Here is a 55,052-nt window from a genome sequence, read left to right on the forward strand (position 1 = left end):
GGACGCAACCACAGGCGATCCCGGTGGCGCCGGCGCCCGGTGCGGTCTTGTCGAGCACGACGACATCGGCGCCGGAGCCGCGACCGGTCGCCGCCAGTTCGCGCGCCAGGTGAAGGGCGGTGCTGAGCCCGTGCACGCCGGCGCCGACAATGGCGTAGGTAGTGCTTTTCGGCAGGTCGGTCAGGGTCATCTGGGCTCACTCCTCCAGTGGATGCAGGCGCTATGATTGGACGTTAGCGCCGGGCGACGGGGCCCGACGCGCTTGAAAGCGACACGCGCTTGCCCCGGACGGCTTTGCCGAAACGCGCAAGTCGATGTCGCTGTCCGACAGGTGCCCGGAAGCGTTGCGCCCGTACCTTCGAATGCAGGCCTCGGCCGATGGTCGGCGCGGCGGCAAACGATCAGGTGGGACATGACCAGACAACGCTCGCGACGGGATCACAGGGGCCCCCGCAAGGTCGGCACCATTCCCCAGGTCGCCCGCGGGCAGGCGCGCAACCCTTTCCCGCCGATCCAGATACTGACCGCCGACCAGATCGAGATGATCCACCTGGCGAGCCTGCAGGTCCTCGAAGAGATCGGCATGGAGTTCCTCGACGACGGCGCCCTCGATATCCTGGCCAGGGCCGGCGCCGATGTCGACCGCTCGACCCGTAGGGTCCGCTTCGATCGTGGCCTGATCGAGGAGAGCGTCGCCAGGGCACCGTCGACCTTCACCTTCCACGCCCGTAATCCGGAAAACAATCTCAGGGTCGGCGACAACTGGACCATCTTCTGCTCGGTCGGCAGCCCGCCGAACGCCAGCGACCTCGACAATGGCCGCCGCCCCGGCACACAGCAGGATTTCCGCAATCTGGTGCGGCTGACCCAGTCGCTGAACGTCGTCGATTGCGTCGGCGGCTATCCGGTCGAACCGGTCGACGTGCCGCCCGAGACCCGCCATCTCGATTGCGGACGCGACTTCATCACCCTGACCGACAAGCTCTGGTACGCCTATGCGCTGGGCCGCGAGCGGATCGCCGACGCGCTTGCCATGGTCTGCCTCGCCCGCGGCATCGACCGCGACCAGCTCCGCCGCGAGCCGAGCCTGTTCACCGTCGTCAACACCTCCTCGCCGCTCAGGGTCGACGGGCCGATGCTGCGCGGCCTGATGGAGATGGCCGAGAACGGTCAATGCGTGATCGTTACTCCGTTCACGCTGGCGGGCGCGATGGCGCCGGTAACCATCGCCGGCGCGCTGACGCAGCAGAACGCCGAGGCGCTGGCCGTCATCGCCTTCCAGCAGATATTCGCGCCGGGTTCGCCGGTGATGTATGGCGGCTTCACCTCGAATGTCGACATGAAGAGCGGCGCACCGGCCTTCGGGACGCCGGAATATGCCCATGCCGCGCTGGCCGGCGGTCAGCTCGCCCGGCGTTACGGCCTGCCCTACCGCTCTTCCAACGCGACCGCCGCCAACGGCCCTGACGCCCAGGCCGCCTACGAGGCCTCGATGTCGACCTGGTCGGCCCTCCTCGGCGGCTGCAACCTGCTGCTGCATGGCGCCGGCTGGCTGGAGGGCGGTCTCTGCGCCTCTTTCGAGAAGATGATCATCGACGCCGAGCTGCTGCAGATGATGCGCCGTCTCTTTCAGCCGCTGCAGGTCGATGCCGACACGATCGGCCTCGACGCCATGCGCGACGTCGGCCCCGGGGGCCACTATTTCGGCACCGCCCATACCCTCGCCCGCTATGAAACCGCGTTCTACCCGCCCATCATCTCCGACTGGCGCAACTTCGAAACCTGGCAGGAGGCTGGAAGCCCCGATGCCGCGCAGCACGCCAACCGGGTCTGGAAAAGCCTGCTCGCCGACTATGTACCGCCGCCGCTCGACCCGGCGATCACCGAAGCGCTCGACGCCTTCGTCGCGCGCCGCAAGAAGGAGATCGCCCAGGCCGGCTAGACCTTGACCGTCGCCGGATCGGCGGCGGCGCCAACCAGGGCATGGCGGGGGTGGAAGCGCGGCGTCAGAAGATGATGGCGGAACAGCGCCGCGTAGCCCTGCACGACGTAGCCGCCGTTCAGCGCGAGATAGGCTTCCCGCTCGGCCCGATAGGCGTCGCCCAGCCGGTACCAGGGCAGTCCCGGCCTGGCATGATGCACCGCGTGATAGGTATTGTTGAGATACAGCAGGCGCATCGGCCAGAAGGTCTCGACAAGGGCCGTGCGACCATCCTGCCGGACATAGGGCGCATGCTCGGCGAACGACCGGAGCGCGGTCAGCGACGCGCCCGGCCAAGCAAAGCAGAGGATATAGACCCACGGCGACATGCCGGCGAAGCGGTCGAGCAGGATCAGCAGGCAGGCCACCGCGGCGGCGTGGATCATCCAGGTCGTCGCGACCCGGCCGGCCTCGCCGCGCCGCGCGCGACGATACTCCGACCGCGCGAGAGCGATAATGTGCAGCCACGGACCGAGCAGCAGGCGGCCGACGATCGTCTGGTTCGACCACAGGATCGCCCGGCCGGCCGGCCCCAGCCGGCGCCATGCGGCATCGCTGACGAAGGCGCTTTCGGGATCGCGGTCGGGATCGGTCAGGGCCGCGGTCGCGTGATGCTCCAGATGAGTCTCGCGATAGACCGGATAGGGCATCCAGAGCGACAAGGGCGGCGCCGCGAGGACCGTGTTCAGCCAGCGCCAGCGGGTCGGATGGCCATGCACCGTCTCGTGCTGAAGGCTGCCCTGCCAGCAGACGAACCAGCCCCCGAGCAGGACCAGCAAGGGTATCGGAAGATGCGAATGGGCGGCGACCAGCAGCAGCCAGCCGCCATAGATCGCGACGATGACCGTCCAGGTCGGCAGCGCCAGCCGGTCCGGAAGGGACGGGCGGGCGACGATAGGCGCCCGAGACATGATCTGTTTGATCCTCGACGTTGATACGGCCCCTCATTGAGCGCGTATGAGGGTAGGCGCAGGCAGGCTGTATCAACAACGAGGGAATGTGACATTTACGCCGCATTTGCTAACGAAAATCACCAGATGTTTTGTTTATACCGCAAGATGCGGTATATTTTCGTTCCGTGAAGCAAAAGGCGGAGCGTCATGAAACGCCGGGAAACCGTCGATACCTTCCGTCATCGCCTTCGCCAGGCCTTCGCGAGTTCGGGTCTGAGCCAGAGCGCGCTGGCCCGTGACGCGGCCATCGATCGGTCGACGCTGTCGCAGCTGCTGTCGAACGATTACGACCGGCTGCCGCGCGCCGACAGCGCCGCCGGTCTCGCCATGGCCCTCAATGTCAGTCTCGACTGGCTGCTCGGGCTTTCGCAGGACATTCATCGCGGCGCCGACATGCTGAAGGAGAGCCTCGAGATCGCGCCCTACGCGGCGTCGCCGGTCGATATCAAGGTCAGCGAATGGTACCGCTCGGCGGTCGGCTACAAGGTCCGCTACGTGCCCGCCAATCTGCCGGATATCTTCAAGACCCCGGACCTCTCGCGCTACGAGTTCCAGGAGTTCGTGACCCAGAGCCCGGAACAGGCCGTCCAGCTCACCCGCGACCGGCTCGCCTACAGCCGCATGCCGGAAAGCGAGATGGAGATTTGCAGCTCGCTGCAGGGCCTGCAGGGCTTCGTCCGCGGCGAAGGCATCTGGAGCGCGCTCGACGCCGGCGCCCGACGCCACCAGGTCGAGCGCATGATCGAGATCATGGACGAGCTCTACCCGGCGCTGCGCTGGTTCCTGTTCGACGGGCGCCTGCGTTATTCGGTGCCGATGACGATCTTCGGCCCGGTGCGCGCCGTCATCTATGTCGGCGACATGTATTTCGTGTTCAACACGGTCGACCACATCCGCGCGCTGAGCCAGCATTTCGACCGCCTCATCAAGGCCGCGATCGTCCAGCCGCCGGACGTCGCCCGCCTGCTCGAACGGCTGCTCCACAACGATGGCGAAATCTAGAACCGGTCTGTGGCGACAAATGCATCGTTGCTCTTAACCGACACAAAGGTTCACGATAGCGGGAAGTTTACGAAACTTTACAAATTGATGACCGGATACCAGTTACCTCGCCCGTACTATTCGATCATACTCGTGTCCGAGAGTTCGATTTGCGTTACGGCACGCAGCGCCAAACCGACGTCGGCATCCCTTCCTGCGTCATGCCGTGCCACCTCAGAGTGTCCGATAGCGACGTTCCCTAGGCGAGTCGACAAACCGTGCTGCAAACATATGCCGAACCATTGACTACCGAACTGCGGGTCCTGATCGCCGACAATCACGTGCTGTTCCGCAAAGGCCTGGCACGGCTTGTCAACCGACTGCCGAATATCCGGGCGCGGATCACCGAAGCCCGCAGCTACGGCGAGGTAAACCGGGCGCTCGATCAATCCGGACCGTTCGACCTGATCATCATTGACATGCTGATCCCCGGCGCGGCGCCGGCGGAGGGACTGCGCCGCCTCACCGCGCGGGCGCCGGCCACCGACATCGTCGTCGTGACGCTGAGTGCCTTCGACCGCCATATCGCCACGGCGCAACAGGCCGGTGTCGCGGCCGTCGTGATCAAGGGCGCCGGCGGCGCCCATCTCCGGGACGTGCTGCGCTCGGTACTTGCCGGCACCCCGGCCCCGGCGAGGCCGAAAGAGGCGGCGAACGGGTCCGCGACCGTGACGCTGCCGCTCACCCCGCGCCAGCAGGACGTCTTCAGGAAGATTTGCGAGGGTATGTCGAACCGCCAGATCGCCGAGGACCTCGAACTGGCGGAAGGCACGGTGAAGGTGCATGTCACGGCGATCCTCAAGGCACTGAAGGTCCGCAACCGGACCCAGGCGGTGCTGCGCGGCGAGCGGCTCGGCATCGGCCGCGCCAGCCGGGCCCAGGAATACTGCTGATTCAGACCGGTTGCCGTCGGATACCGCGCGAACGCAGGTAACGGACGAGCGCTCGCAGCTTGCCCGCCGCAAGCGGGAATTTCAGGACGGGATAACCCTGCGCGATCGCGCGACGTTGTCCCGCCAGGTCGTCATGGTCGAATACCGGGATGACGATCTCCGCTGAATACGCTGTCATCGTGTCAGTCTCCGCCCCGGCAAGTCCGAGCGCTCCGGCCGCACCGACCAGCAGTTCGCACCGATCCCCTGCCCCTCCACCCCCGTCGTCGCGGGACGCCGTCCGCACCGAATACCCTAGCCCGCGCAGGATCCCGGCGCAGGTTTCCGTCTCTGCCGCCGCGAGGCCGATGATCCGTGCCCGTCCGGCCTGTCCCTCTGTCCTTGCCGCCGATGGCGGCGCTTCGGGAATGGCAGTGGCATCGGTCGAGGCATCCAGTGCCGTCCCGGCGGTGAGCAGGTAGGCCGCCGTCGCGCCGCGACTGACGAACGCGATCCTGAAATCCATCGCCCGGGCCAGGCGCCATGCTGGTGCGATATCGACGGCCCGATCCGAACCGCCGGCCCCGTTCCCGGCCTCCGCCAGCCCCTCTCGAAGCGCCGCGAGCCGGCCCGTGTCGCCCACATCGAACGCGATCACGATGCGCGGTCGTTCCCCGTTTCGCCGCGCACCGAGCAGGATCCGGCCGGCAGCCGCCGTGAGCGCGCAGTCCAGCAGCCGCGAAACGATCCGCTCCAGCACAGCTCCATCGGCCTTGACCGATTGCGCAACGGGGACGACACGGATCTCGCACGGCCGGACCTTCGGCCAGTCACGCGCGGCATCGGCCAGGCTTGCCAGAAGCCCGCCGATATCGACCGGCGCGATCTCGAACGAAAGCATGCCGCTTTCGAGCCGGGCCATCGCGACGACGTCTGCCAGCCGCTCCTCCGCCTGGCGCAGCGCCGCCTGGCTTTTTGCCAGGATCTCCCGTTCCGGGCCCGACAGGCGAAAGGCGAGCGCACCCAGGAACATTCGCGCCGCCTGCATCGGCTGGAGGAGATCGTGATTGGCGGTGAGCAGCAGCTGCGTCGCGTCGACCGATTCCGATTCTGTCCCCATGACCAACCAGGCGACGGGCAGGCCGTCGACCGATGGCTCGAGCCGCGTGAGACGGAGCGGCGCGCCATCCGCTCCCATATGGACCGGTTGCGTCTCGCCGGCACGGACGAGGGTCATTCGCAGCCGCAGGGCATGCTCGCCGAACAGGCGTTCCGCCCGGGCATTCCATGCGACGAGACGGCCCTGACCGTCGCACAGGCAGATGCCGACCGGGAGCGCTTGCCAGATCGCGGCCGGCAGCGGACCAAGGCTGTTTCCATCCTCGCGCATCAACAGTTCGCCATCGCCGCGCGGCCGGTCTTGCGCGTGACCGTCGATGTCCTACGATACCGCCTGCACGCGGTGTCGGCCCGAATGCCACAGTTGGAAGGATTCTCAGCGGTCATGATCATCGATTATTATTTCGCCCTGTCGTCGCCCTGGAGCTTTCTCGGCTGCCAGCGGCTTCGCGATATCGCCGGAAGAAATGGCGCCGACATCGTCGCCAAAGCGACCAGTATCGGCAAGGTATTCGGTGTTTCCGGCGGCCTGCCACTCGCCAAGCGGCCCAAGCAGCGGCAGGATTATCGCATTCAGGAACTCAAGCGCTGGCGCGATTACCTGGACATTCCGATCAACCTGCACCCGGCCCATTTCCCGGTCGACGAGAATCTCGCCGCCCGGACCGTGACCGCCGCACGGATCGCCGGCAAGGACCCGCTCGCGCTCGCGCTCGGCTTTCACAAGGCGATCTGGATCGAGGAGCGCGACATCTCGGACCGGGCGGAGATCGCAGCCATCATCGACGCCACCATTGGCGGCAGCGCCGAACTGATGAACGCCGCCGAGGGCGAGACCGTGACGGCGGCTTATGAGGCGGACACCCAGGACGCCATCGATCAGGGCGTGTTCGGTGCCCCCACCTACGTGGTCGACGGCGAGCTCTTCTGGGGCCAGGATCGGCTCGATTTCCTCGAAAGGAAGCTTCAGGGCCGCAAGAAATGACACTCGACGCCTCGGCGAAACTGGTCCTCGACCTGGTCGCGGCGAATCCGCGGCCGTCGCTCGACCGGCTCGATCCGGTCGCGGCGCGCGCCCAGTACGACCGGACCGTCAAGGTTCTCGATCTCGACCCCAGGCCGGTCGCCTCGGTCCGCGATATTGCGATCGACGGCGCCGACGGCCCGCTCAAGGCGCGCCTCTATCACCCGGAAAACGCCGGCGAGCGGTTGCCGCTGCTGGTCTACTTCCACGGCGGCGGCTGGGTGATCGGAACCATAGAAAGCCACGACAGCCTGTGCCGGGAGCTCGCCATCCGGGGCGATATCGCCGTCCTCTCGGTCGATTACCGGCTGGCGCCGGAGCACCGGTTTCCCGCCGCCGTCGACGATGCGCATGCTGCCTTCCGCTGGGCGGCCCGCCATGCCGCCACGCTCGGGATCGATCCAGGCCGCATCGCCGTCGGCGGCGACAGCGCCGGCGGCAATCTCGCCGCCGTGACCGCGCTCCGGACCCGGAACGAAGCGCACCGGCCCGCCTTCCAGCTGCTTCTCTATCCCGCCACTGACCTGGCGACACAGAGCGAATCCCATCGCCGGCTTGCCGACGGCTATCTGCTGACCGCAGCGTTGATGGACTATTTCAGCGGCCATTACCTGGGCGACCGGAGCGCGGCAGACCACCCGGACGCGTCACCGATCCTTGCAGCCGACTTCTCCGGACTGCCGCCTGCCTGGGTTCTGACGGCGGGCTACGATCCGCTGCATCATGAAGGCGAGGCTTATGCCGAAGCCCTTTCGGGCGCCGGCATCCCTGTCCGGCATCGGCATTTTCCCGGGCAGATCCACGGTTTCCTCAACATGGGGAAGGCCATACCGGAAACGCTGGCGGCACTCGACGAAGGCGCGAAGGCCGTGGGCGGGGGGTTGCGGGCAGGCTGACCGGGGACTGGCTGCAAGATAGGTCAGCCTGCCCGCCCCCATTCACCGCATCAACGCCAGTCGACGCGGTCGAAGATCTTGAGCGCTTCCGGCTGCTGCTCGGCGACCTCGTGAAGCGGGACCGGATCGGCCTTGAACGTGCCCCAGGCCGCGACGACCGGATCCACTTCGATGCCCGCGCGGATCGGGAACTCGTAGTTGCTCGAGGCATAGAGCCGCTGTGCGCGCTCGCTCGTGAGATACTCCAGCAACTTGACGGCCTCCTCCTTGTGCTTGGCACTCCGGGTCACGCCGGCGCCGGAGATATTCACATGGGCGCCGCGGCCATCCTGGTTCGGCCAGAACATGAAGACCTTGGCGGCGGCCTCGCGGTCGTCGGCCTTGTCGCTCGCCTGCATCCCGCCGTAGTAGTAGGTATTGCCGACAGCGATATCGCATTCGCCCGCGGCAACGGCTTTGATCTGGTCGCGGTCGCCACCCTGCGGCGGCCGGGCCATGTTGGCGACAATGCCGGCGGCCCAGGCCTGGGCCGCGTCGACACCGTGATGCACGATCATCGCGGCAAGCAGCGACTGGTTATAGACGTTGGACGAGGAGCGGATGCAGAGCCGCCCCTTCCATTTCGGGTCGGCGAGGTCCTCGTAGGTCGAGAGATCCTCCGGCTTGACCCGGTCGCGCGATGCGAAGACCACCCGGCTGCGGATGGTGAGGCCGAACCATTCGTTCTCCGGATCCCGATACTGGGCCGGAATGTTCTCCCGCAGGATGTCCGATTCCACCGGCTGCAGCAGCCCGGCCACCTTGTGGGCCATGAGGCGCGAGATATCGACCGTCAGGATCGCGTCGGCGGGGCTGTTCATGCCCTCGGCCTTGAGCCGTTCCAGCATGCCTTTCGGCGCATAGACGACGTTGACGTCGATCCCGGTCTGATCGTGAAAGTCATCGAGCAACGGCCGGATCAGGCTTTCCTGGCGATAGGAATAGAGATTGACCTCCGCCGCCGCGACCGGTGCGGCAAGACTGCCTGCGGCAAGCAATGCCGTGGTGGTGGCGAGCGTGAGAGAACGCAACGTATGGTGCATGTTTGTCAGCCTTCCATCATCATTCCGACATCCGCAGCGACGCGGCGGACGCAACATCGGGCCCGCGCCAGCTATTGCGAACGCTTCCGAATAGCGGATGGAAACATCAACGATCCACCGGCGCGGGTCAAGCGATATTGCGAACTGTTCGCAGAAATTGCCGGTCAAGATCCCAGAATGGCTCAGCCGGCCACCTTCCGGAACAGGCTGTCGCGGCCGCAAGCGGCGCCGACGCGCTCGTACTCGGCGCGCGTGTCGATTTCGGCATGGTTGCGGCGCCGTTCGACGGCAAGCCTGTCGGACGCCTCGTCCAGCACGCGCTGAAGTGTCGACCGGATCGCCGCCAGCGCGTCCTTGCTGTCCGCCGCGCGCAGGCGGGCGGGCGGGCGACTTCGGCTCAGTGCCGCACGAAGGCTGACCCGCAGCCGCCGTCCCAGGTCGCGAACCAGCCTCTCGTCTGTCGCGACATGCTTGTATTCATGCTGCAGTATCTCGCGATATTCGCAGCTCCCGCGCGGAAACTCCCGGGCGATATGGACGATCCGGTTGACGGCCCCGATTGCCGCCTTCACGTCCGTGGTCCGCAGGCAATGGATATCGCCGGTCTTTTCATCTTCCTGCCATTCGAAGCGGCTGGAAATCTCGGATCGGGGCGTCGCGACCGTAAGGCCGAGCGCGGGTCCGAGCGCGGCGCCGCCACGATTGGAAAGCTCGGCCACGGAGCGCGAGTGATCGATCTTCACGGCTTCGTTGTCGATCCGGACATCGATGTCCGCTTCGCCATTACGGCAGGAGGCTGCATCGGCGGCGCCGGCAAGCAGGAACATGCCGGTGGCGGCGATGAGAGCAACGCAGGCCTGCTTCCGGCCGAACTCGACGAGCATGGCGGTCATTCCAGCGGCGGCACGGGGATCGCGCTTTCCGATCATCCTAGACCGCATGTCCTGCGTCGACGTTAAAACGCCGTCAGACGCGCGATCGGGCCCGGGCCGCCGGATAAAAGATCACGGGACCCGTTGCGAACCGCCGTTTCTGAGCGCCTCTTCCGGCGGGACGTAGGTTTCGCCGAGGGCGCCCGCGACCGCCTCGTAGGTGAGCTTGCCGAAGGCGACATTGAGGCCGTTACGCAGATGCGGATCACTCGCCAGGGCTGCCCGGTAGCCCTTGTTGGCGAGTTTCAGCGTGAACGGCAGGGTCGCGTTGTTGAGCGCCTGGGTCGAGGTCCGGGCGACGCCGCCCGGCATGTTGGCGACGCAGTAATGCACCACGTCGTCGATGACGTAGGTGGGATCGGCATGGGTCGTGGGCCGCGACGTCTCGAAACAGCCGCCCTGGTCGATCGCCACATCGACGAGCACCGCGCCACGCTTCATCGTCGCGAGATCGTCCCGATGCAGGAGTTTCGGTGCAGCCGCGCCGGGGATGAGGACCGCGCCGATGACGAGATCTGCGGTCCGGACATATTCCTCGATCGCGTCGACCGTCGCGAAGATCGTGTTGAGCTGCGGGCCGAACTGCATGTCGAGTTCGTTGAGCCGGCGCAGCGACTTGTCGAGCACCGTCACCTTGGCTTCCAGCCCCATCGCCATACGCGCGGCGTTGGTGCCGACAACCCCGCCGCCGAGGATCACCACTTCGGCGGCGGCGACGCCCGGGACACCGCCGAGCAGCATGCCGCGCCCGCCCTGGGTAATCTCGAGACTGTGCGCGCCGGCCTGGATCGCCATCCGGCCGGCAACTTCGGACATCGGCGCCAGCAACGGCAGCCCGCCGCGATCGTCGGTGACGGTCTCGTAGGCAATGGCGACGCAACCGGATTCCATCAGGCCGCGCGCCTGTTCCGGATCCGGGGCGAGATGGAGATAGGTGAACAGAAGCTGCCCCTCGCGGAGCATCTTCCATTCGTTGGCCTGCGGTTCCTTGACCTTCACGATCATCTCGGCACGGGCGAAAATCTCCTCCGCCGTGTCGATGATCTCGGCACCCGCCGCCCGGTAGTTCTCGTCGTCGAAACCGATCCTCGCGGCGCCGTCCTTCTGGACCAGGACCTTGTGACCGTTGTGAACCGCCTCCCGGACCGCCGATGGCGTCATCCCGATCCGGTATTCGTGGGTCTTGATTTCCTTCGGCACTCCGATCAGCACGAGAACCTCCCGCCTAACTTGATTTCCTGTTGCGACTAATCAACGGCGCGCAGCACGCCACGCAGCGTTTCGAAGACCTGGTCGATCTGCGCCTTGGAAATGATCAGCGGCGGCGACAAGGCAATGATGTCGCCAGTGGTGCGGATCAGCAGACCCTTCTCGTAGGCCTTCAGGAAAGCGTCAAAGGCGCGCGCGGTCGGCTTGCCCGGAATGGATTCGAGCTCGATCGCGCCGATCAGGCCGAGATTGCGCAGGTCGATGACATGCGGCTCGCCCTTCAGCGCATGAACCGCTTCTTCCCAGTACGGGGCGAGCTCGGCGGCACGCTCGAAGAGCCCTTCTTCCTTGTAGGTGTCGAGGGTCGCGAGTCCGGCCGCGGCGGCCATCGGATGGCCCGAATAGGTATAGCCGTGGAACAGTTCGATGACGTTCTCGGGCCCGTCCATGAAGGCATCGTAGATCTTCGAATCGAAGGCCACGCAGCCCATCGGGATGACGCCGTTGGTAAGCCCCTTGGCCATCGTCACGATGTCCGGGGTGACACCGAAGTACTCCGTCGCAGTCGGCGCGCCGAGGCGGCCGAAACCGGTGATGACCTCGTCGAAGATCAGCAGGATGCCGTGCTTGTCGCAGATCGCGCGCAGCTTCTCCAGATAGCCCTTCGGCGGCATCAGCACGCCGGTCGAACCGGCAACCGGTTCGACGATGACGGCGGCGATGGTCGAGGCATCGTGGAGGGTGACGATCCGCTCCAGCTCGTCGGCCAGGTGCGCGCCCCATTCCGGGCAGCCGCGGCTGTAAGCCTGCTTCTCCCGGTCGTGGGTATGCGGCAGATGGTCGACGCCGTTCAGCAGCGAGCCGAAGAACATCCGGTTCTTGACGATGCCGCCGACCGAGATCCCGCCGAAGCCGACGCCGTGATAGCCCCGCTCGCGCCCGATCAGCCGGGTCCGCGTTCCCTCGCCCCGGGCCCGGTGATAGGCGATCGCGACCTTGAGCGCGGTATCAACCGATTCCGATCCGGAGTTGGTGAAAAAGATCCGGTCGAGATTGCCCGGCATCATCGCGGCGACGCGGGCAGCCAGTTCGAAGGCCTTGGGATGGCCCATCTGGAAGGCCGGCGCGTAGTCGAGCTCGGCAATCTGCTTCTGCACCGCCTCGACGATCTTCGGGCGGCTGTGGCCGGCATTGACACACCAGAGACCGGCCGTGGCGTCGAGGATCTCGTCGCCTTCGGCGTTCCGGTAATGCATGTCCTTGGCGCCGACCAGCAAGCGCGGCCGGGACTTGAACTGACGATTTGCCGTGAACGGCATCCAGAAGGCATCGAGGTTGTTCGCGGGCGCGATCGACTGCTCCGCTGATTTCAGGGCGCTGGACATATCGGGATCCTCCGGCAAGCGTTGCTCGCACCCTAGCAACGCCTAGTAAAATAGACAAGATCGAAAGAATCGCCCGCCCAGTTGCGGGATTCGCGCGTTTTGTTGTTTAATATATTTAACGTTCTCACGGATTTTGCATCGGCGGACAGAACATGGAATTCGATCTCGGCGCCCGCCTCCGGGCTCTGCGCGAAATGCACGGGCTCAGTCAGCGAGAACTCGCCAAGCGCACCGGCGTCACCAACGGCATGATTTCACTGATCGAGCAGAACCGCGCCAGCCCGGCTGTCGGCTCGCTGAAGAAACTCCTGGACGGGTTTCCGATCTCACTGTCCGAGTTCTTCGCCCATGACTTCACGACCCGCCAGAAGGTGTTCTACCGGGCCGATGAACTGACCGAGCTTGCCGGCGGCAAGCTCTCCTATCGCCAGATCGGCGGCGACCTGTCGGCGCGGGCCCTGCAGGTAATTCACGAACATTATGCGCCAGGAGCCGATACCGGGCGTTCGATGCTGAGCCACGCGGGCGAGGAATCCGGCGTCGTCGTGCGCGGCCGGATCGAATTGACGGTCGGCGGCGAACGAACGGTTCTGGAGGCGGGCGACGCCTACTACTTCGAAAGCCGATTGCCGCACCGCTTCCGCTGTGTCGGCGACGAGCCGGCTGAAATCGTCAGCGCCTGCACGCCGCCCAGCTTCTGATCGGCCCAATCGCTGGCATTCCCGTGTACTCGTGTCATAATCTCGCCCGAGACGCGCATTCGGCCGCCAGGGCCGGACGGGCGCTCACGAATCGAGGCGGGAGACCAAGCGCACAACATCCCGGGAGTCAGAGTTGAACGGCCGGCTGTTCAGGATACCGTGCCGGAGTGCTGGAGTTTGATTACATGGCCACCGGGAAATCCGCAAAGGACGCTCGTTCGAGCAAATCCGCGGACCGACTGACCGGCGACGTGGCGGCGCTTGGCGATGCCCTTGACGCGGTCGGTGAAGGGGTCGTCCTGTTCGACGCCGACGACCGGATCACCTATGCCAATTCGCGTCTGCGTGAACTCCTGCCGGGTCTTGCCGACATGCTGGTGCCCGGCATCGGCATCGAGGACCTGCTGGCAGCGAAACTCGATCGCGGCCTGCTGTCGGCGACCATCGAGCCAGGCCCGGCGTGGCTCGAGCGGCAACTCGAGCGCCACCGCAATCCGCCCTCGGAGATCGAACTCGACCTGGCGGACGGACGGATTTTCCGTCTGACCCACCGCAAGTCGGCATCCGGCGGCAGCGTTTCGGTCTGGACCGACGTTACCGAGCGGCGGGCGGTGCGCAACGCGCTCGACGACAGCGAGCGGCGATACCGCGAATTTGCCAACATGAACCCCGCCGCCGTCATCGTTCAGGTCGACGGCAAGGTCGCCTTCGCCAACGAAGCTGCCTGCCGGATGTTCCGGGCCGACAGCCCCGCCGACTTGCTGGGCAGGGAAAGCCTCGACCTGGTAGCTCCCGAAAGCAGGAAACGCGTCCTCGAACGTCGCCGGCATGTCGAGATGACCGGCCAGGCGATCCCCTTCGCCGAAGGCCGCCACCGCCGCCTCGACGGCGCGATCTTCCCCAGCGAGATGGCCGCAAGGCCGGTCTTCTGGGAGGGAAAGCCAGGCACGAACAGCATCATCTTCGATGTTACCGAGCGCAAGGAAACCGAGAAGACGCTTCGCGAAAGCGAGCAGCGCTACCGCAGTCTCGTCGAGGGTTCCATTCAGGGCATCACGGTGACGACCGAGACGGAGCGCCTGTTCGCCAACCAGGCCTTTGCCGACATGCTCGGTTATGACAATCCCGATGACGTCCTGGCGAATCTCGGCCCGTCCGATCATTTCCTGCCGGAAGAGCGCGACAAATTCATCGCCCGGCGCGTTGAGCGGATAAACTCCGGTGGCGTCGAGAAGCCTTTCGAAATCCGGATCGTGCGCAAGGACGGCACGGTCGTAACCGCGCTCACCACTGGCAAGCAGATCGTCTGGTTCGGCAAGCGCGCCGCTCTTGCGACCTGGGTCGACATCACTGACAAGAAGCGGGCCGAGGAGGCGCTGCAGGAGCGCGAGCAGTATTTGCGTGAACTTATCGACGGTTCGATCCAGGCCGTATCGGTGTCCGACGGCGAGAAGCGCCTGTTCGTCAATCGCACCTACGCCCAACTGCTCGGCTATTCATCGCCGGAGGAGGTGCTGGAGAACGTCGGCATCTACGATGTCTTTCTACCGCACAAGGTCGAACGCATCAAGGCCCGTCGCGACCGGCGCCTGCGGAAGGGCGGCCAGAGCGGACCGATCGAGCTCGACTATGTCCGCAAGGACGGCACGACGATCACCGCGCTGGTCGTGAGCAGCCGGATCTCGTGGTTCGGCAAGCCCGCCCTGCTCGGTACCGGCATCGACATCACCGAGCGCAAGCGGGCCGCGGAGGCGCTCAGGACGAGCGAACGCCGCTTCCGCGCGCTGATCGAGAATGCCCTCGACGTGATCGCCATTCTCGACCGGGACGGCGTGATCAAGTTTGCCAGCCCGTCGGTCGAGGTGGTGACCGGCTTCGACCCTGACGAGCTGATCGGCCAGAACGGACTGCTTTTCGTCCATCCGGACGACCGGGACGAGGCGCTCGAGCGGCTCATCAGACTTCATTCCGTCCCGAATGCGACCGAGGCAATGTCATTCCGTTTTCAGCACAAGGCCGGCGGCTGGCGATACCTGGAGACGGTCGGGCGCAACCTTCTGGACGACCCTTCCGTCGACGGCCTTGTGATCAACTCGCGTGACGCTACCGATCGCATCGAGGCCGAGGCAAGCCTGCGCCAGGCCCACAAGATGGAAGCAATCGGCCAGCTGACCGGCGGCGTTGCCCACGACTTCAACAATCTGCTCGCGGTGATCGCCGGCAACGCGGACCTGCTGCGCGAGACGCTCGACGCCCCGCCGGCAGAGCGCCTCCCGCTGGTCGACGCCATCACGCGGACGGCCGAGCGCGGCGCCGGCCTGACCCGAAGCCTGCTCGCCTTCTCCCGGAAGCAGGCGCTCCAGCCGAAGATCATCGACGTCAACGAACAACTGTCCGACCTGTTCGCCATCCTGCGCCGCACGCTCGGCGAGGATATCGAGATCAGGACCCGGACCGCCACCTCGCTCTGGCATTGCCTTGCCGATCGAGGCCAGCTCGAGAATGCCTTGCTCAATCTCACGCTGAACGCACGCGATGCGATGCCGGGCGGAGGCAAGCTGACCATCGAGACGGCGAATGTCACGATCGACGAGAACCAGTCGGACCGGTCGAACGAACTCAAGGCCGGCGAGTACGTGATGCTCGCGATCAGCGACACCGGCATCGGCATTCCGGCGGAGCTTCTGCCACGCGCCTTCGATCCGTTCTTCACCACCAAGCCCGCTGGCAAGGGCACCGGGCTCGGCCTCTCGATGGTCTTCGGCTTCGTCAAGCAATCGGGCGGCCATGTAACGATCTACAGCGAACCCAACGAGGGCACGACGGTCAAGATCTACCTGCCGCGCGCCCGCGGCGGCGGCGAGGCCGACCGGATCGGCCCGGCATCGGACGAACCGGCGACCCACGGCGAACTGATCCTGCTGGTCGAGGACGATCCGGATCTGCTGGCACTGGCCGCGACCCAGCTCGACAGTCTCGGCTACCGCGTGCTGAAAGCCGGCGACGGACCGACGGCGCTCGGGATCCTGGAGCGCGAGCCCCACATCGACCTGCTGCTGACCGACGTCGTGCTGCCCGGCCAGCTGCGGGGGCCGGCGATCGCGGCGGCCGCGCGCGAGAGCCACCCGAAGATGGCGGTGCTCTACATGTCCGGCTATACCGAGGATGCCATCGTCCACCATGGCCGGCTCGACGAGGGCATCATCCTGCTGCAGAAGCCGTTCCGGAAGATCGACCTCGCCCGGAAGGTCCGCGAGGCCTTGGGCCGCATCGGCGGAACCCAGGCCGGGAATCCCGGCGCTCAGCGATGATCGGCGCCGACCGCCTCGCCGATCGAGTTGAATCCGTCGGCGTGAAGCGCGGCGAGAAGCTCGTCCCCGATGCGCCGGACCAGGCCGGGGCCCTCGTAAACCAGCGCCGAATAGAGCTCGACCAGCGATGCACCGGCGCGGATCTTCGCATAGGCGTCGCTGCCGGAGGCCACGCCGCCGACCCCGATCAGCGGGATGCGGCCTTCGGTCAACCGGTAGATCTCGCCGAGCAACGCCGTCGACGTCTCGAATAGCGGCCGTCCACTCAGGCCGCCGCTCTCCGACGCCGCCGGATCGACGAGGCTGTCGGGCCGCGCGATCGTGGTGTTGGACACGATCAGCCCGTCGAGGCCGGTGGCAAGCGCCACCGCGGCAATGTCCTCCCGGTCGGCGACGGTCAGATCCGGTGCGATCTTGAGCAGAACCGGCACCCTTGCCGCCGCCCCGGCGAGCCCGGAACGGGCTTCGGCGAGCCGACCGAGCAGATCCTCAAGGGCCGCCCGGTCCTGCAGCGCCCGCAGGCCGGGCGTGTTCGGCGAGGAGATGTTGACCACCAGGAAATCGGCGAACGGGGCCAGCCGCGCGAGTCCGGTCACATAGTCTCCGGTCCGGTCGGCGCTTATCTTGTTGGCGCCGAGGTTCGCGCCAACGATGCCGCCGCGTCCGCGCCGGGCCCGAAGCCGGGCCTCGACCCCATCGAGACCGTCATTGTTGAACCCCATCCGATTGACCACCGCCCGATCGCGGACCAGCCGGAACAGCCGCGGCCGGGGGTTGCCGGCCTGCGGCAACGGGGTGACGCTGCCCGCCTCGACAAAACCGAAGCCGAGACCCAACATCGCATCGGGCACCTCGGCATTCTTGTCGAATCCGGCGGCAAGGCCGATCGGGTTGGGAAACTCGAGGTCCCAGAGGCGCTGGGCGAGCGCCGGGCGCGACGCCGGCCGGCGGGACAGGGCGGCGACCAGCGGCACCGTGCGCAGCGTCAGGGCATGCGCCGTCTCCGGCGGCAGCGCAAAGACGAGCGGCCGGAGAAACCGGTAGAGTCCGTTCATTCGCCGGCTTCGAAGGGCGGGATCTCGGCGGGGAATTTGTGTCGACCCGCGGCGTCGAGCGACAGCGGCACGACCGAATGAACATGCTCGAGCGACAGCGGCCCGTAGAGATGCGGAAACAGCGCACCGCCGCGAGACGGCTCATATTGCAGCGCCGGCCCGAGCCCGTCCGGATCGACCGCGACGAGCAGCAGGTCCTTGACGCCGCGCCGATGCTTCCAGGCGCTCTCGGCGACCTGGACCGCGGTCGAGAAATGGATGAAGCCGTCCCGCGCATCGTCGGCCGAGCCTTCGTAAACGCCAGCCTTCTCGGCGCGTCGCCAGTCGGCGGCGCCAACCAGGACATAGATCTTCATCGGCCCACCCCGTCCCATTCCCGCAAATCGATACCTTGCGGCCGGACCCTAGACCATCGCGCGGCAGATTCAAGCCGCCGTTCCCTTTCCATTGGCAGCCCCTCGGTTGCAATACTATGCTGGACCGCAGTCGCCCGAATATCGCGCATTCTCGTCGATAGGCGGTTTTTCAAGGAAGGTGGCCATGGCCGGCGTATTTTTCTCTCAGGGCAAGTGGACGGACGAAAATCCGAAGCTGACGGGTCCGATGGACCATGCCTTCTGGATGTCGACCGTCGTATTCGACGGCGCCCGCTCGATTCGGGGCCTTGTGCCCGATCTCGACCTTCATTGCGAGCGCCTGGTCCGCTCGACCGAAGCGATGCTGATGAACTCGCCGCTTCCGGCCGACGAGATCGCGGCCCTCTGCCGCGAGGGCATCCGCAAGATGCCGCGCGAGTCCGAGCTCTATGTCCGGCCAATGGTCTTCGCCCGCGAGGGGTTCGTCTCGCCCGACCCGGATTCGGCGGAATTCGTCCTCGCCGTCTATGACAGCCCGATGCCGGGCGACGGCGGCTTCTCGGCCTGCTTCTCGAGTTTCCGGAGGCCCGCCCGCGACCAGGCGCCGACCGATGCCAAGGCCTCCTGTCTCTACCCGAATTCGCAGCGCGCCCTCCGGGAAGCGACGCAGCGTGGTTTCGACAATGCGATCCTCTGCGACCCGAACGACAATATCGCCGAGTTCGCGACCGCCAATATCTGGATCGCCAAGGATGGCGTCGCGATGACGCCGGCGGCCAACGGCACGTTCCTCGCCGGCATCACCCGGCGACGGGTGATACAGCTGCTGCGCGACGACGGTATCGAGGTAATCGAGTGCCCGCTCCGCCGGCAGGACATCCTGGAAGCCGACGAGGTCTTCAACAGCGGGAACTACGGCAAGGTGATGCCGGTCGTGCGGGTCGAGGATCGCGACTTCCAGCCCGGCCCGATCACCAAGCGCGCCCACGATCTCTATTTCGAGTTCGCAAACGACGCCTCGGTCTTCTGACCGGGGCGCCGCCCGCGTTACCCGATCTTCACGACGATCAGGCGGCGGGGACCGACAGATCCTCGCCGGCCAGTGCGCGTTCGATCAGCGCAATCGTCTCCGCGCGCCCATAGAGCGCGATGAAGGAGCCCATGCGCGGCCCCTGGCTCTGGCCGAGCAGGACTTCGTAGAGGGCCTGGAACCAGTCCCGCAGATTCTCGAAATCGTATTCCTTGCCCACTTCGTAGACCCGGTTCTGGATCTCCTCCGCCGTCGCCGAGTCGTCGAGATCGCGCAATTCCGCGGCAAGCTGATTGAGCGCCGAGCGTTCGACCTCGGTCGGCGTGCGGTAGGCCTTGGTCGGCTTCACGAAATCCCGGTAATAGGCGATCGCGTAGCCCACGAGCCGGTCGAACTCCGGATGGGTCTCGGCCGTGGCCCCGGGCACGTAGCGGCTGATGAAGCCCCAGAGCACCGACGACTCCTCGGCATTCACCACGGCGGCGAGATTGAGCAGGATGCCGAAGCTGAACGGCACCCCTTCGGAGGGCGGATTGCCGGCGTGGATATGCCAGACCGGATTGGCATACTGCTGCTTCTTTTCCTGCCCCGGGAAGCGCTCGAGGAAGCCGTAATACTCGTCGACCGCCTTCGGGATAACGTCGAAATAGAGCCGCTTCGCCTTGCGCGGGCTCTGGAACATGTAGAGCGAGAGACTTTCCGGCGAGGCATAGGTCAGCCAGTCGTCGATCGTCAGGCCGTTGCCCTTCGACTTCGAGATCTTCTTGCCGTCCTCGTCGAGGAAGAGCTCGTAGTTGAAGCCGTCCGGCGGCGGGGCGCCAAGCACCTGGCAGATCCGGCTCGACAGCTTGACCGAATCGATCAGGTCCTTGCCCGACATCTCGTAATCGACGTTGAGCGCGTACCAGCGCATCGCCCAGTCCGCCTTCCATTGCAGCTTGCACTGGCCGCCGGTGACCGGAACCTCGATCGTCTCGCCGCTTTCCGGATCGGCATAGAGCACCGTGCCAGAGTCCGGACGCGCTTCGAGGATCGGCACCTGCAGTACCTTGCCGGTGCGCGGACAGACCGGCAGGAAGGGCGAGTAGCTCTTCTGCCGCTCCTCGCGAAGCGACGGCAGCATGATCGCCATGATGGCGTCGTAGTGCTTCAGCACCTCGAGCAGCGCGTTGTCGAACTCGCCGGCGTGGTAGCATTCGGTCGAGCTCCGGAACTCGTACTCGAATCCGAACTGGTCGAGGAACGACCGCAGCATGGCGTTGTTGTGATGGCCAAAGCTCTCGAACTTCTCGAACGGGTCCGGGACCTTGGTCAGCGGCAGGTCGAGATGCCGGGTCAGCATCTCCTGGTTCGGCACGTTGCCCGGGACCTTGCGGAGCCCGTCCATATCGTCGGAAAAGGCGAACAGACGGGTCGGCAGGTCCGAGATCTCGGCCAGCGCGCGGCGCACCATCGAGGTCCGGGCGACTTCGCCGAATGTGCCGATATGAGGCAGCCCGGACGGGCCATAGCCGGTCTCGAACAGGACATAGCCCTTGGCCGGCGGTGCCTTCGAATAGCGTTTGACGAGTTTGGCGGCCTCCTGGAAGGGCCAGGCATTGCTCGTCATCGCGTATTCGGCATCGGTGGTCATTTCGGCGCTCCCGCGCTATTCAGAAAATGGTGTGAACACATATGCGCCGCCGAACACGGCGTCAACGAGAGAACCGAGCGAATTCCCGCCTGATGACGATGGATATACCGATGACGGCAGCCGAGGCGCTGGCCGATATCCCGGTGCTCGCCGCGACCGCGGCCGGCGCGCTCTGGCTCGGCCCGGACGGCGTGCCCGAGCCGGTGAGTGCCGGCGACGCCGCACGCCGCGCGGCGGCGTCGCCGCCGCTGCTCGTTCATGGCGTCGCCACGGCACGGCGCCTCGGGATCGAGGGCTTCGCCGCCTACGACCTGCTGGAACTGTATGCCTTCGTCCGGCCCGCGATGTTCGCCTTGCCGACGCCGGCGGGACTGGTCCGCGCGGTCGATGCCGGCCGACCCGACACGACCGCCGAGGCCATGCCGATGCTGCGCGAAGCGGCGGCGCGGCTGCTCGGCGAACTCGCCACCGTCGGACACCGCGAGGGACATCGCGCGGCAGCGATCGCCCTGACCATGGGCCGGGCAGGCTGGCCGTGGGGCGAGCCGGTGCTGGCGGCGCTCAGCACGTTCGAGGGCGGCGGACGGTTCGGCGGCCTCGATATCTGGAACGCGCTCGAGGAATGGGCCGATTTCGCGCCGCCACCGCCGCCGGACGATCAGCCGGTCAGCGAGGCGGAGACGCGCGAACGGCTGTCAGAGCTGCTCGGCGGAGGATCGGAAAGCCGCCCGGCCCAGGCCGACTACGCCGCCGCCGCCTCGTGGGCCTTCACGCCACGCGACCAGGCCGGCGAGCCGCGCATGGTGCTGGCCGAGGCCGGGACCGGCATCGGCAAGACGCTCGGCTATATCGCGCCGGCCAGCCTCTGGTCCGAGAAAAACGGCGGCACCGTCTGGCTCTCGACCTATACCCGGAACCTGCAGCGCCAGATCGACGGCGAGTTCGACCGGCTCTATCCCGACCCGGCGAAGAAGGCGCGCAAGGTCGTCGTGCGCAAGGGCCGGGAGAACTATTTCTGCATCCTCAATTTCGAGGAGGCGGTGCAGGGCGGCGCGGCGCGCACGGGCGAGCGGGTGGCGCTCGGGCTGATGGCACGCTGGGCCGGTGCGACACGCGACGGCGACATGGGGGGCGATTTCCCCGCCTGGCTGATCGAGCTGTTCGGGAGGGCCCGGACCATCGGCCTCACCGACCGGCGCGGCGAATGCGTCTACGCGGCATGTCCGCATTACCGGCGCTGCTTCATCGAGCGGTCACAACGCAAGGCGCGCCGCGCCGACACGGTGATCGCGAACCACGCCCTCGTGATGCTGCACGCGGCGACCCGGGGCGACGACCGCGAGATGCCCAGCCGTTATGTCTTCGACGAGGGTCATCATCTGTTCGACGCGGCTGACAGCGCCTTCTCGGCCCATCTCGGCGGCCAGGAAGGCAACGACCTGCGACGCTGGATCCGCGGCCCGGAGGGCAGCCGGCGCAGCCGGGCCCGCGGCATCACGCGGCGGATCGGCGACCTGGTGATCGACCGCGCGACCGCCGCCGAGGCGCTGTCGCGGGCTGTCGAGGCGGCGGCCATCCTGCCCGGCGAAGGCTGGCAGACGCGCCTCAAGGATGGCAACGAGATGGGCCCGGCCGAGGCCTTTCTCGGCCTTGTCCGCCGCCAGGTCTATGCCCGGGCGCGCGGCGCCGACGGCCCTTACGCGATCGAATGCGGCACGGCCGAGCCGGTGCCCGGCCTGATCGAGGCGGCGCGGACGCTGGCCCAGGCGCTCGACGACATTCTGAGCCCCCTGAAGGCGCTCGCCGGCGACCTGGCGGCGCTGATCGAGGACGAGACCGCCGAGATCGACAGTGGCACCCGGGTCCGGCTGGAGGCGGCGGCGCAGGGAATCCGGCGGCGTACCGAGCATCAGCTCGCTCCCTGGATCGAGATGCTCAACGGCCTCTCGGCGGCCACACCACCGGCCTTCGTCGACTGGTTCGCGGTCGACCGGATCGGCGGCCAGGACAGCGATGTCGGCTTCCACCGCCACTGGATCGACCCCACCAAGCCGTTCGCCGAAGCCGTGCTGAAGCGCGCCCACGGCGTCGTTGTCACCTCGGCCACCCTGGGCGACCGCGGGGTCGGCTCGGACGACGACTGGCATGCCGCGGAGGTCCGCACTGGCGCCCTGCACATCACCCTTCCGGCAAAACGGGTGAGCATCGCCTCGCCCTTCGACTATGCCGAACGAACCCGTGTGTTCGTGGTCAACGACGTCCGGCGCGACAATGTCGGCCAGGTCTCGGCGGCCTTCCGCGACCTGTTCATTGCCGCCAATGGCGGCGCCCTCGGCCTGTTCACGGCGATCTGGCGGCTCCGCGCGGTCTACGAACGGATGGCACCGGCGCTCAACGCCCACGGAATTCCGCTTTACGCCCAGCACGTCGATGCGATGGATACCGGGACGCTGGTCGACATCTTCCGGGCGGAACGGGATTCCTGCCTGCTCGGCACCGACGCGGTGCGGGACGGCGTCGACGTCCCGGGCCAGGCACTGCGCCTGCTGGTCTTCGACCGGGTTCCCTGGCCGCGACCCGACATCCTGCATCGGGCGCGCAAGGCCGCCTTCGGCGGCAGCGCCTATGACGACATGCTGACCCGACTGCGGATCAAGCAGGCCTTCGGCCGCCTCTTGCGCCGGGGCGACGATTACGGCGTCTTCGTCATGCTGGACGCGATGCTGCCGACGCGCCTGCTGAGCGCCCTGCCGCCCGGCGTTCCGGTCGCCCGCGTCGGAATCGCGGAAGCGGTTGCCGAGACGCGGGCAATGCTTGACCGGTTCGGCGAGAAGCCTGTATCTGCCGCCAAATAGCTTGGCAATCGAGCCATCCACCCCATATGGTCCGCGAAACGGGATACCGGACCAGGAACCAGGAGTAAGAAGCTCTATGTCGACGATCAGCCATCAGACAGCACTGGTTTACACGATGGTGATCGTGTCCGCTGCCGATCGCAACATGACCGACAGCGAAATCCTGACGATCGGCGAAATCGTCAGGACCCTGCCGGTTTTCCGCGACTACGACAGGGATCTGCTGCCCACCGCCGCCGCCGATTGCGCGGCGATGCTGGGCCAGGACGAAGGTCTCGAGGCGGTCCTCGGGCTGATCCAGGAGGCGCTTCCCGAACGACTTCGGGAGACCGCCTACGCGCTCGCCTGCGACGTCGCCGCCGCGGACGAGAGCCTCGGCCAGGAGGAGCTCCGCCTGCTCGAGATCATCCGCCACCGCCTCGACATCAATCGCCTGCATGCCGCGGCGATCGAGAAGGGGGCGGCGGCGCGCTACGCGCACGCCTGATCCGCTAGCCTCCGCACGCGGCCAGAAATGCGTCGACCGCCTCGATCGCGGCAGCCAGGTTATCCGCTTCCGTGAGGCCCGAGGCCTTGCGCGGCCTGAATCCGTGATCGCCGTCGGTCATCCAGGTGAACCGGATCGCCGGCGATAACGCGTAGCCCTCGACGTCGGCCCTGCCCCCGAAACTGTCACGTTCGCCCTGCACGATTAGGGCCGGCGTGCGGAGCGTTTCCAGGTGCGCGGTCCGAAGCTTTTCCGGCTTGCCCGGCGGATGGAACGGATAGCCCAGGCAGACCAGCCCGCGCACCCCGCATTCGTCGGCGACGAGGCTTGCCATCCGGCCACCCATCGATTTGCCGCCGATCACCAGACCGGAGCCGCCCCCCAGTTCGGCGACGATGGCGCGCCAGCATTCGAGCAGCACCGGCTGCCGGTCGGGCGGCTTTTTCCGGCCGCTCGCACGCCGCTCCACCATATACGGAAACTCGAATCGGGCGACGCGACGGCCGCGCGCGCCGAGGCCCTGCGCGACCGCGGCCATGAAGGGGCTGTCCATGGGTGCACCCGCACCATGCGCGAGCACCAGGGTGAACGGCGCATCCTTCGGCCCGTCGAACAGGATTGCGGCGCTCACGCCGGCTCTCCCCCATAACGGCACGGAACGCGGCAAACTATATTTGACATTTTCTTCCTGTTATTCTGTGTATAATACACCCAGTAGTAGATATCGCAGTTGTGTCGACCTATATCACCCTACGATACGAAACTTCAGCGAGGACGTCTGGCAATGACCATTCGAATCAACAGCATTGCGCCCGATTTCAAGGCGGAGACCACCCAGGGACCGATCAGCTTCCATGACTGGATCGGCGATGGCTGGTGCATCCTGTTCTCACATCCAAAGGATTTCACCCCGATCTGCACGACCGAACTCGGCTTCATGGCGGGCCTGGAGGACGAGTTCAAGAAGCGCAACACCAAGATCATCGGGATCAGTGTCGATGGCGTCGGCGAACACGAGAAATGGGCCGGTGACATTCAGAAGTCCCAGGGCCACAAGGTCAATTATCCGCTGATCGGCGATCCGAAGCTCGAGATCGTGAAGGCCTACGACATGTTGCCCGAGGACGCCGGCTCGACCGCGGCCGGGCGGACCGCGGCCGACAATGCGACGGCGCGCTCGGTCTTCATCATCGGCCCGGACAAGCGGATCAAGGCGATGCTCGTCTATCCGATGAGCTCGGGCCGTAACTTCAACGAGATCCTGCGTCTGCTCGATTCCTGCCAGCTCACCGCGAAGGAACAGGTGGCGACGCCGGTCAACTGGCAGCCGGGCGAGGACGTCGTGATCCTGCCGTCGGTCTCCGATGCCGATGCGAAGAAGAAATATCCGGACGGCTGGAAGGCACCGCTCCCGTATCTGCGGATCGTGCCGCAGCCGCGCTGAGCCTGCGCCGGGCGCTTCGCGGAACCGGGCCGGCTGCACGCGCCGCCGGTCCGGTGCCGGCTTCAGCCGGGAGACATCGAATGACGCACCCGATGACTGACGTCGACCCGGAGCCGGTACGCCCATGGATTACCTGATCGCGCACGAGGCAAGTATCCGGCTTTCCGCGTTCGCCGGGATCTTCCTGGTTATGGCGCTGTGGGAGATCGCGGCGCCGAAGCGCGCCCTGGTCGCCGGCAAGGCGCTGCGCTGGTTCGGGAATATCGGGATCAGCGTTCTCAACACGCTGATACTGCGTTTCCTCTTCCCGCTGCTGGCGGTCGGCCTCGCGCTGCTCGCCGAGGAACGGGGATTCGGGCTGTTCAACTGGCTCGGCCTGCCGGACTGGCTGGCCATCCCGCTCGCCGTCATCCTGCTCGACCTGGTGATCTACTGGCAACATGTCGCCTTTCACCATGTGCCGCTGCTCTGGCGCATGCACCGGATGCATCATGCCGATCTCGATATCGACGTCACCACGGGCGCCCGCTTCCATCCGCTCGAGATCGCGCTCTCGATGCTGCTCAAGCTCGCTGTCGTCGCGGCTCTCGGCGCGCCGGCCGTCTCCGTCATCCTGTTCGAGGTGATCCTCAGCGGCATGGCGATGTTCAATCACAGCAATGTCCGCATGCCGACGCTACTCGACAGGTCGCTTCGCCTGCTCGTCGTGACGCCGGACATGCACCGGGTCCATCACTCGATCCACCGGGACGAACACGACAGCAATTTCGGCTTCAACCTGTCCTGCTGGGATCGCCTGTTCGGCAGTTACCGCGTCGCCCCGCGCGACGGTCACGAGGGCATGACGATCGGGCTCAGGGCGTACCAGGCGGTGCGCCGCCAGACCCTGCCCTGGATGCTCTGGCTGCCGTTCGGCCCGCTCCGCCCGGGCAGCGGCGAGGACGGCTAACATCGCCTTGTCTTTGCCCCGGGCGGGCGGCAAAGTCCGACCATGACCGAACAATCCCGCTACCAGGACTGGATCGGCCGGGCCGAGACGGCGCTCGACGTCCTCGACCCGGTCCGCGTCGCGGCGCTCAACGCCACCATCGGCGAGACCGGGAAGCCGATGGGGATGCCGGCCGCCGGCGACCCGCTGCCGCCCGGCGCGCAGTGGCTCTATTTCTGGCCGCTCGCGCCGATGTCGGAGGTCGGCCCGGACGGCCACCCGAAGCGCGGCGGCTTCCTGCCGCCGGTCAGCCTGCCAAAGCGGATGTGGGCGGGCGGGCGGTTGCGCTTTCACCAGCCGCTCATCGCCGGCGCGCAGGCCACCCGGCGCTCGGAGATCCTGTCGGTTTCCGGGAAGGATGGCCGCAGCGGCCCGCTGGTCTTCGTCACCGTCGCCCACGAATTCCTGGTCGATGGCAGTCTCTGCCTGCGCGAGGAACATGATATCGTCTATCGCGACGACGCGCCGGCGTCGCGGAAGCCCGCCGCAGCGAAGGACGCGACAACCGACCCGGCCGCCGAGGCGCCCGGCGACATCGTTGCCCGCCGCGCGATCGATCCGGATCCGGTCATGCTGTTCCGCTATTCGGCGCTCACCTTCAACGGCCATCGCATCCACTACGACCGGGACTATTGCCGCGATGTCGAGGGCTATCCCGGGCTGATCGTGCACGGCCCCCTGATCGCCACCTTCCTGATGGATCTGTGCCGTCGCGAGGGCCCGGCACCGCTCACGGAGTTCGAGTTCCGGGCGCTCCGACCGCTGTTCGACGGGGAGCGCTTCGAGACGATTGCGGTCGCCGCGCCGGACGGCGGCTGGGCACTCCGCGCGGCGCGACCGGGGAAGGCGCCGAACATGACGGCCACGGCCCGCTTCGGTACACGCTGAAGGGCGGTTCATGATCGATCGGCCGCCCGTTCCCGTCACCGTTCTGACCGGCTTTCTCGGCTCGGGGAAATCGACCGTGATCGGCCGGTTGCTCCGCGACCCGGCGCTCGCCCGCACCGCTGTCATTGTCAACGAATATGGCGAGGTGCCGATCGATCACGCACTGGTCCGGGCGGCGGAAGAGAATCTGGTGACGCTCAACTCTGGCTGCCTCTGCTGCACCCTTCGCGGCGACCTGGTCGAGACCCTCGGCGACCTGATCGCTCGCCGCGCCAAGGCTGAGATCCCGGATTTCAACCGCGTCCTGGTCGAGACCACCGGCCTCGCCGACCCGGCGCCGATCCTGCACACGCTGATGAGCGAGCCGTTGCTCGTGCGGCATTTCCGTCTCGACGGCATCGTGACGACCATCGACGCCGTGCACGGGCTGTCGCAGATCGAGCGCCATCCGGAAGCGGTCAAGCAGGCCGCCGTCGCCGACCGGTTGCTGCTCACGAAGGGCGATCTCGTCGATGCCGCGCGCCTGGCGGCACTGACCGCGAGGCTCGGCGATCTCAACCCGGCGGCCCGCCCGATCCGGGTCGATCACGGCGACGTCGCCGCGGCCGCGATCCTCGATGCCGGGCTGTTCGATCCGGCGCGGAAGACCGCCGATGTCCGGGGCTGGCTGCGCGAGGAAGCCTATGCCGCGACGTCCGCCGACGGTCATGCGCACCATCATGACCACGGGGCCGGCCCCGCGCACGACGGCAATCACGGCGACGCGGTCGACAGTTTCTGCCTGTTCTTCGACGCGCCGCTGGAATGGGACGATGTCGCCGCCTGGCTCGACTTGCTGGCCTCTTTGCGCGGCGACGGACTGCTCCGCATGAAGGGCATTCTCGATATCAGGGGCGAGGAGAGGCCGGTGGTGATCCACGGCGTCCAGCATCTGTTTCACCCGCCGGCCCTGCTCGATGCCTGGCCCGACGACGACCGGCGGAGCCGCATCGTCTTCATCACCCGCGATCTGGATCGCGCCGTCGTCACGCAGACGCTGGCGGCGATTCGCGGAGGCGGGTAAGCTCGCGCCATGACCACCGACGACGCCGCCAAATGCCTCGAAGCGATCGGCAGTCCCGCCCGGCTGGAGATCTTCCGCCTGCTCGTGAAGGCCGGACCCGACGGCCTGAAGGTCGGCGATATCCAGCGCACGCTGGACATTCCCGCCTCGACGCTCTCGCATCATCTGAGGAAGCTCGTGCAGGAGGGGCTGGTTGCCCAGACCCGCGAGGCGACGACGCTCTATTGTTCGGCCGAGTTCGAGCGCATGAACGATCTTGTTTCCTTCCTGACCGACGAATGCTGCATCGGCGTGGACGGCCCGTCGCGCGGCTGAGCCGCGACGCGGATCCCGCTGGATCAGACCGCTCTTGACTGGGGGCAGCGCTCGGCCCTATATTTCTATTATTCTGGAAATACAGGTGATGTCGATGACCCAGCTCGAATCAACCCTCCGCTCCGTCGCACGACTTGCCTTGCCGGTCGACCGGGTCGCGGCGGCTTTCCTGGCGGCGGTCGCCCTGCTCGCGGTCAGCGTTCCCGATCAGGCCGTGGAAAGTCTTGAATTCACCGCGCTGAGCCTGCTCCGCATCGCCCCCTTCATCGCGCTGTCGGTCCTCATCGCCGCCGCGGCGACGGCATCGGGCGCGGACGGCGTGATCGCCCGGGCTTTCGAGGGCAAGCCGCTCCAGGTCATTGTCGCCGGCGCCCTGGTCGGTGCGCTCTCGCCCTTCTGCGGGTGCGGCGTGATCCCGTTGATCGCCGCCCTGCTTGCCGCCGGGGTGCCGCTGCCCGGCGTGATGGCCTTCTGGCTCGCCTCGCCGATCATCGACCCGGAGATGTTCGTGCTCACAGCCGCCGGGCTCGGCCTCGAATTCGCCGTCGTGAAGACCGTCGCGGCCATCGCCATCGGTCTCGTCGGCGGCTTCACGATCCTCGCGCTGAACCGCGCGGGCTATCTGTTCGAGCCGATGAAGCCGGGCGCCGCGGGCAGCGGTTGCGGCGGTCCGAAACTCGCGGCACGGCCGCACTGGCGGTTCTGGGACATGGAAGAGCGGCGCCGCAAGTTTGCCGTCTCCGCGCGTGAGGCCGGCTGGTTTCTTGGCAAGTGGCTGGCGCTCGCCTTTCTTGTCGAAAGCCTGATGGTCGCCTGGGCCCCGGCGGATGCGATCGCCGGCTGGTTCGGCAGCGGCGAAGGCGCCGCGATCCCGCTTGCCGCGCTGATCGGCATTCCGGCCTATCTGAACGGCTATGCCGCGATCCCGACGGTCTCGGGCCTCATGGAACTCGGCATGGGCAAGGGGGCCGGCCTCGCATTCATGCTGGCCGGCTCGATCACCAGCATTCCGGCCGCGATCGCGGTCTGGGCGCTGGCCCGGCGCGCCGTGTTCTTCTGGTATCTGGCCCTGGCCTACGTCACCGCGGTGGGCGCCGGCGAGGCCTATCGCCTCTTCGGACAGCTATCCGGCTGACCGGGCTCCCGGGCCCAAGGTCAGAGGTATTCGCGAATGCCCCTGGCGATCTCTTCCGGCGTCGTGGCATGGCCGAAGGCAGTGATGAACTTGCCATCCCGGCCCATCAGATAAAGGAAGGAGAGATGGTCGACGAGATAGTTCTCAGGATCCTTGTCGGGATCGACCTTGCGGAAATAGACGCGATAGCGCTTCGCGACCTCGGCGACCTGCTCCTCCGTGCCGCGGAGGCCGATGAAGCGGGGTCCGAATGCATCCATATACTCGGCCATCACCTGCTGGCTGTCCCGGTTCGGATCGACAGTGATGAAGATCGGCGCCACGTCATCGGCGTCGTCGCCGAGGATATCGAGCGCCACCGCCTCGTTCTGCAACGAGGTCGGACAGACGTCCGGGCAGAAGGTGTAGCCGAAATAGACCAGCATCAGCTTGCCGCGGAAATCGGTGTCTGAGACCGTGTGGCCATCCTGCGCGACAAGCGTGAACGGACCGCCGACATCGGCGGTTCCCTGTCCCCGGTTGCCGTCATCGGCGAATCGTTGAAGGATGCCGCTTTCATAAACCTGCCAGCCGGCGATCCCGGCGAGGCCGACGACGATGAGGATTCCAAGGACAAGGGGGAGATGTTTCATGATTCCCGGACGCTGGTGACAGTCAACCCAATATAGGGAACGTCTCGCCGGGTGGAAGGCCACCCTGAATCCGGTCGCTGCGTCATACCGTCGCTGAATTCAGGAAACCCGGCCGCGGCAGTCACACGTGAGGGGGAAGCCATAGTCGCCGCGGCCGGGTCGGCTGGGGGCCTGAACAGTTTGAATATCGCTGGCGACAAAGGCGATCACATGTTCTCATTGCGGCCATTTTGCGGCAGTTCGCCAGCGACATACGGGGCTTAAATGCGCATCAAATCCACGGTTCTCGACGACCGCCTCCATGCCTATCTCATGCGCGTCGGCATCCGCGAGACGCCGGCCCAGGAGGCGCTTCGCGCGGAAACCGCGACCATGCGCTTCGGCGGCATGCAGATCGCCCCGGAACAGGGCGCCTTCATGCAGTTCCTCGTGCGCCTGACCGGCGCCAGGCGCTATCTGGAGGTCGGCGTCTTCACCGGCTACTCATCGCTCGCCGTAGCGCTCGCATTGCCCGCCGACGGCCGGATCACGGCCCTCGACCTGTCCGCGGAATATACCGACATCGCCCGCCGCTACTGGGCCGAGGCAGGCGTCGCCGACCGTATCGACCTGCGACTCGGCCCGGCGCTCGACAGCCTTGCCGCGCTGGAGCGCGACGGCGCCGCCGACAGCTTCGACATCGCCTTCATCGATGCCGACAAGTCGAACTACGACGGATATTACGAGGCCGCGTTGCGCCTGGTCCGGCCCGGCGGCACGATCCTGATCGACAACGTTCTCTGGGGCGGCGCCGTCGCCGATCCGGCGGCCGACGACGAGGACACGCGGGCGATCCGCGCGCTCAACGAGAAGCTGCACCGCGACCCGCGGATCGACTGCTCCATATTGCCGATCTCGGACGGGCTGACCCTGGCCCGGCGGCGGAGTTGAATCGGCTTGGCATGACGGGATACCCGCGCGCATTGACGCCCGCCGAAGTCAACGCTAGCGTGCCGTCACCCATCACGTCACAGGGCCCAGCCGGCCAGCGAGCCGCCGGCGCGACGGAACCGGATCCATGAGTGTTTTTCTTTTCAAGCGGCTCCTCACCTTCATCCTGACCCTGTTCGGCGCTTCCGTCATCATCTTCGCGGCGATGGAGATACTCCCCGGCGACCCGGCCCTGGTCATCCTCGGCGTCGATGCCTCGCCCGAGGCGGTTCAGGCACTGACCGAGAAGCTCGGCCTCGACCGCCCGGTGCCGGAACGTTATTTCGACTGGATCACCGGCGTCCTCGGCGGTGATTTCGGGATCAGCTATTCCTACAAGACACCGGTGTCCGAGCTGATCATCGACAGCCTGAAGATCACCGTTCCACTGGCGATCATGGCGATGCTGCTGGCGACCGCGATCGCCATCGTGCTCGGCATCTATGCCGCCGCCAACCACAACCGCCCGGCCGATGTCGGCATCATGGGGATCAGCCAGCTCGGGATCTCGATCCCCAGTTTCTGGCTCGGCATCCTCCTGGTGCTGCTCTTCGCGGTCAATCTGCGCTGGTTCTCGGCCGGCGGCTTTCCCGGCTGGGACCGGGACTTCTTCGGCTCGTTCCGGGCGCTGATCCTGCCGGCGGTCTCGCTGGCCACTGTGCAGGCGGCGATCCTCGCACGAATCACCCGCTCGGCGGTGCTCGATGTCTTCCGCGAGGATTTCGTCCGCACCGCCCGCGCCAAGGGGGTCAGCCGGCGGCGCGCACTCTGGGGGCATGTTCTCAGGAATGCCCTGATCCCGGTGATCACGATCATGGGACTGCAGTTCGCCAACCTGCTTGCCGGCACGGTCGTCATCGAAAGCGTCTTCACCCTGCCGGGGCTCGGGCAACTGGTGCTGAAGGCGATCAACAACCGCGACCTGATCATCGTCGAGGGCACGGTGCTCTTGCTCGCCGCGATGGTCGTCGCGGTCAATTTCCTCGTCGATATCCTCTATGCGCTGATCGATCCCCGCCTGAAGGTGAGCGACATATGAGCGGGCCCGGCGGATCCTTCCTCGCGCGCGCCCTGCGCCATCGCAGCTTCATGCTCGGCGGCGCGCTCACCGTCGGCATGCTCGGCATGGCGGCAATCTCGCTCTTCTGGACCCCCGGGGAGGCGATCAGCCTGAACGTGGCGCACCGGATGCGACCGCCGAGCCTGGAATACTGGCTCGGCACCGACAAGTTCGGCCGCGACATCTTCTCGATGCTGATGGCGGGTGCGCAGAACTCGATCACCGTCGGCGTCGTCGCCGTCTCCATCGGCCTCGTCGCCGGCGTCATCCTCGGCGCCTGGGCCTCGGCCAAACGCGGCTGGATCGAGGAAGCGGTGATGCGCTTCTCGGACTTTTCCTTCGCCTTCCCGGCGATCCTGTCGGCGATCATGCTGACGGCGATCATCGGGCCGGGCGGCGTGACCTCGATCCTGGCGATCGGGATCTACAACATCCCGGTCTTCGCCCGCCTGACACGCGGTGTGGCGAACGCCGTCTGGGCCCGCGAATTCGTGCTGGCGGCGCGTGCCGCGGGCAAGGGCGCCGTCCGCATCACCATCGAACATGTACTGCCGAACATCCTTTCGATCATCATCGTCCAGGCAACGATCAGCTTCGCGATCGCCATTCTCGCCGAAGCCGCGCTTTCCTATCTCGGCCTCGGCACACAGCCGCCGCAGCCGTCCTGGGGACGCATGCTGAGCGAGGCGCAGGCGCTGATCTTCCTCGCCCCGATGCAGGCGATCTATCCCGGCGTCACGATCGCGCTCTCGGTCTTCGGCCTCAACCTGTTGGGCGACGGGCTGCGCGACCTACTCGACCCCCGTCTCGCGAGGAAACGCTGATGTCGCTGCTCCGGGTCGAGAATCTCGAGGTGACGCTGCAGACGTCGGTCGGACCGGCGCGTGCCGTCCGCGACGTCAGCTTCCAGCTCGAACGCGGCCAGAGCCTCGGAATCGTCGGCGAATCCGGCTGCGGCAAGTCGATGACGGCGCTCGCCCTGATGGGCCTGCTGCCCGAGGGCGCGACGACGGCCGGCCGGGTGATGCTCGGCGAGGACGATCTGCTGACGATGCCGGAGAATGAGCTCTGCGGCGTGCGCGGGAACCGGCTCGCGATGATCTTCCAGGAGCCGATGACCTCCCTCAACCCGCTCCACACGATCGGCGCGCAGGTCATGGAACCGCTGCTCCTGCATCGCGGGCTGCACAAGTCGGAGGCCCGCGACGAGGCCTACCGGCTGCTTGACCAGGTCGGCATACCCAACGCGAAGTCGCGGCTCGACAATTATCCGCACCAGCTTTCCGGCGGCCAGCGCCAGCGGGTCATGATCGCGCTCGCGCTGTCCTGCGATCCCGACATCCTGATCGCCGACGAGCCGACGACGGCCCTCGACGTGACGATCCAGAGCCAGATTCTCGACCTGATCGAACAGCTGGTCAGCCGGCTCGGGATGTCGTTGATCCTCATTTCCCATGATCTCGGGGTGATTTCCGAGAGCGTCGACCGGGTGATGGTGATGTATGGCGGCACGGTCGTCGAAAGCGGCCCGACGCAGTCCCTGTTCCACGCCCTCGCCCATCCCTATACGCGCGGGCTGTTCGCCTCGATGCCGCGACTGGGCGGCAAGCGGGAACGGCTGACCACCATTCCCGGCACCGTACCGGATCTCGCCGACCTTCCGACCGGCTGCACTTTCGCCGGCCGCTGCCCCCTGGTGACCGAGGCCTGCCGCGCCGCGCCGCCACCGCGCCTACCCGTGGCCGACGGCCATGAGGCCGCCTGCATCCATCTCGACCTTGCGACCGCCGCGCGCCCGTCGGAGCTGTTCTCGTGAATGCCCCCGCGACCGTGCCGGTCCTGGCCGTGGAAGAGCTGCAGCGTCATTACACGCTGCCGCGCGAGCACCTGTTCCGCGAACCCGGCAAGGTTTACGCGCTGAACGGCGTCAGCTTCGAGATCCAGCCGGGCAGGAGCTTCGGCGTCGTCGGCGAATCGGGCTGCGGGAAATCCACGCTGGCACGCACCGTGATGGCACTGGAGACGCCGACGGCCGGCACGGTGCGGATCCTTGGCCACGATCTCTTCGATCTCGACAAGGACGCGCTCCGGGCGCTTCGCCGGCATTTCCAGATGGTCTTCCAGGACCCCTACGGGTCGCTGGATCCGCGGCACAAGGTCGGCCGGGTCGTCGCCGAACCGCTGACCGTCTCGGACGAGGTCGGCGCTAGGGATCGTGTCGAGAAGGTTGCCGACGTGCTGCGCTCGGTCGGCCTGAAGGCCGCCGACATGGACAAGTATCCGCACGAGTTCTCCGGCGGCCAGCGCCAGCGGATCGCCATCGCCCGCGCGCTGGTCACCCGGCCGGAACTGATCGTCGCCGACGAGCCGGTATCGGCCCTCGATGTCTCGGTACAGGCACAGGTACTCAACCTGATGCGCGACCTCCAGGACAGCTTCGGCGTCACCTACATGCTGATCAGCCACGATCTCGCGGTCGTCGAATATGTCTGCGACGAAGTGGCGGTCATGTATCTCGGCCGGATTGTCGAGCGCGGTCGGACCGAAGCCCTTTTCGCGCGGCCATCGCATCCCTATACCCGCGCCCTGCTCGACGCCGTGCCGCGTCCGGGGGTCGGACGGGCAAAACGCGGCGCCGCGTTGAAAGGCACGGTGATGAGCCAGACCGCGCTCGGCACCGGATGCGCCTTCGCCGACCGCTGCCCGATGGCGAAGCCGCGCTGCCTGGAGGAGGCGCCGCCGCTCCGCGATCTCGGCGACCATCATCTGTCCGCCTGCCACTATGCCGAGGATGTCCCGGCGGGCTGACGGCCGGCCGCCGTCTTGCCGTCAGTCGCCGCCCGTCTTCGGCTTCAGGTCGAGCGACGCCGAATTCATGCAGTAGCGCAGGCCGGTCGGCTGCGGTCCGTCCGGAAAGACATGGCCGAGATGGGCGTCGCAGCGCGCGCAGAGAATCTCGGTCCGGCGCATGAACAGCTTGTTGTCGGCCTCTTCGGCGACGGCGTCGGGCGACAGTGGTGCCCAGAAGCTCGGCCAGCCGGTACCCGAATCATACTTGGTATCTGAATCGAAAAGCGGCGCATCGCAACAGACACAGTGATAAATGCCGGGCGCCTTGGAATCGTTATACTTGCCGGTGAAGGCCCGCTCCGTGCCCTTTTTCCGGGCCACCTTGAACTGTTCCGGAGTGAGCTTCCGTGCCCATTCCTCGTCGCTCTTCCGGACTTTGTCGGTCATTGCCTCGATTCCCTTCACCATGCTGGTTGAACACTTTGCTCTACAAGTAGGGCGTCTCTCCGCCGCTGCAAAGCCTCGCGCTTGACGGAACGTGCTCGGTCGGGTTCACTTGGCGTGACGGTTCCGTGACGAGAGGCAGGATGAGCGACGTCCTGAGCTTCGACGATCACCCGCCCGCCCGGCCGGTTCTGGCAAACCGCCCGGGACGGGATCTGGCCACGATCTTCTTCGATCGACGTGAACTGCGCCTGATCCTCGACATCTACGGCTACATGGTCGCCCGCGGCGAATGGCGTGACTATGCGATCGGCCAGCATCGCGATTCCTGTACCTTCGCGGTCTTCCGCCGTACTGCCGACGGCGCGCTCTACCGGATCCGCAAGGAACCGGCGCTGGCCAACCGCCAGGGTGCGTACAGCGTCGTCTCGGCCAGCGGCCAGGTTCTGAAGCGCGGCCGCGAACTCGCCCAGGTCCTCAAGGTGTTCGACAAGAAGCGGCTTCGCGTCGTCGACTGACGCCGCTCAGCCGGCCGCGAGCCGTTCGAGCGCCGCCTCGGATTCGCCGACAGCCGCGACATCGCCGGCGGCCCGCGCGGTGTCCCGCAACAACCTCCATCCGCTTGCCACCGCCGGGCGGAACTCGGCCCGCCGCCGGCGGATCGCCAGCGCCTCCCGGTGCAGGCCGGCGCGTTCCAGGCAGACGACCCGGGCCTGCTCGAACAGGTCGCGCTGGGCATGGCTGCCGCCGATCTTCGCGAGAGCGGGGATCGCCATGGCGAAATCGTCGACCGCCTCGGCATCGCGGCCACGCGCCTGGGCCAGCACCGCCCGCGCGAGCGGTAGTGCGACCTCGACCCATGCGGGACGGAGATAGGGATCGGCCGCGGCCGCATGCGCCGCCAGCCCCTCGAGGAAGGCGTCCGCGGCGGCATCCTCGCCAGCACGGGCCAGCGCATAAAGATATTGCACGTCCAGAAACGGCTCGTCGTGCACCAGTTCGCGGGCCGCGACGTAATCGGCCACGTCGCGCCATCGCCCGCCCACGTCGACGCCCCGCATTTCCAGGCGCCAGAGCATCGAGATCGCCCCGACCTGGTCCTGGCTGTAGCTTTTCTCCCTCCCCCAGAGCCGTTCGTCGTAGAGACGAAGCGTTTCCGCCACCTCCCCGCGATCGAGATGGAAGAGCGCCAGGTGCCACCAGTTGTGGGTATACATGAAGGAGTTGCAATCCTCCCACGTGTCGGCGAGGGCGCGCATCCAGGCAATGCCGTCGTCGAGACGACCGCGGGTCTCCATCACATGGGCGACCGCGTGATGCGCCCAGGGTTCGCGCCGCAACATCTCTGTCGCCCGCCGCCCGGCTTCCTCTGCCTCGTCCAGCCGGTGGCACTGTTCGAGGCCGAAGGCCCGCATGCCGTGCGCCCAGGCGCAGTCGCGATGGCGCTCGATCACCTTGTCGGCGAGACGGAGCATGCCGGCATTGTCGCCGACGTTGAAATAGTGCGTCTGGCCGACCTTGGCCGAGAAGAGGTCGCCCGGATAATCGGCGGCGAGCCGTTCGGCGATCCCGACAGCCCGACCGATCGCCTTGTCGCGGGCGGCGGCGACGCTGTCGACGATCCACTGTTCCCGCTCGCTGGCCTTCGGTGCGGCCGCGATCGCCCGGACGAGATGACGTTCGGCGAGCGCAAGACCGGCCCGGTTCTCCATCCAGAGGCCGAGCAGCGCGGCATAGGCGTTGGCAAGCGCGCAGTTGGGCTCGGCCTCCGCCGCGGCGAAGATCGGCGCGAAGTCGGTGCCATAGCGGAGCAGGCTCGTGGTGAAGCGGTCGATCGCCTCGACCGTTTCCGCTCGTGCCGCGGTAACCGGGTTGCCGAAACAATCGGCCCGCATCTCAGTACTCGTTGATGCGGTCGAGCGGAAAGATCGGCCGGCGCACGTTCTCGTACTCGAGCAGGCTGTTGTCCGAGGTCGTCACGCCCTTGCCGTCCAGCGTCATGGTGTGGCGGGCGATCGGCGCAAAGCCGGCGCGATAATGGATGCGCGATTTCAGCAGCAGATACCGCTTGTGCTCGGGCTGGATACCGACCGAGGTGAAGACGCCGATATCCCAGGGTTCGTGATGACGGGAAACGATGACGATCTGCATCTTGCCGGTGTCGAGCACGGCGGTCGGCCCCATCATCACCTTGACGCCGGTGTACATCGGTCCGTGCACGACCCATTCGCCGTCGGTCAGAACCTTGACCTTGCCGGTCACCTCGAGCGGCGCACCGGTCTCGTCGATACTCGGCATGTCGGAGCGCCCGCCGAGCCGCAGGGTCACCGTGGCGCCGACGCCGGCGGCCTGCATTTCGCGCACCGCTTCCGGGTCCCAGACGGCCGCGACGGCGACATCCTCGAGACCCTGTCGCAACACTTCGGCGATCGCGGTCATGACGTCCTGGGTCGCGCCGGAACCGCAATTGTCGGCATGATCGAGCAGAATGACGGGGCCGTCGGTGATTGTCTTTGCCTCGGCGACGGCCTCCTCCAGCGGCGTATGCTCGTAGATGAAATCCTCGCGAAGCTCCCAGATCCGCGCCAGGATCCGGTCACGGACCCGGTCGGCGAGGGCCTTGTCGCCGTCGGTGACGATGATGACCGAACTGCCCGCATCGGGCATGTCGGCGAGCGCGAAGCCGCCGAAGCAGGTGGCGGCGAGCACGCCCGGCTCGGTTTCCGCATCCCGGCACATGGCAATGATCGACTTCATCGGCTCGTCATCGGTGCCCTGGCGCAGCGTCTGCGACAGCAGCGGCACGTTGCCCCATGACATCACCGGCCGGCATTCGCCGTTCATGGAACCGATGACGATCTCGGCGATCTGTTTTCCGACCTCGTACATGTCGGTATGGGGGTAGGTCTTGTAGCCGATCAACGCCGTGCAGTTCTCGACCATGCGGGCGGTCAGGTTGCAATGCAGGTCGAGGGTGACGGCGATCGGCAGGTCCGGATCGATGGCGCGGATACGCTCCAGCAGCGTGCCCTCACCGTCCGACGTCGAGCGCGCGACCATCGCCCCGTGCAGGTCGAGGAGAGCGAGGTCGCATCCGGACCGGACCGCATCGAGGATCGGCGCCGACAGGCGCTCGTAGGTGTCCGCCTCGACCGGCCCGGACGGCATCGCTTCCGCCGCGATCGGGGTCACGATCTCCGCCCCCATCTTCTCGGCAAGCTCGATATAGGCACCGGTCGGCATGCCGGTCCCGCGATAGGCGTCAAGCACCGCCGTCCCCTCGTGGCGGCCCCATTCGCCGAACCGCGCCCAATCCGTCCTGACCGGCGAGAAGGTGTTGGTTTCGTGCTTCATCATCGCGATCAGGACGCGCATCGACGGTCTCCATGCCTACTGTTTCGTGAAACTCCCGGAAATCTAGCAGCGGGAACGCGCGAACCCAAGCGAAGCCGACATGCTTCGGAAACGAAAAAAGGGCCCGGCGATCGCCGGGCCCTTTCCTGTCATTGAACCGGGTGGGTTCGGCCGGAGGCCGCCCGGTTACTCGCGATTGCCGAACAGATGCATCAGCATGATGAACAGGTTGTAGAAGTTCAGGTAGAGCGAAAGCGCGCCCATGATCGCCGACTTCTGCAGGATTTCGTCGCTGTGCCCGTGATAATACTGCGACTTGATGCGCTGCGTGTCATAGGCGGTGAGGCCGGTGAAGATCAGCACGCCAAGCACCGAGACGACGAACTGCAACATGCTCGAGGCGAGGAAGATGTTCACCACCGAGGCGATGACGATGCCGATCAGCCCCATGATCAGGAAGCTGCCCATGCCGGACAGGTCCCGCTTCGTGGTATAGCCGAACAGGCTCATCGCGCCGAAGGTGCCGGCGGTGATGAAGAACACCCGGGTGATGCTCTCGGCCGTATAGACAGCGAAGACCATCGCCAGCGACAGGCCCATCAGGGCGACGAACACCCAGTAGAGCGCCTGCAGGGTCGTCGTGCCGAAGCGATTCACGCCGAAGCTCATCGCGAAGATGATGGCGATCGGCGCGAGCATCGCGACCATGCCGAGGCCACTGCCGAAAATTGCCTGCATGAGGCTCGGCGACGACGCGACATAGGCCGCGATCGCGCCCGAAAGCGCGAGTCCCGAACCCATGTAGTTGTAGACCCGCAGCATGTAGGAGCGCAGGCCTTCGTCCATGCGGGCGGATTCGCCTGCGCGGGAGGCGACTTGCGCCCTAGTCTGATACTGAGTTGCCATCGTGTTTGTCTCCGACCGCGGTGGCTGAAAAACGTGATCCTGATATTGTCGGAAAGTGAATAAAAATCAAGGCTTCCCGGGTAACGTTCGACGAATATGCCGGACAGCGGCTCAGGCGTTGCGCAGCATTGGCGCCGGGCGGACCGCGAGCACCCGCCAGGTGCCGGCCAAACCGAGCAGGACGGTGACCGCCAGCCCGATCAGCGCGGTCCCGACCAGCGTCCAGGGCAGGGCAAACCATTCGGCGCCCATCAGTTCGGTCACCACGCCGTAGGCCGCGGCCCAGCCGATCGCACCGGCGACCACCGCGGTAGCGAGCCCGAGAAGGGCATATTCAGTGAGATATGTCCTCATGATCTGGCGCCGCTCGGCGCCGAGCACCTTGAGGATCACCGATTCGTAGACCCGCCGCCGATAGCCCGCCGCCATCGCTCCGGCGAGCACAAGCGCCCCGGCCAGCAAGGTAACCGCCGCGGTGGCGCGGACCGCCGCGGCGATATTGTCGAGCAGGTCGTTGACCATGCCGAGCGCTTCCTTCATGCGGATCACCGTAACGTTGGGAAAGCGGTTGGTAATCTCGCGGAACAGCGCCGCTTCGGCCTCGCCATGCGCCTGGGCCGTGGCGATGAAGCTGTGCGGCGCCGCGCGCAGGGCGGACGGATTGAAGACCATCACGAAATTGATGCCAAGCGTGGTCCATTCGATGCGCCGTAGATTGGCGATCTCGGCGGTCAGTTCGCGGCCGAGAACGTTGACGGTCACCGTGTCGCCAATCTCGAGCCCGAGCGCGGCAGCTATCTCCTCGTCCATGGACACCAGCGGCGGCCCCTGGTAGTCGGCGGGCCACCACTGCCCGGCGACGAGCTGGCTGTTCTCCGGCGGCGTCTCGGCATAGGTGAGACCGCGATCGCCGCGCAGCACCCAGGCGGCATCCGGATCGACGGTCATCTCGGCCGTGGACTGGCCCTTGATCCGCACCAGCCGGCCGCGCAGGGACGGCACGCTCTGGAAATCCTCGACGCCCGACACGGCACGGGCGACGGTCTCGACATCGGCGATCTGGTCGGGCTGGATGTCGATGAAGAAGAAGGCGGGCGCCTCTTCCGGCAGCCGTTCGCTGACCTGACGCGACAGGTTGCCCTCGATCAGTGCCACGGCAACGAGCAGGCTGAGCCCGAGCCCGAGCGAGAGCACGATACTGCCGGTTTGCGCCCCCGGGCGATGCAGGTTGGCGATCGCCAGCCGGATGGCCGCACTCCGGGGCGTCGGGGCATGCCTTGCCAGCCAGACGATACCGCGCGCGATCAGCAGGAAGGCGGCGAAGCTCGCGGCCGTCCCGGCGACGAACCAGATCGCCAGCCGGCGATCGTCCGAGAAGCCGATCGCGAGCGCGACGACGACGGCGAGTGACGCGGCCATCATCAGCAGGTAACCGGGGCGCGGCAGCCCCCGCGACGGACTGACGATCGAGCGGAACAGGCCGGCGGCCGGGACCTCGCGGGCGAGCGCCAGCGGCCAGACCGCGAAGATGAAGGCAGTCAGCCCGCCATAGGCGGCAGCAAGCAGCAGCGGTTTCGGATAGAAACCGGCGACGATCGGGACGGGCAGCAGGTCCGCGACCGCACGCGCCAGCAGGACTGGCACCAAGCCACCGAGGACCAGACCGATCGCCGTGCCGAGCGCGCCGAGCGCCAGGATCTGCACCAGGTAGATGCGAAAGATCAGCGCGCCGGGTGCGCCAAGACACTTCAGCATCGCGATGGTCGCGATCTTGCCGTCCATGTAGCTCTTGACGGCGTTGCCGACGCCGACGCCGCCGACGATCAGCGCCGAGAGACCGACCAGGGTGAGGAAGACGCCGAGCCGGTCGATGAAGCCCTTGAGCCCGGGCGCCCCGTTGCTACGGTCGCGAATCCGCCAGCCGGCATCGGGAAACTGCGCCTTCAGCGCCGAGACGAAAGAGGAAATGGCGACACCTGACGGCAACGCCAGCCGGTAGTGATAGCGGATCATGCTGCCGGTCTGCACTAGCCCGGTCGCAGCGAGGCTGTCCCGGGAGACAAGGACGCGCGGGCCAAGGCCAAGGCCCTCGCCCGCCTTGTCCGGTTCGGCTGCAATCGTGCCGCGGATCTCGAAACTTTCCTCGCCGATTGCCAGGCGATCGCCGACCCGGACGCCCAGCCGATCGAGAAGCAGCGACTCGACGACCGCGCCGGGCGCGCCGTCCCCCATCGCGAACGCGGCGTCGGTATCCTGTGCCGGGGTCAGGGAGAGCTGGCCGTAGAGCGGGTAGACGCTGTCGACGGCCTTGAGCTCGACCAGCGTCCGCGTGCCCGTTTCCGAGCCGGCCATTGCCCGCATCGTGACGCTCTCGGAAACCCGGCCGCGTTCCGCGAGCCAGTCGAGCTGCTCGGCCGTCGCCTCCCTGTGAGTCAGCCTGAGCGAGACGTCGCCGCCCAGGATCGCCTGGCCGTCCCGGGCCATGCCGGCGACGATCGCCGTCGAGAACGAGCCGACACCGGCGATTGCCGTGACGCCAAGGGCGAGGCAGGCGAGGAAGACCCGGAAATGGCGGAGCGTGCCGCGCAGGTCGCGCCGGGCGAAGCGGATCGCAAGCGCCAGTCCGGCGCCGCCCCCCGCGCCGTGGTTAGTCACCGGCGGCAGCCTCGACCACGACGCCGGCATCGTAGCCGTCGTCTACGATCCGACCGTCCTCGATCCGGACGCAGCGGTCGCATTCCGCGGCGAGCACCGGATCGTGAGTTATCAGCAGCATGGCGCCGCCGCTCGCCCGATGCAGGTCGAACATCGCGTCGATGATCGCCCGGCCGGTCTTGCCGTCGAGATTGCCGGTCGGCTCGTCGGCGAGCAGGATCCGGGGCGATCCGGCGACCGCCCGGGCAAGCGCCACGCGCTGCTGCTCGCCACCCGAAAGCTGCGAGGGATAGTGGCTCAGCCTGTGGCCGAGCCCGACCTGGGCAAGTTTCTCCGCGGCCAGGTCGAAGGCGTCGCGACGGCCCGCGAGTTCGAGAGGCACAGCGACATTCTCGAGCGCCGTCATCGTCGGCACGAGGTGAAAGGCCTGGAAGACGATGCCCACGTTGTCGCGCCGGTAGCGCGCCAGCCAGTCCTCGTCACGGCCGACAAGATCCTGCCCGGCGACCGTGACCTCGCCCGAACTGGCCGCCTCGAGGCCTGCGATCACCGCCAGCATCGTCGACTTTCCGGAGCCCGAGGGGCCGACCAGACCGACCGCCTCGCCCGCCCCGACGTCGAGGTCGATTCCACGAAGGATGTTGACGGGCCCGGCTGCGCTCATAAGTGTGAGATGGACATCGCCGAGATGGATGATGGACTGGCCGGACACGGAACCTGCGATGCGATTGGACGGAAAATTCATGTCTCGATATGGCGTCGCTCGGCGACTTTTCAACGCGGGGCCGCTGCTGGCGGCACTGATCTGGGTCTGGACGGCCGCGCCGGCGGCGGCGGAAGCCACGGCCGACGACGGCGTCCGCCTGCTGGCGCTCGGCGACAGCCTGACCGCGGGTTACGGTCTGCCGGCGGACAAGGCGTTCACGACGCAGCTCGAACGCGCCCTGAAGGCGCGCGGCCTGGCCATCGAGGTCATCGATGCCGGGGTCTCCGGCGACACCAGCGCCGGCGGCAAGGCGCGGCTCGACTGGGCGCTTGCCGACAATCCCGGATACGCGCTGGTCGAGCTCGGCGCGAACGACGCCCTGCGCGGGATCGACCCCGCCGACACCCGGGCCAACCTGGACGCCATCATCGGCAGCCTGAAGGCGCGCGGCGTGCGGGTGCTGCTCGCCGGCATGCTGGCGCCGCCCAACATGGGCCGCGCCTATGGCGAGGAATTCAACGCGATCTTTCCGGCGCTCGCGCAGAAACACGATGTGCCGCTCTATCCGTTCTTCCTGGACGGCGTCGCCGCCGATCCGGCCCTCAACCAGGATGACGGCATCCATCCGAACGGCGCCGGGGTCGCCATCATCGTCGACCGCCTCGCCCCCTATATCGAGCGGCTGGTCAACGGCGACTGACCAACGGCATCGCGCCATCGCGCGGCGAAGCCGGACCGCCGACCTTCCCCTGTTCCCGTGGAGCCTTTCATGCACTATCGACCGCTCGGCCGCACCGGCCTCGACGTCAGCGTCATCTGCCTCGGCACCATGACCTGGGGCGAGCAGAACAGCGAGGCCGACGCCCACCGGCAACTCGACTTCGCAGTCGACCGGGGCGTCACCTTCATCGACACGGCCGAAACCTACCCGATCCCGCCCGTGGCCGGGACCAGCGGCCGCACGGAAGCCTACATCGGGAGCTGGCTGAAGGGCCGGCCGGATCGTGACCGGCTGATCATCGCGAGCAAGGTGGTCGGGCGATCGGATCGCGCCTATTTCGGACGGGGTGCGGAAACCCGGCTCGATGCCGCCAACATCCGTGCCGCGATCGACGGCAGCCTGAAGCGCCTGCAAACGGACCTTATCGACCTCTACCAGCTCCACTGGCCGGACCGGCGCACCAACTTCTTCGGCCAGCTCGGCTATCGCCACGACCCGGACGACGACGCCATCCCGCTGGAGGATACGCTTCGCGCGCTCGACGATGCCGTCCGTGCCGGCAAGATCCGCCATGTCGGGGTTTCCAACGAGACCCCCTGGGGCGTCATGCGGTTCGTCCAGCTGGCAGAGAGCCTCGGACTTCCGCGCATTGCCTCGATCCAGAATCCCTACAGCCTGCTCAACCGCAGCTTCGAGGTCGGGCTCGCCGAAGTGGCGATCCGCGAGGATGTCGGCCTGCTCGCCTATTCGCCGATGGCGATGGGCGCGCTGTCGGGCAAGTATCTGGACGGCAAGGCGCCGGCCGGCGCGCGCTTTTCACTGTTCGACCGCTTCGTCCGCTACACCACGCCGCTCGCGCACGAAATCACGGCAAAGTATGTCGCGCTTGCCCGCAAGCATGGCCTCGACCCGGCGCAGATGGCGCTCGCCTACGTCAATTCCAGGCCTTTCGTCACCGCGACCATCATCGGGGCGACCCGTATGGAACAGTTGGAGGCGGATATCGCGAGCATCGATCTCGCGCTTGACGACGATATCGTCAGGGGGATCGAGGCGATCCACGAAGCGCGGCCGAATCCCTGCCCCTGAGCGCGGGCACGGAGCACCCACATGGACCGGCTGTTCGTCGCCCTTCCCCTGCCCGAGACCGTCGCGGACGCCTGCGTACGCCTCTCCACCGGCCTTCAGGGCGCAAGCTGGATGCGGCCGGGCAACCATCACCTGACGCTCCGCTTCATCGGCGAGGTCGATGGCGCGACGGCCCGCAACGTCGCGGATGCGCTGGCCGACGTCAACGCGGCGCCGTTCACGCTCGCACTGCGGGATATCGGCGTTTTCGGCGAGCGGCGAAAGGCGCGCGTGCTCTGGGCCGGCGTCACGGACTCCCCGCCGCTTCTTGCCTTGCAGGCGCGGATCGAGCGGGTCCTGGTCCAGCTCGGGCTAGAGCCCGAACGACGTAAGTACGCGCCCCACGTGACGCTTGCCCGGCTCAAGGCACCGGCGCCCGCCAGGCTGGTCCGTTACCTGGAGGATCACGCGGGTTTCATGACGACGGCCTGGACCGTCGACTGCTTCCAGCTCTATTCGAGCTTCCTCGCCCATGAAGGGGCGATCCACCGGGTCGAGGCGGAGTATCCGCTCGATCTGCGGGTCCGCTGAGCGGCGATCAGTCCCGCGCCTCGATCGCCTCCATGTCCTCGTCGGACAGGCCAAAATGATGGCCGATCTCGTGGATCAGGACATGGCGGACGATGGCATCGAGCGGTTCGCCGGTTTCGCACCAGTAATCGAGCAGCGGACGGCGATAGAGAAAGACGAGATCGGGCTCGGCGCCGCTGTCGAACACGCTCTTGCGGTCGAGGCTGATGCCGCGATAGAGGCCGAGCAGGTCGAACTGGCTCTCGCAGCCCATTTCCTCCAGCGTCTCGTCGTCCGGAAAATCGACGACCTGGATCACCACGTTCCGGACATGGCGGCGCAGCGCCTCCGGGATCGTTTCCCATGCCGCCGCCGCCATCGTCCTGATTTCCTCGCCGGTCGGTGACCGCATGCCGCAAGTCCTCATCAATGCAGTTGTATCGCGACTCTAGGATTTCGGACTGGCCAGGCCAAGAGGGCGCGCTTGCGCCGGCGCGTCACGCCCGGCATCCTCGACGGCCAAATAACGGGAGGATCGGGTAACATGCCCAGACTGGCAGGCGCGGAACGCGCGGCGGCGCTCGACACGCTCGACGGCTGGCGCGAGGTGGACAGCCGGGACGCCATCGCCAAGCGGTTCCAGTTCAAGGACTTCAACGAGGCTTTCGGCTTCATGAGCCGGATCGCGATGAAGGCCGAGCGGATGGACCATCATCCGGAATGGTTCAATGTCTACGGCACCGTCGAGATCACCCTCGCGAGCCATGACGTGGGCGGCGTCAGCGAGCGCGATATCGCGCTGGCCGCCTTCATCGACGCCCTCGGCCGCTGATCCGGCCCGCCACCGGCGAGCCGGACCGCAGCGGCAGGACGGCTTACTTCGGCGCCATGCGGATCGCGCCGTCGAGACGGATGGTCTCGCCGTTCAGCATGTTGTTCTCGACGATATGCTTGGCCAGCGCGGCATATTCGGACGGCAGGCCGAGACGGCGCGGGAACGGCACGCTGGAACCGAGCGCCGCCTTCACGTCGTCCGGCAGCGCCTGCATCAGCGGCGTATCGAACAGGCCCGGCGCGATCGTGCAGACGCGGATGCCGAGGCTCGCGAGATCGCGGGCGATCGGCAACGTCATGCCGACGATGCCGCCCTTCGATGCGGAATAGGCGGCCTGGCCGATCTGGCCGTCATAGGCCGCCACGGAGGCGGTATTGATGCAGACCCCGCGCTCGCCGTCGTCCAGCGGATCGAGCGTCGACATCGCCTGCGACGCCCGGCGGATCGCGTTGAAGCCGCCGATCAGGTTCACCTCGATTACCTTGCGGAAGGAATCGATCGGGTGCGGGCCGTTGCGGCCGACGGTCCGGATCGAGATCCCGATACCCGCGCAATTCACGAGAATGCGCGCGATGCCTTGCGCCGCGGCCGCCTTCTCGAAGGCGGCCTCGAGCTGATCGTCCTTGGTCACGTCGACCACGCAGGCCACGCCACCGATTTCCTTGGCCATCGCTTCGGCCGCGTCCTTGTTCAGGTCGAAGACTGCAACCTTCGCGCCAGCCTCGGCGAGTGCCCGTGCCGTCGCCCCACCGAGTCCCGACGCGCCGCCGGTAACAACCGCGGAAATTCCGGAAATCTGCATTCTCATCTCTCCTGTTGAATTCGTCGGGTCTTTATCAGATCGGACGCGCCTGCGCCAGAATGCCGGGCACCGCCTTGCAGGCCGTCCGGCACCGAGCCATATCGATGGGAAGGAGCGCCGAGACGACATGCCGAAAGAGACGGATTTCGACCCCGGAAAACTGGCCGCCGACAAGAAGCTGGTCGAGCGCGATTTCTGGACCAAGCTGCGCACCAATCTTGGACGCATTCCCTTCGCCCAGGACGTGCTGGCCGGGTTCTATTGCGCGACCGATCGGGCGACGCCGGCCTACGTAAGGGCGCTTCTGTTCGGCGCGCTGGCCTATTTCATCGTACCGACCGATGTGATCCCGGACTTCATCGCAGGTCTCGGCTTCACCGACGACGCGAGCGTGATCGCGGCCGCGCTTTCGGCTATCGGCCGTTACGTGAAGCAGGAGCATCGGGAGCGGGCCCGGCACTGGCTGTCCGATCACCGGGACAAGCTTGCGCCGACGGACACGGAAGCAGCGGACGAGAAAACCGCGGACGACGAAAAGCCGGCGGCCTGAGGGCTCAGCCGATGGTCGGCGGCACCCGCCGTTTGCCCAGCCTGGCCTCGCGATAGGCGATGTAGAGGGTCGAGCCGACGATTACCAGCGCGCCCACGATCGCCCAGCGATCGGGGATCTCGGCGAAGACCACGTAGCCGATCAGCCCGGCATAGAGCAGGCGGCCATAGTCGAATGGCGCCACTGCCGTTGCCTCGCCGAAGGTGAAGCCGCGGATCATGCAGCTTTGCGCCGCGGTGCCGAGGAAGCCGGTCAGGATCAGGGCACCGAACTCGATCGGGGTCGGGTTCTTCCAGACCAGCAGCGCCGGGACCAGCGAGAGCGTGGTCACGATCACGCCGAAATAGAAGATCATCGAGACCTGTGTCTCGGTTGCCGACATGCGCTTGATCAGCACGGCGACGCACGCGACCAGGAAGGCACCGGCCAGGGCGACGAATACCGCCGGATCGATACCGGTATCGGGGCGCATGATGATGAGCACCCCGAGAAAGCCGACCGCCGTGGCGCTCCAGCGGCGCCAGTTGACGGCCTCGCCCAGGAACAGCACCGCAAGCACGATCAGGAACAGCGGCTTGGTGAAGGTCAGCGCCGTCGCGTCCGCCAGCGGCAGCTGGGTCAGGGAATAGAACAGGCAGCTCATCCCGGTAAGGCCGAGCACGCCACGGACCAGATGGATGACCGGCCGCCGGGTGCGGAGCGAGCGCCGTCCGCCACGTATGACGAAGGGCATCACGGCAACCAGACCGAAGGCCGAGCGGAAGAAGACGATCTGGGCGCTGTCGATGCGCGTGCCGACCAGCTTGATCAGCATCCCCATCAGCGAGCCGAGAATCCCCGCGGCGATCACCCACAGGGCGCCGCGGACGTTCGGCGCGAGCGCAAGCCATCCGACGCGGGCGCGGGCCATCCTGCCACCGCCGCCCCGCGTACCGGCGAACTCGTCACTCTCGGCGTCATCCATGGAAAGCGAGCCTAACAGGTTCGTAATATTCCAACAGCGGCATTGCGACAGGAGAGACTTGCGCGACACGCACCGCTGGCACATCTTTCCGACGCGCGCCCGCTCGCGAGCGCATCGCCCAATCCCGAAGGAGTAGTCTCATGTCAGAGCCGATGTGGCAGCCCGGTCCGGAACGTGTCGCGACCTCGAACCTGACCCGTTTCATGGCCCTCGTCGCCGAGCGCGACGGCCGGCGGTTCGACGATTACGAGGCGCTCCTGCGCTGGTCGGTCGAGGAGCGCGAGCGCTTCTGGGAACTGCTCTGGGATTTTGCCGGAATCCGCGCCGAAACGCGGGGCGAACGCACGGTCGTCGACGGCGACAGGATGCCTGGCGCCCGCTTCTTCCCGGACGCGCGCTTCAATTTCGCCGAGAACCTGCTGCGCCGGCGCGACGGGACGACGGCGATCGTCTTTCGCGGCGAGGACAAGATCGAGCGGCGACTGAGTTGGCAGGAACTCCACGACCTGGTGAGCCGGACCGCGAAGGCGCTGGCCGCCGATGGCGTCGGCCCGGGCGACCGGGTCGCCGGCTTCATGCCGAACATGCCGGAAACGATCGTCGCCATGCTCGCCACCGCGAGCCTCGGCGCGATCTGGTCCTCCTGTTCGCCGGATTTCGGCATCAAGGGCGTCATGGACCGCTTCGGCCAGATCGAACCAAAGGTGCTCTTCACCGCGGACGGTTATCACTACAACGGGAAATCCCATTCGAGCCTCGACCGGGCCCGGGGGATCGCCGCCGAACTGCCCGCCCTGAAGCGGCTCGTGGTGGTTTCCTACCTGGAAGAGAAGCCGGACCTCGGCGGCCTCGACAGCTGGGCAAGCCGCTTTGCCGACTATATTGCCGGCCATCCCGCCGGTGACATCGCCTTTCACCAGGGTGAATTCAACGCGCCGCTCTACATCATGTATTCCTCCGGCACGACCGGGATGCCGAAATGTATCGTTCACGGCGCCGGCGGCACCTTGCTGAAGCATGTCGAGGAACATCTTCTGCAATCCGATCTCAAGCCCGGCGACCGGCTGTTCTACTTCACGACCTGCGGCTGGATGATGTGGAACTGGCTGGTCTCAGGCCTCGTCGCCGAGGCGACGCTGCTGCTCTACGATGGCTCGCCATTCTATCCCGACGGCAACGTGCTGTTCGACTATGCCGACGCCGAGCGCTGCACGCAGTTCGGAGTATCGGCGAAATACATCGATTCACTCGCCAACGCGGAACTGGCGCCGATGGAAACCCACGATCTGTCCAGCATCCGGACGATACTCTCGACCGGCTCGCCGCTCGCGCCGCTTTCCTTCGATTATGTCTACGAGAAGGTGAAGCGCGATGTCTGCCTGAGCTCGATGTCGGGCGGCACCGACCTGATCGGCAGTTTCGTCGGCGGCAACCCGATCGGGCCGGTCTGGCGCGGCGAGATCCAGAAGCGGCTGCTCGGCATGGCAACCGATGTCTTCGACGAGGACGGCAACTCGATCGTCGGCACGAAGGGCGAGCTGGTCTGCACGAAACCGTTCCCCTCGATGCCGCTCGGCTTCTGGAACGATCCGGACGGTCGCCGCTACCACGAGGCCTACTTCGAGCGTTACCCGAACATCTGGTGCCACGGCGATTATGTCGAGCTTACCGAGCATGGCGGCATGATCATCTACGGCCGCTCCGACGCCGTGCTCAACCCGGGCGGGGTCCGCATCGGCACGGCGGAAATCTACCGCCAGGTCGAAAGCCTCGACGAGGTCGCGGAGGGCCTCGTCGTCGGCCAGGACTGGCAGAACGACGTACGGGTCGTGCTCTTCGTCCGCCTGAAGGGCGGCGTGACCCTCGATGCCGCGCTGGAAGACAGGATCCGTCGCCGCATCCGCGAGAACGCCACGCCACGGCATGTCCCGGCCCGCATCGTCGCCGTCGCCGATATCCCGCGCACGCTGTCCGGCAAGATCGTCGAACTCGCGGTTCGCGACGTGATCCATGGCCGCGCGGTCCGCAACAAGGACGCGCTCGCCAACCCGGAAGCGCTCGACCTGTTCGCCGACCTGGAGGCGCTGAAGTCCTGAGGCCTCAGCGCCTGAGCAGCATCAGGTTGAGGCCGTTGAGCAGGTTGTAGACCGGCTCGAAGCGCTCGAAGAAGGTCGCCCGGTCAAGCCCGGCGAGCTTCTGCAACTCGCCCAGGCTGCGCTTGCCGTCCACGAGGGCGACGATCTCGGCCGCGCCGGTGGGGATCGGCAACCGCATCTCGGCGCCGTCGAAGGTCACCTTCAGGTTGCCGCCCTTGGCCATCAGCCGGGCCAGCGCGCGCGGATCGCCCTCACGCAGGAACGGCACGACCAGCGGCTTGTCGAAGCGGGCAGCGGCGCGCTCGGCGCGTTCGGACCTGACCGCGTAGAAGACGTGGGTCTTGAGATTGCCGGCGAGATTCTCGGCCAGTGCCAGCCGCTCCGGCCAGGCGAGTTCGGCGGCCCGCTCGCGCAACAGCGGGTCGGTGAGATAACTCAGCGGATCGTAGCGAATCGGCTCGATGAAACCACTCGGTGCCAGGCCCGCCTGCCCGCACAGGTCGAAGATCTCGGGCACCCGGTAGCTCCGGTCGCGGGGATGCAGCAGGAGATCGAAGAGCGCCGCATCGGCGCCGAGCAGGTGATCGCCGAGCGCCTGGTTCTTGCGAAACCAGTTGCTCTCCGGCAGCTCGCCGAGCAACGCCCGGGCAGCCGCGATGCGGGCGTCCAGCGGATCGTCGCCGACCAGGCTGCGGAGCGCCTCCTGCAACGGGTAGACGCCGTTCCGGCCGAGGGTGCCATAGAGCATCAGCCCCATCCCGCCGTTCTCGTGCAGGACCGCGGCCAGCGCCTTCAGCCCGGCCAGCGGATCGGCAAGGTGGTGCAGCACGCCGCAGCAATCGATGTAGTCGAAGCGGCCGAGACCGAGTTCCGGCAGATCGAGCAGTGACCCCTCGACGAAGCGGATGTTGGTGAGGCCACGCGCCGCGGCACGGGCCTCGGCGATCTCCCGGGAGGCGGCGGAGATATCGAGATAGGTGACCGAGCCGGCCCGACCCGCGTCGGCCAGTTGCTGGGCCAGCATGATCGCCGCGTCGCCGGTTCCGCCGCCGGCGACCAGCGCCCGGAAGGAGCGCCGGAAGTCCCGGCTGCCGGCGAAGACATAGTGATTGAGTTCGGGAAGCTGGCTTGGCGAGCCGGTGATCAGCCGCCGTGCCTCGTCCGCCGGATCGCGCGGCGGATAAGGATAGAGCTCGTATTGCTGGCGTACCGCGCCATCGCCGCTCTCCGGCCCATCCGCCGCCGATGCCATGTCAGTCGCGAACCGTGACCACGACCTTGCCCGTGGCCTTGCGGTTCAACAGCGACTTCAGGGCGTCCGCCCCCTTCTCGAGCGGGAAATGCATCGAGACATGCGGCTTGATCTTGCCATCCTCGTACCATTTCAGCATGGCTTCGAAATTGGCCCGGTTGGCAGCCGGATCGCGGCTGGCGAAGGCGCCCCAGAAGACGCCGACCACCTGACAGCCCTTGAGCAGCACGAGGTTGGTCCGGAGCTCGGGAATCCGGCCCGAGGCGAAGCCGATCACGAGCAGGCGGCCGTTCCAGTTGATGCAGCGCATCGACTGGTCGAAGGCGTCGCCGCCGACCGGATCGTAGATCACGTCGGCGCCCTTGCCGTCGGTCAGCTCCTTGACCCGGTCCTTGATGCTTTCCTTGGAATAATTGATGACATGCTCCGCGCCGTACTCACGCACGATGTCCGCCTTGGCATCCGAGCCCACGGTGCCGATCACCCGGGCGCCGAGATTGCGGCCGAGTTCGACCGCGTTCAGGCCGACGCCACCGGCCGCGCCGTGCACCAGCAGAACTTCGCCGGGCTGCAGGTTGGCCCGGTCGACGAGCGCGTGATAAGTCGTGCCGTAGGTCACCGGGAACGCCGCGGCCTGGTCGAAGGGCATCGAATCGGGGATCTTGTAAACGTTGGTCGCGGGCGCCACGACCTCTTCGGCGAAGCCGCCGACGCCATGGCTCGCCATCACCCGGTCACCGACCTTGAGACCGCTGACGCCGTCGCCGACCTCGGCGACCACGCCGCTGCTTTCCATGCCGGGCGCGAACGGGAACGACGGCTTGAACTGATACGTGCCGGCGATCATCAGGGTGTCGGGGAAATTGCAGCCGACGGCATGGATCCGGATCCGGACCTGGCCCTTGCCGACCTTCGGCGCCTCGATCTCATCCATCACCAGGATGTCTGGATCGCCAAATTCCTTGCAGAGCAACGCTTTCATTGGTCCTGTTTTCCTCCTGATACGCCGCCGATACCGTCCATCGGGTTTCGCTCAATAGCCGCTTGTCCGGTCCGTCGTCAAATGGGCTGAACGATTTCACGGTCGGACAGCGCCAGGCCGATCCGCCCGACCTCGATGCCGTTCCGGTTGCGCAGCACCGGCGCGGCGAAGCTGCGCAACCGTTCCAGTTCGGCATCCGTGATATAGCCGAACCGGGCGAGCACGATGGCCAGCGCCGCCTCGGCGGCGCGCGTGGTGCCGTCCTCGCTCTTCAGCGCGATTCCCACGCCCGCGTCCGGAACAAAGGCGAGATAGCAGCCCTCGGCGCCGACCTTGGCAAGGACCCGCCCGCCGGTCGCGGCGACCAGAGCGCTGCACATCCGGCCCGAACCGGCGATCATCTCCGGCGCCGCGGCGATCGCGGCGGCGATGCGGCGACAGGCGGCGGCGCGCGTCGCCGGCAGCCGATCGGGCGCGGCGAAGCGGGCGGCGGCAAGCGCCGCGGCCCGGGCCGGGAAGGCAATCGTTGGGATCGAGCAGCCGTCGGTGCCGGACGGCGCCCGGTCGAGCGCCATCCCCGCCAGGTCGGACAACACCCCGGTCACCCGGCGCTGGACACTGTGTTCGCGTCCGACATAGCCCCGCGTCTCCTCCTTCAGGAAATGCGCAGTGGTCAGCATGCCTGCGTGCTTGCCGGAACAATTGTTGTGCAGCGTCGTCGGCTCTTCTCCACGGCGCGCCATCGCCCGCACGCTCTCCTCGTGATAGGGCCAGTGACAGCCGCATTCGAGATCGCCCTTGCCGAGTCCGACCCGGGCGAGCCAGGCACCGACTGCCTCGACATGCATCGCCTCGCCGTTGTGGGAGGCGCAGGCCAGTGCGATCTCCCGGTCGCCGAGGTCCGAGGCCTCCGCGGCGCCGCTTTCGAGCAGCGGGATTGCCTGTATCGGCTTGATCGCCGAGCGCCAGAAGATCGGCCGGTCGATGTCGCCCCAATGGGCCCGGAGCGCCCCGGTCGCATCGACGATCGCGCCCGACACGGCATGCGTGCTTTCGACCAGCGGACCACGGGTCACGCCGATGCGGAACGGGGCCGGATCTGATTCAGGAAGCGGAAGCTTGCTCATCGACACACCCAATCGCTCGCTTCGGGGCCGACCGGACGGCCCCGCCCTTCGTCTCGCGCCGCGCCGGCAGGCCGCAGATCGCGGCCCCCTGTTTCGCATGGGCCACGGTCACCGCGCCAGAGGCGAATTCGATCCCGGCGCGCCTTTCACCTTGCGGCAGGGCTGCCGGCGGCGGCGGTTCGCCGGGCAAACCGGCCGCGCCGAATCGACAATCACGGGCATGGCCCGGACGAATCCGGACTGTGACGGCCGACATCCAGTTCACCTATGGAAATCGCGCCCAGCCAACGCTATCTTCTGATCGCCATGCTGAAAATCGCTCTTCTCCCCCTCCTCGCCGTCGTGCTCGCGTTCGCCGGCCCCGCTTCCGCCCAGACGCCGCCGCAGTCGATCGGCAGTTTCAGGGACTGGACCGCCTATTCCTGGGTCAAGGACGGCGAAAAGATCTGCTACATGATCAGCCGGCCGAAGTCGTCAGAGCCCAAGGGCGCCAACCGGGGCGACATCTACATAATGGTGACCCACCGCCAGGCCGCCGGCGCCAAGGAAGTCGTGAGCCACAATACCGGCTATCCCTACGACAGCGCGGTTCCGGTCCAGGTCACGGTCGACGGCAAGAGCTTCCAGCTCACCCTGATCAGCGACGAAACCGCCTGGGCGGCCGATTCGACGACGGATGCTACCATCATCGACGCCATGCGTCGTGGCGCGAAAATGAGTGTCGTCGGCGTCTCGACGCGTGGTACGCGTACCACCGACACCTATTCGCTGCTCGGCTTCAGCGCCGCCCAGGGTGCAATTCGTCAGTCCTGCC

At 66.7% G+C, this 55,052-nt stretch carries 53 protein-coding genes (2 of these 53 only partly in view); 29 read left to right on the top strand and 24 right to left on the bottom strand.

Annotated features, from left to right (window positions below):
• Positions 1-190 carry the 5' end (the start) of an NAD(P)/FAD-dependent oxidoreductase gene (locus OCH7691_RS00470; RefSeq protein WP_085881470.1) on the bottom strand. Its footprint begins 1,151 nt before the window's first position, so 190 of the gene's 1,341 nt are visible here — the first part of the coding sequence; it begins with the start codon at positions 188-190; the stop codon falls past the left edge of the window.
• 222 nt (positions 191-412) lie between these two features.
• On the opposite strand from OCH7691_RS00470, the gene OCH7691_RS00475 reads away from it, so the two are divergent.
• Positions 413-1,942, top strand: coding sequence for a trimethylamine methyltransferase family protein (locus tag OCH7691_RS00475; RefSeq protein ID WP_085881471.1), 1,530 nt, complete (start codon positions 413-415; stop codon positions 1,940-1,942).
• Here OCH7691_RS00475 and OCH7691_RS00480 read toward each other — a convergent pair.
• The gene (locus OCH7691_RS00480) at positions 1,939-2,892 is read right to left on the bottom strand and encodes a fatty acid desaturase (RefSeq protein WP_085881472.1); all 954 of its coding nucleotides are present in this window, start codon (positions 2,890-2,892) and stop codon (positions 1,939-1,941) included. The two genes, OCH7691_RS00475 and OCH7691_RS00480, sit on opposite strands and share 4 nt — an antisense overlap.
• Positions 2,893-3,081: 189 nt before the next feature.
• Here OCH7691_RS00480 and OCH7691_RS00485 point away from each other — a divergent pair, with 189 nt between their 5' ends.
• Together OCH7691_RS00485 and OCH7691_RS00490 are read left to right on the top strand one after the other, a co-directional pair.
• Complete coding sequence (locus tag OCH7691_RS00485; protein ID WP_085881473.1) at positions 3,082-3,936, top strand: helix-turn-helix domain-containing protein; 855 nt, start codon at positions 3,082-3,084, stop codon at positions 3,934-3,936.
• 257 nt (positions 3,937-4,193) lie between these two features.
• On the top strand, positions 4,194-4,868 hold the full coding sequence (locus tag OCH7691_RS00490) for a LuxR C-terminal-related transcriptional regulator (RefSeq protein ID WP_085881474.1): 675 nt from the start codon (positions 4,194-4,196) through the stop codon (positions 4,866-4,868).
• Position 4,869: 1 nt separating this feature from the next.
• Here the strand turns inward: OCH7691_RS00490 and OCH7691_RS00495 are convergent, their stop codons facing one another.
• A complete protein-coding gene (locus OCH7691_RS00495) occupies positions 4,870-6,237 on the bottom strand; it encodes a PAS domain-containing sensor histidine kinase (RefSeq protein ID WP_085881475.1) in 1,368 nt (455 codons plus the stop codon).
• Positions 6,238-6,351: 114 nt separating this feature from the next.
• Here OCH7691_RS00495 and OCH7691_RS00500 point away from each other — a divergent pair, with 114 nt between their 5' ends.
• On the top strand, positions 6,352-6,951 hold the full coding sequence (locus OCH7691_RS00500) for a 2-hydroxychromene-2-carboxylate isomerase (protein WP_085881476.1): 600 nt from the start codon (positions 6,352-6,354) through the stop codon (positions 6,949-6,951).
• The gene (gene lipP1, locus OCH7691_RS00505) at positions 6,948-7,886 is read left to right on the top strand and encodes a LipP1 family hormone-sensitive lipase (RefSeq protein WP_085881477.1); all 939 of its coding nucleotides are present in this window, start codon (positions 6,948-6,950) and stop codon (positions 7,884-7,886) included. Before OCH7691_RS00500 ends, lipP1 begins: the two co-directional genes overlap by 4 nt.
• Before the next feature lie 50 nt (positions 7,887-7,936).
• Here lipP1 and OCH7691_RS00510 read toward each other — a convergent pair whose 3' ends face one another.
• From OCH7691_RS00510 to aptA, 4 genes are all read right to left on the bottom strand, one after another.
• Entirely contained in the window at positions 7,937-8,968 is a 1,032-nt protein-coding gene (locus OCH7691_RS00510; protein WP_085881478.1) for a Fe(3+) ABC transporter substrate-binding protein, read from the bottom strand.
• 182 nt (positions 8,969-9,150) lie between these two features.
• A complete protein-coding gene (locus OCH7691_RS00515; RefSeq protein WP_139839467.1) occupies positions 9,151-9,897 on the bottom strand; it encodes a hypothetical protein in 747 nt (248 codons plus the stop codon).
• A 75-nt stretch (positions 9,898-9,972) separates the two neighbouring features.
• Positions 9,973-11,112: an alanine dehydrogenase gene (gene ald, locus OCH7691_RS00520; RefSeq protein WP_085881480.1), complete on the bottom strand. Its 1,140-nt coding sequence runs from the start codon at positions 11,110-11,112 to the stop codon at positions 9,973-9,975.
• A gap of 35 nt (positions 11,113-11,147) precedes the next feature.
• Complete coding sequence (aptA, locus tag OCH7691_RS00525) at positions 11,148-12,494, bottom strand: omega-aminotransferase AptA (RefSeq protein WP_085881481.1); 1,347 nt, start codon at positions 12,492-12,494, stop codon at positions 11,148-11,150.
• 152 nt (positions 12,495-12,646) lie between these two features.
• On the opposite strand from aptA, the gene OCH7691_RS00530 reads away from it, so the two are divergent.
• Complete coding sequence (locus OCH7691_RS00530; protein WP_085881482.1) at positions 12,647-13,195, top strand: cupin domain-containing protein; 549 nt, start codon at positions 12,647-12,649, stop codon at positions 13,193-13,195.
• A gap of 167 nt (positions 13,196-13,362) precedes the next feature.
• Positions 13,363-16,506, top strand: coding sequence for a PAS domain S-box protein (locus OCH7691_RS00535; protein ID WP_085881483.1), 3,144 nt, complete (start codon positions 13,363-13,365; stop codon positions 16,504-16,506).
• Here the strand turns inward: OCH7691_RS00535 and OCH7691_RS00540 are convergent.
• Both OCH7691_RS00540 and OCH7691_RS00545 read right to left on the bottom strand, forming a co-directional pair.
• The gene (locus OCH7691_RS00540; protein ID WP_085881484.1) at positions 16,497-17,561 is read right to left on the bottom strand and encodes a quinone-dependent dihydroorotate dehydrogenase; all 1,065 of its coding nucleotides are present in this window, start codon (positions 17,559-17,561) and stop codon (positions 16,497-16,499) included. The genes OCH7691_RS00535 and OCH7691_RS00540 overlap by 10 nt on opposite strands.
• Complete coding sequence (locus OCH7691_RS00545) at positions 17,558-17,917, bottom strand: DUF952 domain-containing protein (protein ID WP_085881485.1); 360 nt, start codon at positions 17,915-17,917, stop codon at positions 17,558-17,560. The genes OCH7691_RS00540 and OCH7691_RS00545 overlap by 4 nt, the downstream gene beginning before the upstream one ends.
• Positions 17,918-18,101: 184 nt before the next feature.
• Here OCH7691_RS00545 and OCH7691_RS00550 point away from each other — a divergent pair, with 184 nt between their 5' ends.
• On the top strand, positions 18,102-18,947 hold the full coding sequence (locus OCH7691_RS00550) for a branched-chain amino acid aminotransferase (RefSeq protein ID WP_085881486.1): 846 nt from the start codon (positions 18,102-18,104) through the stop codon (positions 18,945-18,947).
• Positions 18,948-18,984: 37 nt separating this feature from the next.
• On the opposite strand, the gene OCH7691_RS00555 is transcribed toward OCH7691_RS00550, so the two are convergent.
• Positions 18,985-20,580, bottom strand: coding sequence for a lysine--tRNA ligase (locus OCH7691_RS00555; RefSeq protein ID WP_085881487.1), 1,596 nt, complete (start codon positions 20,578-20,580; stop codon positions 18,985-18,987).
• Between the two features lie 110 nt (positions 20,581-20,690).
• Between OCH7691_RS00555 and OCH7691_RS00560 the strand changes: the two genes are divergently transcribed.
• On the top strand, positions 20,691-23,435 hold the full coding sequence (locus OCH7691_RS00560) for an ATP-dependent DNA helicase (RefSeq protein WP_085883416.1): 2,745 nt from the start codon (positions 20,691-20,693) through the stop codon (positions 23,433-23,435).
• Between the two features lie 76 nt (positions 23,436-23,511).
• On the top strand, positions 23,512-23,922 hold the full coding sequence (locus OCH7691_RS00565; protein ID WP_085881488.1) for a tellurite resistance TerB family protein: 411 nt from the start codon (positions 23,512-23,514) through the stop codon (positions 23,920-23,922).
• Between the two features lie 4 nt (positions 23,923-23,926).
• Here the strand turns inward: OCH7691_RS00565 and OCH7691_RS00570 are convergent, their stop codons facing one another.
• Complete coding sequence (locus OCH7691_RS00570; RefSeq protein WP_085881489.1) at positions 23,927-24,553, bottom strand: alpha/beta family hydrolase; 627 nt, start codon at positions 24,551-24,553, stop codon at positions 23,927-23,929.
• 153 nt (positions 24,554-24,706) lie between these two features.
• Here OCH7691_RS00570 and OCH7691_RS00575 point away from each other — a divergent pair, with 153 nt between their 5' ends.
• From OCH7691_RS00575 to OCH7691_RS00600, 6 genes are all read left to right on the top strand, one after another.
• Positions 24,707-25,366, top strand: a complete 660-nt coding sequence (locus tag OCH7691_RS00575; protein WP_085881490.1) for a peroxiredoxin — start codon at positions 24,707-24,709, stop codon at positions 25,364-25,366.
• Between the two features lie 124 nt (positions 25,367-25,490).
• Positions 25,491-26,315 (top strand): sterol desaturase family protein, encoded by an 825-nt coding sequence (locus OCH7691_RS00580; RefSeq protein ID WP_085881491.1) that lies wholly within the window; start codon positions 25,491-25,493, stop codon positions 26,313-26,315.
• Positions 26,316-26,357: 42 nt separating this feature from the next.
• Complete coding sequence (locus OCH7691_RS00585; RefSeq protein WP_085881492.1) at positions 26,358-27,242, top strand: HTD2 family dehydratase; 885 nt, start codon at positions 26,358-26,360, stop codon at positions 27,240-27,242.
• 10 nt (positions 27,243-27,252) lie between these two features.
• Positions 27,253-28,305, top strand: a complete 1,053-nt coding sequence (locus OCH7691_RS00590) for a CobW family GTP-binding protein (RefSeq protein WP_085881493.1) — start codon at positions 27,253-27,255, stop codon at positions 28,303-28,305.
• Positions 28,306-28,314: 9 nt separating this feature from the next.
• Positions 28,315-28,620, top strand: coding sequence for an ArsR/SmtB family transcription factor (locus OCH7691_RS00595; protein ID WP_085881494.1), 306 nt, complete (start codon positions 28,315-28,317; stop codon positions 28,618-28,620).
• Between the two features lie 94 nt (positions 28,621-28,714).
• Positions 28,715-29,755: a permease gene (locus OCH7691_RS00600; RefSeq protein WP_085883417.1), complete on the top strand. Its 1,041-nt coding sequence runs from the start codon at positions 28,715-28,717 to the stop codon at positions 29,753-29,755.
• 20 nt (positions 29,756-29,775) lie between these two features.
• Here OCH7691_RS00600 and OCH7691_RS00605 read toward each other — a convergent pair whose 3' ends face one another.
• Positions 29,776-30,387, bottom strand: a complete 612-nt coding sequence (locus tag OCH7691_RS00605) for an SCO family protein (protein WP_085881495.1) — start codon at positions 30,385-30,387, stop codon at positions 29,776-29,778.
• Between the two features lie 264 nt (positions 30,388-30,651).
• Here OCH7691_RS00605 and OCH7691_RS00610 point away from each other — a divergent pair, with 264 nt between their 5' ends.
• From OCH7691_RS00610 to OCH7691_RS00630, 5 genes are all read left to right on the top strand, one after another.
• Positions 30,652-31,317, top strand: coding sequence for an O-methyltransferase (locus tag OCH7691_RS00610; protein WP_085881496.1), 666 nt, complete (start codon positions 30,652-30,654; stop codon positions 31,315-31,317).
• A 127-nt stretch (positions 31,318-31,444) separates the two neighbouring features.
• A complete protein-coding gene (locus OCH7691_RS00615; RefSeq protein ID WP_085881497.1) occupies positions 31,445-32,395 on the top strand; it encodes an ABC transporter permease in 951 nt (316 codons plus the stop codon).
• Positions 32,392-33,240 (top strand): ABC transporter permease, encoded by an 849-nt coding sequence (locus tag OCH7691_RS00620; RefSeq protein ID WP_085881498.1) that lies wholly within the window; start codon positions 32,392-32,394, stop codon positions 33,238-33,240. Before OCH7691_RS00615 ends, OCH7691_RS00620 begins: the two co-directional genes overlap by 4 nt.
• On the top strand, positions 33,240-34,232 hold the full coding sequence (locus tag OCH7691_RS00625; protein WP_085881499.1) for an ABC transporter ATP-binding protein: 993 nt from the start codon (positions 33,240-33,242) through the stop codon (positions 34,230-34,232). The genes OCH7691_RS00620 and OCH7691_RS00625 overlap by 1 nt, the downstream gene beginning before the upstream one ends.
• Positions 34,229-35,224, top strand: coding sequence for an ABC transporter ATP-binding protein (locus OCH7691_RS00630; RefSeq protein ID WP_085881500.1), 996 nt, complete (start codon positions 34,229-34,231; stop codon positions 35,222-35,224). Before OCH7691_RS00625 ends, OCH7691_RS00630 begins: the two co-directional genes overlap by 4 nt.
• A 21-nt stretch (positions 35,225-35,245) precedes the next feature.
• Here OCH7691_RS00630 and msrB read toward each other — a convergent pair whose 3' ends face one another.
• Entirely contained in the window at positions 35,246-35,653 is a 408-nt protein-coding gene (msrB, locus tag OCH7691_RS00635; protein WP_085883418.1) for a peptide-methionine (R)-S-oxide reductase MsrB, read from the bottom strand.
• Between the two features lie 140 nt (positions 35,654-35,793).
• On the opposite strand from msrB, the gene OCH7691_RS00640 reads away from it, so the two are divergent.
• Positions 35,794-36,168, top strand: a complete 375-nt coding sequence (locus tag OCH7691_RS00640) for a DUF2794 domain-containing protein (protein ID WP_085881501.1) — start codon at positions 35,794-35,796, stop codon at positions 36,166-36,168.
• 6 nt (positions 36,169-36,174) lie between these two features.
• Here the strand turns inward: OCH7691_RS00640 and OCH7691_RS00645 are convergent, their stop codons facing one another.
• The 5 genes from OCH7691_RS00645 to OCH7691_RS00665 all read right to left on the bottom strand — a co-directional run bounded on the left by OCH7691_RS00645 (position 36,175) and on the right by OCH7691_RS00665 (position 43,310).
• Positions 36,175-37,545 carry a tetratricopeptide repeat protein gene (locus OCH7691_RS00645; RefSeq protein WP_085881502.1) on the bottom strand — a complete coding sequence of 457 codons (1,371 nt, stop codon included), beginning with the start codon at positions 37,543-37,545 and terminating at the stop codon, positions 36,175-36,177.
• 1 nt (position 37,546) lies between these two features.
• Complete coding sequence (locus OCH7691_RS00650; protein WP_085881503.1) at positions 37,547-39,025, bottom strand: M81 family metallopeptidase; 1,479 nt, start codon at positions 39,023-39,025, stop codon at positions 37,547-37,549.
• Positions 39,026-39,190: 165 nt separating this feature from the next.
• A complete protein-coding gene (locus OCH7691_RS00655; RefSeq protein ID WP_085881504.1) occupies positions 39,191-39,910 on the bottom strand; it encodes a Bax inhibitor-1/YccA family protein in 720 nt (239 codons plus the stop codon).
• A 111-nt stretch (positions 39,911-40,021) separates the two neighbouring features.
• Positions 40,022-42,565: an ABC transporter permease gene (locus OCH7691_RS00660; protein WP_217807726.1), complete on the bottom strand. Its 2,544-nt coding sequence runs from the start codon at positions 42,563-42,565 to the stop codon at positions 40,022-40,024.
• The gene (locus OCH7691_RS00665; protein WP_085881506.1) at positions 42,558-43,310 is read right to left on the bottom strand and encodes an ABC transporter ATP-binding protein; all 753 of its coding nucleotides are present in this window, start codon (positions 43,308-43,310) and stop codon (positions 42,558-42,560) included. Before OCH7691_RS00665 ends, OCH7691_RS00660 begins: the two co-directional genes overlap by 8 nt.
• Between OCH7691_RS00665 and OCH7691_RS00670 the strand changes: the two genes are divergently transcribed.
• From OCH7691_RS00670 to thpR, 3 genes are all read left to right on the top strand, one after another.
• Positions 43,309-43,971 carry an arylesterase gene (locus OCH7691_RS00670; protein ID WP_139839468.1) on the top strand — a complete coding sequence of 221 codons (663 nt, stop codon included), beginning with the start codon at positions 43,309-43,311 and terminating at the stop codon, positions 43,969-43,971. The two genes, OCH7691_RS00665 and OCH7691_RS00670, sit on opposite strands and share 2 nt — an antisense overlap.
• A gap of 69 nt (positions 43,972-44,040) precedes the next feature.
• Positions 44,041-45,081, top strand: a complete 1,041-nt coding sequence (locus OCH7691_RS00675) for an NADP(H)-dependent aldo-keto reductase (protein ID WP_085883420.1) — start codon at positions 44,041-44,043, stop codon at positions 45,079-45,081.
• Positions 45,082-45,102: 21 nt separating this feature from the next.
• On the top strand, positions 45,103-45,651 hold the full coding sequence (gene thpR, locus OCH7691_RS00680) for an RNA 2',3'-cyclic phosphodiesterase (RefSeq protein ID WP_085881507.1): 549 nt from the start codon (positions 45,103-45,105) through the stop codon (positions 45,649-45,651).
• A gap of 7 nt (positions 45,652-45,658) precedes the next feature.
• Here the strand turns inward: thpR and OCH7691_RS00685 are convergent, their stop codons facing one another.
• Complete coding sequence (locus tag OCH7691_RS00685; protein WP_217807728.1) at positions 45,659-46,042, bottom strand: metallopeptidase family protein; 384 nt, start codon at positions 46,040-46,042, stop codon at positions 45,659-45,661.
• A 132-nt stretch (positions 46,043-46,174) separates the two neighbouring features.
• Between OCH7691_RS00685 and OCH7691_RS00690 the strand changes: the two genes are divergently transcribed.
• On the top strand, positions 46,175-46,462 hold the full coding sequence (locus tag OCH7691_RS00690) for a 4a-hydroxytetrahydrobiopterin dehydratase (protein ID WP_085881509.1): 288 nt from the start codon (positions 46,175-46,177) through the stop codon (positions 46,460-46,462).
• 43 nt (positions 46,463-46,505) lie between these two features.
• Here the strand turns inward: OCH7691_RS00690 and OCH7691_RS00695 are convergent, their stop codons facing one another.
• Positions 46,506-47,267 carry an SDR family NAD(P)-dependent oxidoreductase gene (locus OCH7691_RS00695; RefSeq protein WP_085881510.1) on the bottom strand — a complete coding sequence of 254 codons (762 nt, stop codon included), beginning with the start codon at positions 47,265-47,267 and terminating at the stop codon, positions 46,506-46,508.
• A gap of 127 nt (positions 47,268-47,394) precedes the next feature.
• On the opposite strand from OCH7691_RS00695, the gene OCH7691_RS00700 reads away from it, so the two are divergent.
• Complete coding sequence (locus OCH7691_RS00700) at positions 47,395-47,817, top strand: YkvA family protein (RefSeq protein WP_085881511.1); 423 nt, start codon at positions 47,395-47,397, stop codon at positions 47,815-47,817.
• A gap of 4 nt (positions 47,818-47,821) precedes the next feature.
• On the opposite strand, the gene OCH7691_RS00705 is transcribed toward OCH7691_RS00700, so the two are convergent.
• A complete protein-coding gene (locus OCH7691_RS00705) occupies positions 47,822-48,781 on the bottom strand; it encodes a DMT family transporter (RefSeq protein WP_176244877.1) in 960 nt (319 codons plus the stop codon).
• A 140-nt stretch (positions 48,782-48,921) separates the two neighbouring features.
• Between OCH7691_RS00705 and OCH7691_RS00710 the strand changes: the two genes are divergently transcribed.
• Complete coding sequence (locus tag OCH7691_RS00710; RefSeq protein ID WP_085881513.1) at positions 48,922-50,877, top strand: acetoacetate--CoA ligase; 1,956 nt, start codon at positions 48,922-48,924, stop codon at positions 50,875-50,877.
• A 4-nt stretch (positions 50,878-50,881) separates the two neighbouring features.
• Here OCH7691_RS00710 and OCH7691_RS00715 read toward each other — a convergent pair whose 3' ends face one another.
• The 3 genes from OCH7691_RS00715 to OCH7691_RS00725 all read right to left on the bottom strand — a co-directional run bounded on the left by OCH7691_RS00715 (position 50,882) and on the right by OCH7691_RS00725 (position 54,238).
• A complete protein-coding gene (locus OCH7691_RS00715; protein ID WP_085881514.1) occupies positions 50,882-52,129 on the bottom strand; it encodes a class I SAM-dependent methyltransferase in 1,248 nt (415 codons plus the stop codon).
• Between the two features lies 1 nt (position 52,130).
• Positions 52,131-53,111, bottom strand: a complete 981-nt coding sequence (locus OCH7691_RS00720) for an NADPH:quinone oxidoreductase family protein (protein ID WP_085881515.1) — start codon at positions 53,109-53,111, stop codon at positions 52,131-52,133.
• A gap of 77 nt (positions 53,112-53,188) precedes the next feature.
• The gene (locus OCH7691_RS00725) at positions 53,189-54,238 is read right to left on the bottom strand and encodes an asparaginase (protein ID WP_085881516.1); all 1,050 of its coding nucleotides are present in this window, start codon (positions 54,236-54,238) and stop codon (positions 53,189-53,191) included.
• Between the two features lie 267 nt (positions 54,239-54,505).
• Here OCH7691_RS00725 and OCH7691_RS00730 point away from each other — a divergent pair, with 267 nt between their 5' ends.
• Positions 54,506-55,052: the 5' portion of an invasion associated locus B family protein gene (locus tag OCH7691_RS00730; protein ID WP_085881517.1), read on the top strand. Its footprint extends 5 nt past the window's final position; only the first 547 of its 552 coding nucleotides appear in the window; the start codon lies at positions 54,506-54,508; the stop codon falls past the right edge of the window.

Origin of the sequence: Oceanibacterium hippocampi (assembly GCF_900172325.1) — a bacterium.
Taxonomy (GTDB): domain Bacteria; phylum Pseudomonadota; class Alphaproteobacteria; order Sneathiellales; family Sneathiellaceae; genus Oceanibacterium; species Oceanibacterium hippocampi.

What these genes read in the sequence shown, in the direction of transcription:
- msrB (WP_085883418.1), bottom strand. Translation starts at nt 35,653, where the DNA reads ATGACCGACAAAGTCCGGAAGAGCGACGAGGAATGGGCACGGAAGCTC.
- aptA (WP_085881481.1), bottom strand. Translation starts at nt 12,494, where the DNA reads ATGTCCAGCGCCCTGAAATCAGCGGAGCAGTCGATCGCGCCCGCGAAC.
- OCH7691_RS00655 (WP_085881504.1), bottom strand. Translation starts at nt 39,910, where the DNA reads ATGGCAACTCAGTATCAGACTAGGGCGCAAGTCGCCTCCCGCGCAGGC.
- OCH7691_RS00560 (WP_085883416.1), top strand. Translation starts at nt 20,691, where the DNA reads ATGACGGCAGCCGAGGCGCTGGCCGATATCCCGGTGCTCGCCGCGACC.
- OCH7691_RS00605 (WP_085881495.1), bottom strand. Translation starts at nt 30,387, where the DNA reads ATGAAACATCTCCCCCTTGTCCTTGGAATCCTCATCGTCGTCGGCCTC.
- OCH7691_RS00610 (WP_085881496.1), top strand. Translation starts at nt 30,652, where the DNA reads ATGCGCATCAAATCCACGGTTCTCGACGACCGCCTCCATGCCTATCTC.
- OCH7691_RS00645 (WP_085881502.1), bottom strand. Translation starts at nt 37,545, where the DNA reads ATGCGGGCCGATTGTTTCGGCAACCCGGTTACCGCGGCACGAGCGGAA.
- thpR (WP_085881507.1), top strand. Translation starts at nt 45,103, where the DNA reads ATGGACCGGCTGTTCGTCGCCCTTCCCCTGCCCGAGACCGTCGCGGAC.
- OCH7691_RS00590 (WP_085881493.1), top strand. Translation starts at nt 27,253, where the DNA reads ATGATCGATCGGCCGCCCGTTCCCGTCACCGTTCTGACCGGCTTTCTC.
- OCH7691_RS00480 (WP_085881472.1), bottom strand. Translation starts at nt 2,892, where the DNA reads ATGTCTCGGGCGCCTATCGTCGCCCGCCCGTCCCTTCCGGACCGGCTG.
- OCH7691_RS00565 (WP_085881488.1), top strand. Translation starts at nt 23,512, where the DNA reads ATGTCGACGATCAGCCATCAGACAGCACTGGTTTACACGATGGTGATC.
- OCH7691_RS00500 (WP_085881476.1), top strand. Translation starts at nt 6,352, where the DNA reads ATGATCATCGATTATTATTTCGCCCTGTCGTCGCCCTGGAGCTTTCTC.
- OCH7691_RS00720 (WP_085881515.1), bottom strand. Translation starts at nt 53,111, where the DNA reads ATGAAAGCGTTGCTCTGCAAGGAATTTGGCGATCCAGACATCCTGGTG.
- lipP1 (WP_085881477.1), top strand. Translation starts at nt 6,948, where the DNA reads ATGACACTCGACGCCTCGGCGAAACTGGTCCTCGACCTGGTCGCGGCG.
- OCH7691_RS00475 (WP_085881471.1), top strand. Translation starts at nt 413, where the DNA reads ATGACCAGACAACGCTCGCGACGGGATCACAGGGGCCCCCGCAAGGTC.
- OCH7691_RS00710 (WP_085881513.1), top strand. Translation starts at nt 48,922, where the DNA reads ATGTCAGAGCCGATGTGGCAGCCCGGTCCGGAACGTGTCGCGACCTCG.
- OCH7691_RS00665 (WP_085881506.1), bottom strand. Translation starts at nt 43,310, where the DNA reads ATGAATTTTCCGTCCAATCGCATCGCAGGTTCCGTGTCCGGCCAGTCC.
- OCH7691_RS00640 (WP_085881501.1), top strand. Translation starts at nt 35,794, where the DNA reads ATGAGCGACGTCCTGAGCTTCGACGATCACCCGCCCGCCCGGCCGGTT.
- OCH7691_RS00700 (WP_085881511.1), top strand. Translation starts at nt 47,395, where the DNA reads ATGCCGAAAGAGACGGATTTCGACCCCGGAAAACTGGCCGCCGACAAG.
- OCH7691_RS00705 (WP_176244877.1), bottom strand. Translation starts at nt 48,781, where the DNA reads ATGGATGACGCCGAGAGTGACGAGTTCGCCGGTACGCGGGGCGGCGGT.
- OCH7691_RS00485 (WP_085881473.1), top strand. Translation starts at nt 3,082, where the DNA reads ATGAAACGCCGGGAAACCGTCGATACCTTCCGTCATCGCCTTCGCCAG.
- OCH7691_RS00540 (WP_085881484.1), bottom strand. Translation starts at nt 17,561, where the DNA reads ATGAACGGACTCTACCGGTTTCTCCGGCCGCTCGTCTTTGCGCTGCCG.
- OCH7691_RS00515 (WP_139839467.1), bottom strand. Translation starts at nt 9,897, where the DNA reads ATGATCGGAAAGCGCGATCCCCGTGCCGCCGCTGGAATGACCGCCATG.
- OCH7691_RS00585 (WP_085881492.1), top strand. Translation starts at nt 26,358, where the DNA reads ATGACCGAACAATCCCGCTACCAGGACTGGATCGGCCGGGCCGAGACG.
- OCH7691_RS00625 (WP_085881499.1), top strand. Translation starts at nt 33,240, where the DNA reads ATGTCGCTGCTCCGGGTCGAGAATCTCGAGGTGACGCTGCAGACGTCG.
- OCH7691_RS00580 (WP_085881491.1), top strand. Translation starts at nt 25,491, where the DNA reads ATGGATTACCTGATCGCGCACGAGGCAAGTATCCGGCTTTCCGCGTTC.
- OCH7691_RS00550 (WP_085881486.1), top strand. Translation starts at nt 18,102, where the DNA reads ATGGCCGGCGTATTTTTCTCTCAGGGCAAGTGGACGGACGAAAATCCG.
- OCH7691_RS00545 (WP_085881485.1), bottom strand. Translation starts at nt 17,917, where the DNA reads ATGAAGATCTATGTCCTGGTTGGCGCCGCCGACTGGCGACGCGCCGAG.
- OCH7691_RS00620 (WP_085881498.1), top strand. Translation starts at nt 32,392, where the DNA reads ATGAGCGGGCCCGGCGGATCCTTCCTCGCGCGCGCCCTGCGCCATCGC.
- OCH7691_RS00685 (WP_217807728.1), bottom strand. Translation starts at nt 46,042, where the DNA reads ATGCGGTCACCGACCGGCGAGGAAATCAGGACGATGGCGGCGGCGGCA.
- OCH7691_RS00725 (WP_085881516.1), bottom strand. Translation starts at nt 54,238, where the DNA reads ATGAGCAAGCTTCCGCTTCCTGAATCAGATCCGGCCCCGTTCCGCATC.
- OCH7691_RS00695 (WP_085881510.1), bottom strand. Translation starts at nt 47,267, where the DNA reads ATGCAGATTTCCGGAATTTCCGCGGTTGTTACCGGCGGCGCGTCGGGA.
- OCH7691_RS00715 (WP_085881514.1), bottom strand. Translation starts at nt 52,129, where the DNA reads ATGGCATCGGCGGCGGATGGGCCGGAGAGCGGCGATGGCGCGGTACGC.
- OCH7691_RS00670 (WP_139839468.1), top strand. Translation starts at nt 43,309, where the DNA reads ATGTCTCGATATGGCGTCGCTCGGCGACTTTTCAACGCGGGGCCGCTG.
- OCH7691_RS00595 (WP_085881494.1), top strand. Translation starts at nt 28,315, where the DNA reads ATGACCACCGACGACGCCGCCAAATGCCTCGAAGCGATCGGCAGTCCC.
- OCH7691_RS00530 (WP_085881482.1), top strand. Translation starts at nt 12,647, where the DNA reads ATGGAATTCGATCTCGGCGCCCGCCTCCGGGCTCTGCGCGAAATGCAC.
- OCH7691_RS00495 (WP_085881475.1), bottom strand. Translation starts at nt 6,237, where the DNA reads ATGCGCGAGGATGGAAACAGCCTTGGTCCGCTGCCGGCCGCGATCTGG.
- OCH7691_RS00555 (WP_085881487.1), bottom strand. Translation starts at nt 20,580, where the DNA reads ATGACCACCGATGCCGAATACGCGATGACGAGCAATGCCTGGCCCTTC.
- OCH7691_RS00575 (WP_085881490.1), top strand. Translation starts at nt 24,707, where the DNA reads ATGACCATTCGAATCAACAGCATTGCGCCCGATTTCAAGGCGGAGACC.
- OCH7691_RS00615 (WP_085881497.1), top strand. Translation starts at nt 31,445, where the DNA reads ATGAGTGTTTTTCTTTTCAAGCGGCTCCTCACCTTCATCCTGACCCTG.
- OCH7691_RS00675 (WP_085883420.1), top strand. Translation starts at nt 44,041, where the DNA reads ATGCACTATCGACCGCTCGGCCGCACCGGCCTCGACGTCAGCGTCATC.
- OCH7691_RS00690 (WP_085881509.1), top strand. Translation starts at nt 46,175, where the DNA reads ATGCCCAGACTGGCAGGCGCGGAACGCGCGGCGGCGCTCGACACGCTC.
- OCH7691_RS00650 (WP_085881503.1), bottom strand. Translation starts at nt 39,025, where the DNA reads ATGCGCGTCCTGATCGCGATGATGAAGCACGAAACCAACACCTTCTCG.
- OCH7691_RS00600 (WP_085883417.1), top strand. Translation starts at nt 28,715, where the DNA reads ATGACCCAGCTCGAATCAACCCTCCGCTCCGTCGCACGACTTGCCTTG.
- OCH7691_RS00510 (WP_085881478.1), bottom strand. Translation starts at nt 8,968, where the DNA reads ATGCACCATACGTTGCGTTCTCTCACGCTCGCCACCACCACGGCATTG.